The sequence below is a fragment of the Arthrobacter sp. E44 genome (assembly GCF_041877125.1).
GTDB lineage: Bacteria > Actinomycetota > Actinomycetes > Actinomycetales > Micrococcaceae > Arthrobacter.
Genome location: NZ_JBHDJA010000014.1, coordinates 1 through 54,246 on the forward strand (window position 1 = coordinate 1; position 54,246 = coordinate 54,246).

The window sequence follows — 54,246 nt, forward strand, 5'->3', positions numbered from 1 at the left end:
CGGTTTCCCAGTGGTGTCCGCAGTCTTCACGGCATCCAGTGTCACCGGCATATCCAGCTCATTCCTGCCAAGCAGACCGCCTGGCGTGTCGAGCCGGATACACCGTTAATTCCACAGTCCCGCCGCAAACGAAGGACCCCCTTCACCTCCCCTTTGCGGAGCGGCGTTTCTTAGGGACCGGAACGGTAAACGTCGGTCCCGAAAGTGTTGACCCCCGGTACGCCGGCGCCCGCGGGACGGGGCAGGGCGAAGATGTCTTCCAGGGTGGCCAGCAGGCTGTAGTGGTTGTAGGGGCGGTCCGAGCTGCTGCCCGGGGCGGTGAATGGGGAGAGCACCAGGGCGCCGACCTTTCCTCCGGTCGTGCCGCCGGTGACGCCCGTCGAGGGGCCGACGGCCCCGCCGTCGGCCTCGTCAAAGGTGATCACGAGCATGCCGTCCTGCTGGTAGGCGGGGGAGGCCAGGATCGCCGGCACCTGGCTCTTCAACCATTCATCCGCCGTACCGAGGCCGCCGGCGGTCCCGTCCACGCAGGGACTGTCGTGCCCGTCGTGGCAGAGGTTAGGGGTGATGTAGGAGAGGTTGGCCGTAGTGTTGACCGACTGCAGGTCCTTTGCGAGCTTGGAGTAGTTGACGCCGTTTTTGGCGCAGTCCGGGGTGGAGGTCAGGGAACGGAAATAAACGAACGGGTTGTGGCGGGTGCCGTACTGGTCACCGGGGGAGGCCGCCACATGTTCGTCGACGGCACCGAGCTCCGGGTGCTGGCAGGGTGCGGACATGTCTTCCATGTAGCCGCGCCAGGCTTTCGCCTTGGCGCTCAGTTGCCCGGCGATGGTGGGCACCTCGGCAGGGAACACACACCCGTCGCCCATCAGCCGTCCCTGTGAATCAACACCCGTGCCGGTAAACGGCGTGTAGACGGGGCAGTCCTTTTTGGTGCTCACGTTAGGCGGCTGCCCGGAGATCTGGGCCAGATAATTGGGCAGCGAGTTGTGCGAGATGCCGTAATAGTTGGTCAGCAGCACGCCCTGGGAGCGCAGAGTTCCGGAGAGGTACGGGGCCGGGGAACCGCTGCCCCACACCCGGTCATAACCCTTGTTCTCCAGATTGATCACGAACACGTGGCCCGGCGTGCCGGACCGTTGTCCCTGCACCGGCCCACCCTGCGACTGGCAGGCCGCCGCCGTGACGAGGAGGGCGCCCATCGCCATCAGCGTGGCGGTCTGGGATCGCCGCGGGAGCGTGCTCTTCCATAGCGAACGAGTTCGGGCTGTCACGCTGAGCTCCTGTCCTCAGAATTTTCCTTGACGGATACCCCTGCGGCGACGCCGCAAAGTTCCCGGCCCCTGCGACTGAGCCTGCCAGAAATGAGCCTTTGGGATGCTCTGATCTTCCTGCGGGCAACCTGTGAAGGAGCAGCCGCCGGAAAGAGCTTCGGCCGGTCCACGGCGCCTGCGTCCCTTGTTCAGGATCTTTCGTGCTCCCGTCCCTGAGCGGCGGCGGTACGTCGTCGGCTCTTGAGCAGTTCCACTGCGATGGGGACGAAAGAGATTACAACGATGACAACGAAAATCAGGTCAATGTTCGAACCGATCCACTCGTAGCGTCCCAGCCAGAACCCGAGTAACGTCACCCCTACGCCCCACAAGGCAGCCCCGATGGCATTAAAGGCGAAGAAGGAACGGTAACTCATCCCGGCGACGCCGGCCGTGACCGGAAGGAACGTCCGCACCACCGGAACAAAGCGGGCCAGAACAACGGACCGGCGTCCGTACTTCTCGAAAAAGCGGTGCGCCTGGTCCACGTATCTGCGTTTGAAAAACCGGGAATCCTCTTTCCGAAATACCGCGGGCCCCGCTTTGCGGCCGATCAGATACCCGGCCTGGTCGCCTACGAAAGCGGCCACGAACGCGGCGGCCGCCAGAAACAGAATATTCACCTGAATAGTGCCGGTGGCCACCAGCAATCCCGCCGTGAACAGAAGCGAATCCCCCGGCAGGAAGAACCCGACCAGAAGACCGGTCTCGACGAACAGGAACACACACACGACCCCGACGACCCATGGAGCCAAGGCAGGATCACGCAGGAACTCGTTCGGATCAAGCCACGGCGGGAGCAGCCCGGCAACGGGTCGGGACAACACACCGGCAGGCAGCGCCAAAGAAACCATGGCCCTCACCGTAGGGCAACCATGCTGAGCAGACGCTGAGAACAGCTGCCCGGTGCAATCCGCAACGACCGGGCCCGTTCCTCAAACCCGGCACTCACACGCCGCCGGTAAATTCCCTGCCCGGGCCACAGCCGCTTCAGCTGACGCGACGACCTCAAGCCCGATCACGTCCAGGCGCGCCAAGCGGCGGACGTCCCGTTGAAGGGCATGTAGATCCGTCGACAGCCCACCCCGCCCGCACCCGGTCGCGGCGGCGGCAGCAAGACCTGTGCACCTGCCGGTGATAGCCTCTGCCTCGGCCGTGAGCCGTTCGGAAAGTTTCACCTCGAATACCTCATGACTGGCGCCATTGTCCGTCGTGGTGGCCATGACAACGATGTCACCGCCGCCGGCCAGGGCATGCCTTACGGCGGCATCCACGGCCGGACGATGCATCACGGTATCCGGGATAGCCCAGACACCCCCGGAAACGGCGACACCTCCGCCGTCAGCGAGAGCGGCGTAAACGCGGCGCCGATACCGGGGTGCAGCGCCACGGAGCCTGACTATCAGCACTAACCACGTCATGGACCCCAGCTTATCGGGCGCCGTTGGCCACACCCGGCCGCTCCGAATCCAGTGTGCGCACGGACTGCCCGGAACAATAGGTGTCCGCCACCCTTATCCGCGCCGTACAACCTGCCCCGGCGGCCAAAGAGACTCCGAAGCAGGGGCATTCCGACGGGAGAGCCCTACATGCATCGCAGCCCGCGCGGACATCACAGGCCCTCGGTACTTCAGCGGCAGCACAGCAGGAAGAAAAAGCCTCCGCCGCGGTCGCCGGAAGACTGCGGCCCCGGTAAGTGTGCGCCCGGTCCGTAGCTCCTAATGGCCGACCAGCCGCCCGCACAGCGTCGAAGGACTGGTGCGTCCGACCCCGGTGAAGCCGCCGAAACAGCGCCCCGAATTGACGCCGTCTTTTGGTGGACCATACAGGAAGCTCGGTTATGCTGGCGCAGATCGTGCAACTGCCGTCCGGCTGACCAGCACGTGCTTTCCATCCCGGCCGGTACCGATGGTTAGTCAGAATGTGATCAGATCTAGGAGATTGGGTACACATGACCACCGCCAACCCTGCACCCGGGGGACCTTTGTCCACGGCGCCGGATAGCCCCGCTGTCCGGGTCGTGGTCGTAGAAAATCCGCATTGTCTCCAGGAGGACCTGGCCGTCGCCGTGAAGCAGGTCCGGGACACCGCAGAGTCGGGGGACAGACGAGGAATCCTAATGACCCGCCTCGGCCAGTCGCTGTTCACGGTGGAGGCCAGCCCCGACGTACCGTACGGAACCACCCTCGAGAGGGACCTCTGGAGGCGCCGCGCCGTCCCGGGCTCTGATCAAGCAGCACCGGTCCTGTGATACCCGACCCGGACCAGGTCCAGGGAAGTCTGTGGAGAACGGACCCGATAACGCTGCGGGAAATCGTCCTGGACAGGGAGGCGCTGTGGGCCCGCCTCGACTCCTGCCCTGCCCTTGAACGGGTGTGGATCTTATCGCTTCTCGGCCAGCCAGAGGAAGCCATACGCGCCGGCCACGCACTGGCGGCAACAGCCCGGGACCGGCTCCTACCCCTGTTGGTGCTCGCCCGCGCCTACCAGCGCCAATACACCTGGCATGAGGCGGCCCGGATCCACGAAGAAGCACTACAACTGGCCGGGACCCGCGTCCGCGAGGCCATGATCCGATACCAGATCGGCAGGCGACTGTTCGACGAAGCCCGCTACCGCGAGGCAGCTGCCGAATTCGAATGGGCACGCGACCTCTACCGAACCTCGAACGAACCCGGGCAAATGGTTCGCACGTGCCAAGACGCCCTCGACAGAGCCCGCGAGCTGCTAACCGGGCTCTAAGCCCGGCCGAACGCAAACCGGGACGACGCCGGACCATGCCAGGGCTGTCTGTTCAATGACCACTACCCGGCGCTGGTCTGCTGGAGCCCACCGATCACCAACCGGCCACAGCCGGCCCACTTCGGCCCCTGTAGGGGCCCTTACAGCTATCCGAGTACCCACAGCGTTCCAATTCTGGCCGCAGGAACGAGAGACCACCGAACCCGGGAACCATGAAGCCCGAAGCGTGGTGGTGAGGGCGGCGTGCATCAGGCAAAGCACGAAGAAAGCGCTTCCCACGACCGGACCGAAATTCCCTCTACGGGGGAGAGGGGAAGCTGAACGGTCACCACGAGCCGCCCCACTCACCGGCAAAACAACTTGGTCCGCGCCCGCACCCTTTTCGAGCCGCTTGACAGACATAGAAGCGTCGGGGGGAGAGGGGACGCTGGCCGGTCACCTTGAGCCGCCCCACCCACCACCCTTTCGGCAAAAAAGGAGCAACACCCACATGAACGCAACACCCACGCTTGAAATGCTCGACCCGGCCACGCTGACCGTCGACGTTAACGTCCGGAAGGACGCCGCCCTGACACCCGATTTCATTGCCAGCATCAAAGAACATGGCGTGATGGAACCGGTGATCGCCCACCGCAAGGACGACGGCACCGTGCACGTGCTGATGGGCCAGCGCCGCACCCGCGCCGCCGTGGAAGCGCAGCGGACCCTGATCCCGGTGATGATCATCGACAGCCCCGAGGAAGCCGAACGTATCGTGACTCAGGTGGTGGAAAACATCCAGCGCGCTGAACTGACCGAAGCGGACGAAGCCGACGCCTACCACCAACTGTCCCTGATCGGCGTCTCGGCCGCCGCGATCGCCAAGAAGACCGGGCGCACCAAGACAACGGTGGAGTCCGCATTGAAGGCCAAGTCCTCCGACGCGGGAGCCGCCGCCCTGCGCAAAGGATGGACCATCGAAGAGGCGCTAATCATGGCTGAGTTTGAGTCAGATGAAGAGGCCACGGAGGAGCTCGAGTCGGTGATCATGGACGAACCTGACCAGCTTCTGCACGTCGCGCAGCGGCTGCGCGACCGGCGCGAAAGCGCCGCCGCCCTCGCCGCGCTGATCGCCGATCTGGAAGCCCAGGGAACGACCATCGTGGAGGATGCCGGACACTACGCCGACGACGACAACCTCTACGTCACCGCCGCCAAACGGGAGGACGGGGAACCGGCCACCGAGGACGACGCCAACGCCGTTCTGATCACCACGGACTACCGGGGCCAGCACCGGACCCACGACGTGATCGCGGGGTGGAAGGAGACGGGCTTCGCCCCGAAGTACGAACGCTACGACGGCGGCCGCCCAGCCCAGAAAGGCCCTATGACCGAGGAGCAAAAGGCCGAGCGCAAAACCCTGATTGAGAACAACAAGGCGATGCTGTCCGTCCTGTTAACTGAACTTCATCGTAGAGTCTGGATCAGGGTTCTCCGGAGAGGCGGTCCTCGTGGACGAAGTGCGGCTCAAACTGCTCGAGGGACAGATTGGTCTGCTGGCGATAGGCGCGGTAGCCCCAAGAACGGAGGGCCTCTTGCCCTACGTCGTCATCGACGACAAGGGGCAAGAGATTGAGGACTTCTCACTGTTCCTCCGTGATCTCGTTCTGAGCGATATGAGCCCTTTGACCGTCCGCTCTTACGGCAACGACTTGCTCAGGTGGTGGCGCATTCTTGGTCTGCTCGGCAGTGGATGGGAGCAGGCCACCCGTGCGGAGGTCGAGGTCCTCGTGGGGTGGATGCGGTCCGCGGTGAATCCCCAGCGGCGGGGGACCGGTAACCGAGGCAGGAATTCGCGCACAGGTAAGCGTCCCTTGGTCGGGGGCTATGCACCGGCAACGATCAATCACGCCCTTTCGGTGATTTCGTCGTTTTACTCCTACCACGCACGCTTCGGTCGTGGACCATTGATAAACCCGGTTCCTGAGGCTGCCGGGCGGAGACGCATGGTTCATCGAGGCCGGACCGAAACAGCACCACGAGTAAATCGGGCTCCTTTGCGGCAGAAGAAGTCCGAATGGCTACCCCGTTCCATCCCGGATGACCTTTTCGACGATTTGATGGAGGCTCTGCGGACCAGCCGTGATCGTGCCCTGGTAAGTATGTATGTGTCCTCCGGGGCTCGCGCGAGTGAGCTGCTCGGCGTCCACGGCGATCAGATCGACTGGTCTGGGCAACGCGTATGGGTCGTATCGAAAGGATCCCGTGTCCTGGAACCGGTGCCTGTCTCACCGGAGTCCCTGCAGTATCTGACCATGTACTTCCATGAGCACGGAGTTCCCGGGCCAGATGAATTGATTTGGCGGGCGCTCCACGGCAAACCGCGGCCTTTGACGTATCACGCTGCCCGGCGAATGCTGCAACGGGTGAATGCCGTGCTGGGCACAGATTGGTCACTGCATGACTTCAGACACACGACCATCAACCGCATGGTCTCAGACCCGAATCTGACCTTGCCCGAAATCATGGCCGTAAGCCGACACCGACAAGTCTCCTCGATGGCTCCCTATCTACGGCCTCGGGTCGATGAGGTCTTCCAAAAAGTACAAGAGCACATGGCATCCCCTCGGCCCCAACCAACGCTGACCCCGGGCTACGACCCCGACGACTTCTCAGTGGTGTTCGGTGCCTGAGGCCCTTAAACGACCACAACAGCGGCCGATAAACGCAGCTGTTCCTGGCAGAACCCGGAACCAAACCGTCATCATCGCTGCTCCGGCGGCGCGACCGGAGATTCCGCCATGGCCGCGCGGTGACTTGGACACGGCAAGCCCCGAGAGCATCATCGCCTTGACCGACACGATATGGCCCCGCAAGCAGCCACGTGAATCACTGCGCCATCACGGGCTGAAATGGCTGCTGTCTTATCTCGTGAGGCATGCCGGAAGGACCTGGCAGGAGAAATGGATCTCCTCCGGGTTCAATGATGGTCACCGCAAAATACGTGAGCTGACCACGGGAGACTTTCGTTTGGACGGCGAGCTGGGGCATTCGCTGATGTTGCTGTGCTGTCTGCGGGTCATCCGTCCATCGCTGGCAGCGTTCAAGATCAACTCGTTCTACCGCTACCACGAGCATTTTGAGCAAGCGCAAAACGACCCGGATCTGGACCGCTTCCTGGCCCTCGTTGAACAACAGGACACATCAAATCACTTTAAACGATGCGCGCGGATGGATGTGGCATCAGCGTTAACGACCCAAGGAATCCGGTTCGCTGATCTGAGCGCGGAAGCGTTGCTGCACTACGCCATCGCCACGCGCGAAGGCGGATGGGGCCGTGGCTACGAAACGCACGTCGGTTACCTTGCCTGGCGCGTCATGTCAGAATCCGGGCACTTTCCCGCCCAGGTCCCGCCAACTCTCCGCGGGGCTATGCGTCCCCCCGCTCAGACGCCAGCTGAGCTGGTCGACAAACACAACATCACCAACCCCGACATCCGCGACGTATTCATTGCCTACCTGACCCGGCGCAGCCACGACATCGACTTCGCCACCTTGCGGGACCTGGCAGAAGACATTTGCGGGAAGTTTTGGACGGGCCTTCAACAGATCAACCCCGGCCAGCCGAATTTTGTCATCTCGCAAGAGCACTACGAAAGCTGGCGGGCCGTGGTTGCCCTCCGCCGCGATGGAAAACCACGCCTTCAGCTCGAAGCCGTCATGACGAATATCAGGGCCTTCTATCTTGACTTGCAGGGCTGGGCGGCCGAAGAACCAGAACGCTGGGCCCGATGGGTAGCGCCTTGCCCGATCGCTGGCAGAGAGACCCGGACGCTGGGCAAAGCGGCCCGCCGTGCAAAAGAACGCATGGACGCAAGAATCCGCCTCTTACAGCCAGTACTCCCGGCATTCATCGCCGCTGCCACAGAACGCAAAGACCACTTCCATGAACTTCTGAAAGTGGCCAGCGAAACCCCCAAAGACGAGATCATCACCGTCGGAGGGAAGCAGTATCAACGGCTCTTTACCGAAGGAGACGCCCGGCACCGCCGCTTCCATGGAATAGCCAATGTCCGCGTGCTTGATCTGTCCGCCAACCGCAAGATCAACGTGACGTTCACCGAGGATGCCGTGTTTTGGCAGTGGGCGGCTGTTGAGACCTTGAGGCATACCGGCCTTCGGTGCGACGAACTGCTGGAATTGTCGCAGCTGAGCCTTCGTCAATACATCCGACCCAACGGCGAAATCGTCGCACTCCTGGTCGTCGCTCCCTCAAAAAATGATCGGGAACGAGTCATCCCCATGAGCCCTGACCTTTTCCACGTCATCGCCACAATCATCCGGCGCCTGACCAGAAACAGGGAAGGCGTGCCACTGGCGACTCGATTCAACCCATCGGAAAGAGTCACCAGCGAGCCCCTGCCGTTCCTCTTCCAGCGCACCATCGGACAACGCACCGAAGTGATCAACGCCGGAACGCTCCGAGATGAACTGGCCAAACTCAGCGACGCCGTCGCCATCGACCATCCCGAGCTGGGCGGTTGCCGCTTCACACCGCACGACTTCCGCCGCCTTCTAGCTACGGACCTGGTCAATAACGGCCTGCCCATCCACATCGGCGCCGCACTTCTGGGACACCTCGATATCCAAACAACCCATGGTTACGTCACCGTCTTCCGTGAAGACGTCATCCGGCACTACCAAAAACACCTCAACGAGCGCCGCGCCGCCCGTCCAGCACGCGAATACAAATCTCCCACCGAGACCGAATGGGCTGAATTCGAAGAACACTTCGACAAACGCAAAGTCGAGCTCGGCAATTGCGCCCGGCCCTACGCCACCCCCTGCAAACACGAACACGCCTGTATCCGCTGCCCCATGCTCGAAGTGGACCCTGGCATGATCGCCCGGCTCGACGAAATCAATACCGATCTCATAGCCCGACGCGAACTCGCCCAAACTAAGGGCTGGTTGGGCGAACTTGAGGGCATCGACCTCACCCTTCAATTCCTCGAAGAAAAACGCGCCGACGCACAAAGATCAGCCAATCGCGGTCCGACTAATCTGGGCATGCCTGCCATACGGTGATTACGCAGCTGCGATTCAGGACCTGGCGGGCTACATCTGTCACATTGGGGGAAATATGAAGTTGGTCATTCTGGTAATTACCGCCTGGGTTTCGACAGGCCTAATCGCCCTGCTCGGAGTCAGTGCCGGCGCCACCATATGGTTCTACATGGAACCCGTAGTCGATTCCGTGCCGGACCCGGCGAGCTACTTTGTTGCCGTTAGTGCCGGGTTCCTGGCACTGATCCTGAGTTTTTCAGTCAGTGTCGGGATCAGTGTTCATGCAGCTCGTTTTGCGGGGCCGGCCGACAGCCCGCAAGCTGACAAGAGTGCCGACCTTTTTCTAAGCCGGCACACGAGTGGGCGCTTCCCCATGGGGCGTCGTTCCTACGAGTCGGCGACGAGTTCCAGCTCGAAGCCATCGGAGTTTACGAGGTAGGCAGCGTAATGGTCCGGACCGCCCGCATTTGGATACTTATCCACGAACAGCGGGCTCCAGCCGTGATGTCCGCTCTCGCCAGCCAAAGCATCAACACTTTCTCGGCTCCCGGCCTTGAACGCCAAGTGGTTCAGACCTGGCGTCGTGCGCTGATATTCTCGGCTGCTCAGGTCGGGTGATTCTTCAACAACTATGTAGGTGGGACCAAGCCTCCAGCTGATTCCGCTGCCCCAGTTCTGATAGTTCTCGTATCCCAAGCTGGACAGGATCCAACCCCATTCATTCTTAGCCCGGTTCAGGTTCGGTACCCACAACTCAATGTGGTGCAGGACGCCTTTGAAGTCATCGTTCACCTCGCGAGTCTTTCACGAGTCCAGATCCCATCCCGCTTCAGGTCCGCCTCTGACGTCTCACTTGCAAAGTGCAGAGAAGCGCAGGTGGTACGCCGTGAATTCGTGACCGGCCTGCTGGCGAAGAAGCAGCCACCCAAGGGCTGGCAGCACTTCACCGTCCACGCGATCACGCACCACCCCGAAACGGCCAGCGGCTACGACGGCGAGGTAGCCGCTGGCATGGTCGGGGCAAAGGTTGACGAGGCCAAGACCTGGGCGTGGAACCCGCTCCGTACGCACGTGGCGAAATCCACGGCACGGCCCGAGTCTTCGCTGATCGCGCTGGTCTGCGCGGGGTATGAGAAGACCATCGCGAAGGACTCGTGGCGGTCCCCATCCCAGACCCACAGGGACTACCTGAACCAACTGGTTCTTTGGGGGTACAAGCCCTCAACTGTTGAAGGGCTGATCATCGACAGCGGCATGCCAGAGGAAGAAACCCAAGCGGCCTAAACCCACCCTTGCCGGGCGGAACACCACCGCCCGGCAAGGCCAGTGCCGATCACCACGGCAGGGCCGGGAACCTCGCAAACGTCGGGCGGTCCGCCGCCCGGGACGAACCACGGCAGCCACTCACCAGCGGCGGACCGCCATTAGGCGCGGCTGGCAGAAGCCCACCAGGGGTGCCGCGCATACCAACATGACGGGTACCTGGCGTCGTCCGGGTCGCGGTGTCTAAAGGCCGCCGCCAACGCACGGGGTACCTAACCAATGCACCCTTCACTGATGCGGTAGTGTGAACCACAGATTTCCTTTTGCCGAAGGACAAAAAAGGACCGGAATGTTCCGGTCCTTTTTTGTGTGCAGCGACTTTTTAGGGGTGTCAGCGCGGCGGCTTGGGTTTCACGACAGCGTGGGTTTTAGGGTCACTCTTCGCTGAAGGATGTGCCGGATTCCTGGGCGGCATCCTGTTCGGATCCGGTGGAGCGCTTGGCTGTCCGTCGGCGCTTGACCGCGGATGGTTCGAGGCCAAGTTTCTTCAGTTCGTCGGCGCTCCATCCGTCCCGGGTGGCTTGTACGTAGGCGCGCTTGTCATCGCGTTCGGCGGCAACAAGCTGGTCCCGCAACTCGGTGATTCTCTGGCGGCTCTTTACCAGGGCAGTGACGGATTCAATGCGGGAGTCCAGCAGCGCGCGGGCTTGGTTTCGTGTCTGTTCAATGTCGAGGGTAGCCATGGATCCAGCCTAACGATCATCCCGATGCCGGCTCCGCCGGACGCGCCCATCCTGGCATGACATGTTGACGTTCACCGGAGGCTCCTCCATCAGAAGGTCAGCGTTACGCGGATCGTTGAACCAATCCCGCAGATAGTCGTCAGAGTAGCTGACGGTTCGTGCTGTGAACTGGAAGTATTCGGGGCCGATGCCGCGCCGCCGCCACTGCCGCAGCTGCGTCGGGGAGACTCCGTATTGCCTGGCCACTGTGGTAGGTGAGATGAGAGCCAAAACTGTACCTTTCGCTTGCCCTATGCCGCGTTCCTTTCGGCACGCTTACCGAAACTTGGCCGGTGAAGGAATTGGCCAGTTGGAGCGGCCGGACCGTGGAATACCGGAGCGGAGCGAGGATATGCCGCGAAAGCCGGCTGCGCAGACTTGCCAAGGAAGGACCGGGCAGTAGCCTCACCCAGCCGAAACGGAACGACGCAGTCGTTTCAACGAGTCAGACGCGAAGCGTCCTGCAGGGCAGTACCCAGGAACCACCCCAAGCGCCAAATGCGGGCGCAGGTGATTTTCCGGAGCAAGCTATGTGGTTATGTGCCATAACCAGCGTGTTGCTCCACGGCCTGGGGCCGGTGATGGGGCCACACTCGTGAGTGTGGCCCGGAGATTCCCGGGGCGCTGCGCTGGGCATTGGGGGAGGGGAGCGGGTTGTCTGAAGAGCCGACACCAGAGCGCAAGTCCGCCCGCGTGTTCGGTCGCCGCCGCCGGGCGAACATTGACGGTGCGACGCAGTACGTGCGGGTGTCGATGTCGGAGTTCGAACGCGCGCAGTTGAAGGTCTTGGAGGGACGGACCGGGCGCAGCGCGTCGGAGATTCTGGTCAGTGCTGCCCTGTACGCGGAGAACTCCGAGTCCCTGGCGGAGCGGCGGGCGATGGCCGTTGAATTCATTGCGGCCCGCCGCTACCTTGCTGCCCTGTCGAACAACGTTAACCAGCTCGCCCGACACGCGAACGCCATGGACGAATTCCCGGAAGCTGCCCGCACAGTCCTGTCGCGGGTGCGTGCGGTCGCTGACCGGCTCAATACGATGCTGGATGCGATGGTGCGCTGATGATTCCCAACATCACCAAAGGCACCCGCATGCACGGGCTCATCGCCTACCTTGCCGGCCCGGGACGGGCGAACGAACACGCCGACCCGCACCTCGTCGCGGGCTCACCGTCGATCATGGCCTGGCACAACGACGACGAACTGAACGCCGACGCCGCCCAGACCATTGCCAAAGAGCTGGACCGGGCCCGAAGCGTCTTGGGCGTCGAGGTTCCCGGAGGCCATGTCTGGCATTGCTCGCTGTCGCTGCGCGCCGAGGAAGGCGACCTGACCGACCAGAAGTGGGCTGACATTGCGCAGGACTTCATGGACGAAATGGGATTCACCGAAGCCAGCGGACGCGCGCCGGCGCAGTGGGTGGCGATCCGCCACGGCCACAGCAAAGCCGGGAACGACCACATCCACATCGCCGCGTCCATGGTCCGCGAAGACGGCACGAAGTGGAGCAGCTGGCGCGACTTCCCCCGCGCCCAACAAGCCGCCCGGGCGCTTGAGAAAAAGTATGGCCTGGAAGAACTTTCACCCACGCATTCCACCCGTGGCCTCCGGCCGGGTGAACGTGAAGCATCCGAAAGGCGGGGAGCCCCGGAACCGGAACGCCGGTCCCTGGAACGCAAGGTTCGTGCCTGTGCGACTTCGGCCCAGGATGAGGCCGAATTCATTCGCCGCCTTCGCCGAACCGGTGCACTCGTTCGGCCGAGGTACGCGTCCGGACGCGATGACGTCGTGGTTGGCTACAGCGTGGCCGAACGTCCCCCGAAGGGCGGCCGGCCGGTGTGGTTCGGCGGCGGTCACCTTGCCAAAGACCTTGCCCTGCCCAAGCTCCGCGCCGAGTGGCCCGACAGCCCGCAAGGCGCCGCCGATGCTGTCGCTGAATGGCAGGCAGCTGCCCGTGGACGCCGGCCGGTCACGACGGGCCGGGAAGCCCACGAACCGGACCCGCAGATGTGGGAGCGGTACAGCGACGAAGTTGCACGACTCCGGGAAACACTGCGCTCCGTCCCGCTGGACGATCACGCGACCTGGGCGCACGTTGCACGTGAGACTTCCGGCGCCTTCGCCGCCTGGTCCACGGCGACCGAGGCAACGCCCGGCCCCCTCGCTGCAGCAGCCGACGAGCTGTCCAAGACGGCACAGCTACGGCGCTACCCAGTCCGGCCCATCCGCAGCGTAGGACCATCTGCCCGGGGAGCATCCCTCATGCTCATGGCAGCGTCGATGGGCGGCAACGGAACCGCCGCCCAGGCAATCATGCTGCGGCAGCTGCTCAACGTCGCCAAGGCCGTCCACGACATGCACAAGGCATCAGACGACCTGCGCCGAGCACGCCAAATCAGCCACATGGTCAAGCACCACCTGAGCCAAGTCGCAGCATCACTGCCCAGTATCCCTGCGACCACGCCCACAGCGGATAGCGAAGCGGCCGCAGCCGTACGGACCAGTGCAGCCGGGCAGGTTTCGGGCCGGTCCACGGGTTCGGTGCTGCCGCCGACGTACGTGCAGGCACGCACTCCCGCGAACACCCGAAGCGGGTCGACCGGTCCGGACATCGAGAGATAACACAACGAGGGGGAACCATGAGTGAATCCGACGGCATCGAAGAAGCAATCGAGGGAATGTCGCGCGTTGGGCTGACCGTCGCCTGCCGGCTCGGTGAGCAACTGGCCAGGGCACGCGAACAGGAGCTGCGTCGCGCCCAGGCGGCTGAGGAACAACTGGCCCGCGAGTTGCAGGCACGCTTCGATGCGGAGCGGGCAGCGGCCCGCGCTCAGTTCGCCCCGGTCATGGACAACCGGTGGTGGGACACCGCCAGTGGCCGGGACGTCGAAAGGGTGCACGAGACGGCTACCGCGTGGAAGGACTACGACCCGGCTGCGCGCGACGCGGCCGAGGTCATCCGTGACCAGGTACAGCGCCGCTACGGGTTGGACCTGGACAACCTCGGTGCCGATGAAGCGTCCGTGGCGGAGGCCCTGGCTAAAGCTGAACGGGACCGCGAACAGGCAGAACAGGAACGCCGTACCGGCCGTGAAGAGAACGACCGGGCTGGGCAGCTGCTGGCCGAAGCCGACCGGGAGGATCGGGACCGTGAACGAGACGTCACCGAAGAGAACCAGCGTCCCGAGTCACTCGCAGAAGAGGCGGATCTCGAATACGACTCGACCGAGCGCCGGCAGGACTTAGCCGCCAGCCTGGAAGACGTTGCCGACCGTGAGGCCGTGCAGGCACGACTCAGCGCGGACCAGGACCAGGCAACCCCGCCCAGCGCTGCCGTCGCCAAGCCGTCAGGACGGAACCCGAAGGCCCGCAAGACACGTGGAGCCAACGGCCAGGCGAAGCTCCTTCAAAAGGGCATGAGCCGCTGATGGCGGGCGCGGGTGGGCGATCGCTGTACCCCGACCATCGCGAGGAACAGCCGCTAGATATGGGCTGAGGTGGCTGCTCCGCTCGGGGTGACCGCAATACCGGTTATGAGTTCCGGCGGCGGCCGCCCCCGCGGGGCCGGCCCTCGCGCCACCCGGGCAGGACTTTATCCAGCCGCAGCTTCTTGTTTGGAGCCAGCTTGCCGTGGTTGCAGTTGATGCGCTGGCCGTGCAGCCAGACGCCGAGGGTGCGCTCGAGCGGATCATCAGTCTTCTGGTGCCGCGGCAATTCACCATTGGCCTTCCGAAACCCTCTTACTTCCTTCAGCCGCCGCTGCCAACGGGCCTCGGCTTCAGCCTTTTGGGACGGGGCCTGGTCCCAGCCGGGGATGACGCCCAGGCCTTCGCGAAGGGCGGGTGAGAGGGTTCCCGCTGCTGATTCCCGCCGCCGACGCTGCAACCAGCCAGCCAGGGTTTGCTCGCGGGTGGATCTTGCGTGGCCTGCCGGCAGACGTCCCTCCGTCCGGTAGAACGCGATCAGGTCCTGCATCCGTTGCAACGTCGTACCGGGACGGGACCTTTGCGGGAGCAGCGGCGGCATGCTGGGTGCGAAGACCAGGATCTGCCTTCGCCGCGACCTGCAGGTGATAGCGGACAGTGGTCACCGCAGCACCGCAGACGTCAGCAATCTTCGCAGGCTCAATGCCCCGCCGGTACATCTGCACCCATTCCCAGTACGGAGCAGAGCGCCGCGCATGCTGAACCGCATCCTGAGCCAACAGTCACCCCCAACGTTCTGCCCCTCAAAGGAGCCTAGGACAAAACCATCCCCCGGGCCACACCCGACCCCCAGGTACTCAATGCGCCGGCCCCCCGGCCGGAACCCGGTGGGCCCCTTGCGGGGGGAATGGGGCAGGAGTGGCGATTGCCAGGAAGTAGTAGTAGGAGTAGTTTTGATACTACTCCTACTACTCTAAAGGATTTCCGCATGACCTCGAGCGCTAAAGACCGGGTTTTTGCTGCCGCCGAGCAGATCAGCGCCGAACGGCGCCCTACCGTATCCACGGTCCGGGCGGCCGCGGGCGTCAGCAACGCCGACGCCACCCGTTACCTGAAGGAATGGGCCGAAGAGAAGCAGTCTGCCGGCGGCCAGGTCGCGGCGACCCCGGCGGCCATCCTCGAGCAGGCGGCCCGTCTGGCCGGGGCTGTCTGGGCCGAAGCGTCCTCCCTTGCGAACGAGCGCCATTCTGCGGAGGCCGAACTCTGGGCCCGGGAGAAAAAGGAGTTGAATGAAGAGGTCGCCGAGCTTGTTGCCGACCTCGACAAAGTCACGACTGAAAAGGAGTCCGCTGTCACCGAACTGACGGCCAAAATAGAGGAGCTGGAACGCCGCCTCACTAACAATGCCGAGCAGCTCGAGCAGGCCCGGTCAGCCGCCCAGGAAGCGACGGCGGAAGCTGCCGCGGCAGCAACCCGCGCGGCCGCCGCGCAGGCCCGCGCGGACGCGCTCCAGGAGGCCCACGAGGCACTGCTGCAGCGAATCACCCCCGAGCAACCTCAAAGTGCCAAGGAACCCGAGGCTTGATCCCATTAGTCGGATCCCGGCTTTGCCGACGGCCGGCAGTCCTGCAGCCCGAGGGTGGTGTGGGCGCCCCGTCGGTCCCCGGTGACCGGAAGCGTTCGCTGATGTCAGGGGCGGGCGCCCAGGACCGGTAGGCCGTAAAGTTCGGCGGTGCGGTGGAATTCAGGGTCAGGTCCGACATTTTGAGAGGTCAGCTGCAGCAGGCCGTTACGGCTGGGGGAGAGGCCTTCGTCAGCCCGCCGGTCCCAGTAGGCCCAACACCTTCCCGTCAGTGTTTTTGATGGGTAGCTGATCCCCAGTGGTTCTGAGCCGTCGTCCAGCACCGTGCCGCGGATGACGTGGGAGAGCAGGGTTGTTAGATCACGGTCGTCACCGGTGAGGGATCCGGCCGTGAGAAGTTGCAGCCGTTCTGTCAGCCCTGCGGTGGTCGGTGTGAGGACTTCAAGGGCGCGGAGGGTGGCCGCATCGTCGATCTGAACCCACCATCCCTGACCGGGGAGCCGGATCTCGTACATCGAACGGTCCATTTGCCAGTCCACAGAGATGGCCCAGGGGACATCCACCCCGTTCTCCTCGGCCTGCGCCCGGACACTGGTGATGTAGTCCTCCACCGTCCACCCGATGGATTCAGCGGCCTTGGCCACCGCCGCGCGCTGCTGCCGGAAGCCGAGCAATACCTCGGCGTAGGCGCACTGACGGGAGTCCGCGAGATAGACCGTTGAACCGATGCTGTCGTAGCGGCCCCGGGAATCGCCGCCTGGGACTGTTCCGATCGGCAGCGGGCCAACGATGGAATTCTTCCTGACCGACAACGCGCCGTAGCGGTCCTTCGCCACTCGGAACGAAATCTCCCCGGCAGCCCTAATAAGAGTGAGCCCCGTCAAGTCGCACCGGCGCACCTTGGCGGACGTGATCATGCGGCGAAAGTGTCATTCACGAACGCTTCGGCGGCTCCCAAAACCTCACGGGAACGCAGCTGCTGAATGTAAAGGACGGGAAGTTCCTCGTCCAGGCGTGGGTTGGCCCCCATCAGCCAGGCCAAGGCAACATGCTTGCCCTCGGCAAGCTCAAGCGTCTTCCAGACACGGTGCCCGAGGCGCAGCCGGGATTCGACCTCCGGGCGGGGCTCCGGGCCGTCAGGCTTAGCCCACCTGAAGGGCGACGTGCGGTCCTTGACGCCGGCCATTGTCTGTACGACCGTTGTGCCGAGATTCTCATTAAGTTCTCGCACAAGGTCATGGATATTCATCCGGGTCGTCCCCAAATGAATGTCATGCCGGGTCGTTGCTTCCATGCCTCCATTGTCTCCGCACTGCAAGGCTAAAGCAACCGAAAAGCAACTCTAATGCAGAAAGGAATCGTCCGAACGTCAGTGGCCCCCTCAGCATGCAGGGCCTGCTACCGGAACGGCAGGCTACTCCTCGTGACACGTACCGCAGGGAGGTCTGCAGAGGCAAACACGTCCTCCACGCGCTCCGCTGCTTCGGGGGGCGTGCGCGGCCCAAGCATTACCTCCAAGATGGGTAATGGTCGCCGTTTAATCCCCGCGACGCCAGGCATCCCCTTCCACGGCACAATCGTTTTCTCTACCAGTTGCGGCATGTTCTTGAGTTCCACACCAACACATAACGCCACTGAGCGCGTCTCCCGCTCATGACGGAACCCCTCGTGCTTGAAATTGAGCGCCGTGACAACGTTCAGGGCCACGAGTGCCTGCACCGTGATGTCTCGGCCCTGCCGGATATGTGCATCCATCTCCCGCGCGAAGCGGGCAGCAGCCAAGCGCTTTTGCCGATCCGAGTAGACAACCTTCAACCACTGAAAGCCGAACAACTCAGCGTCCCGTCGACGTGGCAGATCATCCACGTCAGTGACCAGCGGCACCCTCAAATCCAACTCCAGCGCCACACCCTCTGATCCGCTGGCATAAGAGTTCCACTGATACGGGCTGTCCTTCTCACGCGCAGCGCACAGAATATGGACGTCATCGAAATAGTCCACGTACGCCTCAACAGGGCCCGCCTCCGTCAGCAGTGCCAGCGTCCGCTCATCCAGTCCACCGTCCCGCTGCAAAGCGTCCCAGGCCTCCTTCAGGAAGCCCATTCCATGACGAAACTCCGTACTGTCATTGGTCGCCCGCCAATTCGTCGCCCACAACTCTTGACTCCGGACAATGCTCTCCACGGCGCTGAGGGACGTGTAGTGCCATGCGGTACCGGACTGGACCGTCATGGGAGGCCTGTCGGCGGGCCATGCCGCCCTATTCACCCTGGTCTTCATTCCGCTGGCGGTGTTGAATTCCTGGGCGTAGGGATTGGTGGTCAGGTAGCTCATCATATTCAGTTTCCGGTAACTGGAGAGCGGTGTCATATGCGGCCGCCGGCAGGGGGACTCTCGACGGTGAGGGGCAAGCGAGTGGTAGGGGCTGAGGGCCCCCTGCTGATGCTGGCCTATTGAAAGCGAATTTGATAATGTTGACTTGACGGCAACTTTGTCCTGTCAAACTGACAACTTGACATAATATCCGTTATCGGCTCTTAAAGTACGGGAGTAGAAGTAGCTGCGAGAACTCCCTTCCCTTGACGAATCCAGCTTTTCCGCAGGTCAACAGGGCTTTGCTGGTGACGCGCGCTCCTTACACCGTCGGCTGAATTTGCCCTTGGATCGCTTATGGCTGTAGGTTTCCTGCATCTAATGCATGTTTCCATGGTTTAGGGGTCGTTGTGAGTGGTGCCGTTCCAGGTTTCGTCCCGCGGATGTTGGTGGATCCGGACATTGGGCTGTTCAGGGCTGATGAACGGGTTTTCACTGCCATGCTCGATGGCTGGCGGGCGCAGATGCTGGCACGCGGCCTCACGACTCAGACCATCAAGCAGCGCTGCCAGCTGCTGGAGCGTTTTCAGCGCTTTACGGGTGAATTTCCGTGGCAATGGCGCCCCGCCGACATTGATGACTTCCTGGCCGATCTGCGCTCGGGCGAGAAACCGATCAGTCTGAAGACGTTGCGCTCGTACAGCAACGCCGTGGCGATGTTCTGCTCTTACCTGACGCATCCTGGCTATGGGTGGGGCGAGTTCTGCGAACGGACATTCGGCGATATTCCGAGCCAGATCTGCTTCGAGTGGAACACGCCACGGCACACCACCGATGATGCCGTCCCGGCTAAGAAGCGGTCCTTCACCAAGGCGGAACTGCAGCGCCTTTTCGACTACATCGATGACCTTGTCGACAGGGAATACGCCGCTGGCAGCAAGCGTTGGTTGCCCCTGTTCCGCGACTCGGTGGCGTTCAAAGTCTGTTACGCCTATGGGCTTCGCCGACGCGAAATGACCATGCTGGACCTGGAAGACTTCGGCCCGAACCCGCACGTCAGCGACTACGGCCGGTTCGGAGCAGTCCAGGTTCGGTTCGCCAAAGGTACGGCAGGCTCGGGACCCAGACGTCGCACCGTGTTGAGCGTGCCGGAGTTCGACTGGGTCGTGGACCAGCTCAAGACCTGGACAGCCGGCGGCATGAGGCAGCAGTTCCCGACAGCTGAACGGTCTTCGGCTCTTTGGCCGAGCGAACGTGGCGCCCGGATGTCCCTGGGCTCTTTCGGGGATGCGTTCGCCGCTGCCCGGGATGCCGTCGGCCTGCCCCAGGAGCTGGGTCTGCATTGCCTCAGGCATTCCTACGTGACCCACCTGATCGAAGCCGGCTACGACGCGGCCTTCGTGCAGACTCAGGTGGGCCACTCCTACGCCTCGACCACCGGGCTCTACACCTCGGTATCGTCGGACTTCAAGCAGAAAACCGTGCAGCAGATGATTGCACGCCGCATCGCGAACTTGGAGGACCCAGATGCCTGAACAGCGCCGGATCGGCTACCGCTGGAACTTGCGAGCCCTGATGGCAAAGCAGAACCTGTGGAAGACCACCGAACTGATGCCGCTCCTGAAGTCCCGTGGCATCAACCTCTCCGAAAGTCAGGTCTACAGGCTGGTCACCTCCACGCCGGAGCGCATTCCGGCAAGGACATTCGCCGCGCTCTGCGACATCCTGGACTGCACACCCAACGACCTGTTCGAACCATTCGTGGAGATGCGCGCCGCGGCGACAGCGAATGCCCCGAAGCGCAGTGAAGACCTCGGCATCGAACCAGGCAACCCCATCGCACGACGTGTCCGCCTCGTCGCTTCTGAGGACGGTGAGTAGGCCACGCAAAGCAGAGGACCCGATCCGCTGGCCGGTTCCCTGCAGTCGCTGCGGTCAGCACCATCAAACCGTCGCGCGCTGGCCAGACGGCGGCGTTTGCGGCTACTGCTATCAGCAGGCAAAGCGCACCCGTGGAGTCTGCGCCTGCGGCCATGAAGGTGTTCTTCCGGGAATTATCGATGAGGAGCCGGCATGCCGCAGCTGCTCGGGCGTTCGGCTCAACGTCGACTGTGTGGGCTGCGGCGCCGAAGACGAACTTTACAGTGGTGGACGCTGCTGGACCTGCGTCCTCGGCGACATCGTAGACGACCTGCTTACAGACCCAGCTACGGGAGTCATGGCCACGGAACTGATCCCGCTGGCGGCGGCACTGAAGTCAATGAAACGGGCCAACAGCGGCATGACCTGGATCCGGCAAAAGCACGTCACGGCCTTCCTTCGTAACCTCGCTACCGCACCCAAAATCAGTCACGACACCTTCGATGAACTGCCCGACTCCCGCACCCGCGAGTACGTCCGAGGGCTCCTCATCGAACACGGGGTGCTCCCCCAGCGAAATGCGTTCCTGATTCGCTACGAAAGCTGGGCCACCCAAGCCATGGAACGCGTCAGCGACCCACAGAACCTTGACGTGATCCGCCGCTACATCCGATGGCATCACCAGCGACGCATGAACCTCATGGACGAAGTCCCCCGCGGCACCTTCCTGCGCGCCAAACAGGAAGTCACCGTCGCCATCGACCTCCTGAACTGGCTCACCGGTCATGACATCAAACTGCCGGAACTGCAGCAGTCCCACCTTGATGTATGGCAATCCGAGGGGCCCACGACGAGACGCATCGCTGAGCGCTTCCTCAAATGGGCCATCAAAACCAAGGCCGCCCCAGCGGGGCTCACCATCGTCCCGCACCGCCGCGGCACCAGCCCAAGACTCCCCAAGATCGGGCAAGACAAAGCGCTCCAACAAATCATCCACACCAACGCACTGGAGACCCGTGACCAGGCCGCCGCGATCCTCATCCTCGTCTTCGGACAACAAGCCGAAAACATCGCCCGGCTGACCTGGGACGACGTCACAGTCACTGAAGACTTAGTCACCATCCAACTCGGAACCACCAAAATTGCGCTGCCGGACCCGTTAGCCCAGCCATGGCGGGAGCTCGCCGCAAACCCAGGCCACGAACTGACCGCAGCACACCCCAACACCAAGTGGGTATTCCGCGGAACATCACCCGGACGCCACATCCACCCAGGGCACCTCACAACCCGACTCAGCAAGCTCTTCAACACCCGAGCCGCGCGACTCGGAACACTCCACGAACTCACCAAACTCGCACCCGTGGCCATCATCGCCGAAACCCTCGGCTACTCCCCGACTACCATCGAACGCCACGCCACCGACTCGGCATCCGCCTATGCCCGGTACATCGCAGCAGTAAACGAGTCCGTCCTGCACGAAAGCCCGAGAAACTAGAACGGCTCCGTCTCGCTTGCGTCCGTGAGGACATACCTAAAGCTGCCGGCCCCGACGATCCCAGTCCTGGCGACGGGCTTCTTCCTCGTCCCAGAAATGACCGTCGTAGTGGCGCACATAGAGCAGATAGGCGGTGAAGACCGCGCAGATAATCAGCATTGCCAGCATGAGGTAAAGAAAGGGACCCCAAGCTTGATTCCACCGGAATGCAATTTGCACGATTGCGTTTACGGCCATGAAGGACACCATGACCAGCTGCCAGCGAAATCCGCCCCGCGTCATACGCGGGTCAAGGCGCTTCCGACCCTCAGGCATATTCGGAGCCTACAGCCGGAGGAGCTTTCTGTCATGAGCTACCACCGGCCCCGCCACCGAGCAGTATGAGTGCCGTTCACCGTCGGGCAAATGACGGAGGCGGCTACTCCCGTCCCATGAATACCCGTGCATGCCAGTTGAGTGGGACGAGTAGAAGTAGATGAGAGGACTCGTCTCGCTGTGCTTTCGGAAGTTTCCGCAGGTCAAACTAATGCATCGATGACCTGATACCGATCATCCATAACGGGCGACTGTGCGCCACAGCGCGGCGTAGCGACCGCGGCCGCCGCGGCGACCACAGAGGCAGCAGTCGCCTCCCCCAACCGGGGCTTCAAAGGAAGCGTCCTGTTCATCTCACCCACGCCTCGTTCGTCCTGATTTGGGACGCAGTCATCAGGTTTCGCCGGCACGCTGTGGCTCATTGCCGGCTTCAATGTACGCCTTGAGGCTGGACCAGATTCGCTGCTCCTGTCGGCGCCCCGCTGCAGCGAACAGTGGGGTGATGAGCTTCAGTATTCCTCTGGGCCTGAGGTCCCAGGACCAGCTCATCTGTGTTCCATCGGGATCCGGAACGAAGGTGAGGGCCCCGTTGATGTCTGCGCTGGCCATCCGGGTCATGGAACTGAGCCGGCGCGGCCTGGTGTACTCGGTGACCTCCAGCTCAAAGGGCGTGGCCCGCTTCCCCGAGGTCGTCACGACGTGCCATACGGTCCCGGTGCCGATCGGTCCGGGGGTGGTCTTCTCGACTTTCCTCAACAGTGGGTTGTAGGCGGGCTCGTTACGCTCGTCCGCGACGAAGTCGAAGACTTCCTCGACCGGGCGTCGGATGAGGATGGAACCCCTGATCGTCGTCATGCGCTTCCCTGCTCTCGCCGGGCGGAGCGGAATCGCCGGAGTTCGTCGGCGATTCGGCGAAGCGCCATTCGACGGATGAGGGAGCTGAACGGGCCGACGAGTGCCCAGTAGCGGCGGAACCGGCGGCGGCTCGCCTCGTCGGTGGCGATGACGCGCGTCTCAACGGTCAGGATCGACGAACCGGTCCCGTAGGGATCAATCCTCAGTCCGGCGGCAATCATGGCGTAGCCTGACTGGCTGAAGCGGGCGAATTGCGCGGGGGTGGTTGGGGCATCTGCGGAGGGCGCGACCGACTTCCAGGGCGGGCTCACTTGGCCCAGGACTATCTCCGTCCCTGGGGTTTCACCGAGCAGGATCCAACCCGCACTGGCCATGCCCTTGAGCCGGAATGTGCTCTGGGACTCAGCGGGGCCGGGTGACCTCCGGCGTCCTTTCACTGCCCCCTCCACACGCTGGGGCAGCGCCCGGATTCCGAGCAGGACCCGGGCCAGCGGGGCCTGGAAAAGGTCCATCTCGAGTGCCGCCTCGTACTCGGCAGGCGGTGCCCGGAAGACATCCGCGTGCACGAGGGAGAGATCGTACCCCCCCGGCAGGAACCGGTCCCTGAGCAGCCGGGGGCCAGCTGCATTTCCTGCACCCGGTTCGGGCGGTTGCGCGTGTGCCGCGCTCATGAGGGTCTCCCTTCGCCCATAGATCCGGCGTCCAGCTGCGCTGGCGCCGGCGCCTGTCATCCCTTTGCGGCTTCCGGGGGCGACGCGATCAGCACGAAGGAGCCGATGGCGTCTCCGCCCTCCAGCAGTGTGTGGGCCCGGGCCGCCTCCGACAGCGGGAGGCGGCCTGCGATCACCGGACGGATCCGTCCGGCCTCGAGCATCTCGTAGATGGTGGCCCAGGCCGCCAGCAACGGACGGCGGTCAAGCCGCCAAAGCCCTGTGCTGTAAGACCGGATCCTCGCCCCGCGCCCGGCCAGGTTGTGGCGGGCCGCCCGGAGCAGCAGGCGCAGGGTCCTGCCAGGGCTTCCGGGATTGGCGTACTCCACCAGCACACCCCCGGAACGGAGCACCGCCAGGGCATACTCCACCCACTCACCGCCCACCCCGTCGAGCACCGCGTCCAACCCTCAGGCTCAAGACGCCGAACGGCGCCCACCACCTCCGCGCCCTGCGAACCGAGGGGCACCACCCCGTGGTCGGTGAGCCAGGGGTGCTTCGCGACGTCGGCGACCCCGTACATCCTCAATCCCAGCAGCTGACCGAGCTGCACTATAGCCGTGCCGATCCCGCCGGCGGCCCCGGTGACCAGGACAACCTGCCCGCGCCGGATCCGGGCAGCACGGGAGAGTGCCTGATAGGCAACCAGGTAGTTCAAGGCCACGGCCACCACCTCGCCCTCATCCAGGTCGGCGGGGATCCGCATCATCGGGTACCGGCGCACGAAGACGTACTCTGCGTATCCGCCCGTCTCCGTCAGCACCACCACCCGATCCCCAGGGGTGACGGCGGTGACCCCTTTCCCCACGGCGTCCACCACGCCGACCGCGGTGTAGCCGGGGGTAAACGGGAACCGCGGCGGATACGTCGACAGTCCCTGGCGCATCTGTACGTCAACGGCACTCACGCCGCAGGCCTCGACGGCGACCCGTACCTCACCCCTTCGGAGTTCCGGGAGCGTGCGGCGCACGACTTCCAGTACCTCCGGACCGCCCGCCCTGACCGCGACAACGCTGCGGTACTCCGCGGGGCCCGACCCCTCCGCTGTCTCCAGGGCTGTACGACCGGTCGCCAGGGTACCCGTGCGCCGAACCCCCAACGCGAGCACCAAACGGCGCCAAGACGAGAGCAAGGCGAGGTCACAGTGTGACGCGATGGTGCCGAACCCGCCAAATGCCCGTACAGCTGCCACGAGAACCTCCAGGAGCACGGTCTCAGGAGTGAGTGGAAAGTACCCACTCGGTGTTTCCTCTCCACTATCACAACTTCCGGAGGCACAGAACAGGGCCATGCGCCTCTCACAAAGTCCTCCATGGAGGCAAGCTCCTGACCCGAATCAAACGCATCCAAACAATCAACCACCTCGACCCCCTCACTCCGAGATTGTCGACGCCGCAAGGGAAACCGAGTCGTCCCAGCCGCTCACGAGCGTCGAGCGTTAAGCCACAGCATCGCACTTGGCAACGATGCTTCCCCCCGCCCAACACGGATCCAGACAGGACCCAACTCTCCCGAGGAACGAAGACGTCGCGCATCAGGGCCAGCCGGGCGTTCTCGGAACGCTTTTCAACGTGCGGCGTAAGGTGGGCAAACAGAAATAGTCATCGGCGTCCGCGTGAGGAACCGACCAATAGTCAGCCAGAGCCCGACCGAGCGTGGTCGTTCCACTCCCGCTTGCCCCATCACATAAACACTCGCACGTTGCATGACTCACTTATCCGGGTGTGGGCATAGGCATGAAACGTGGGTCCGTGCGTAGGGAACTTGATCCAGACAACAATGGTTGCCTCCTCTGGTAGTTCGCCAAGAACACCGATAGGTGTTCTCATAGTCGCAAGCACAATGGATCCAGCCCAGGGGGCGACCTTGAACGATAATCCCGAACGAGTTATCGCACCCGGCAAAACTCTGCGGAAGACCGCTGCCGTTCTCCTGGGTTTCACAGCAGCGCTTTGCTGGTGGATCGGAATTGCCGGCATGGCTGCCACAGGTGGCGGCGGCCAGATCTTTTTGCCGATTCCGGTTTTGGCAACCGTTGGCGCTGCCCTGATCGCGGCCTGGCGGCCAGGCAAGACGAACATCACCGCCGGGCTACCCCGACATAAGGTGAGTGGAGGGCGGGCTTCCAAGCCCAACGCCGCTGTTGTTCTCCTCGGTTTCACCGCAGCGCTCTTCTGGTGGGTAGGAATCACCGCCGTAACCACCACAGGAGGTGGAGCACAAATCTTTCTTGTCCTCCCCACCGTGGCGACACTGGGAACCGCCCTTGCCGCTCTGTATACAGGCGGCGGAAAACACGGAAGCATCTTCTGACTCAATAAGGCGTCGGTGGGCACTCCTCCTCGCAGCCGGAATCGCTGTCGCAGTGTTGACGGTCATCGCAGTGATCGGCGGCATGATTCGTGTTCCCCGCGTCTGCCCCGCCATGGATCATGCCCCGTGGAGTCGGCCTTCTCCACCCCGCCGGCGTCAGTTGCAGCTTGTTTCGGAGAAGGGTGCATGCCGGAGCCGGTGCCGCAGAACGCTGAGCGGAAGTGGCTGGTGCCGCAAGCCGCGCCTTACCTGAGTGAGCCCGTGAGCGTCACCTCGATCCACGTTGAAGCTGCAGTTGCACCGGGCGGCCGAACAGCGGCTGACTTGCCGGTAGAAACAGAATCCACCGGGGAACATCCCTTCGGGGCCGGATGCGGGGGCCTTTCAGGTTCAAGCCCGTCCAGATCGCCATTAGCTGATGGTGTCGCCTTCTTTGGTGCATCCAGAATCTGGCTCATGGCGGAGATTGACGGGCTTGTTTGTCCTCAACGACGGTGTGATAGTGCTGCGCCTTCTGGAAGTCGAGGATGCTGTGGACGACTTTTCCGGTGAGGATGCCGGCTTGGTTCGTTGGCTCAACGACGGCCAGGCACAATGGAATCCGTTCAACGGCATCTCGAGCAGGTTCAACAGATGTGGGTAAACCACAGACCCGTTTTGCTTTCGCCATTCGGCTCCCGACCGATGAGTCCTTGGCCGGGGACCATTGACTCCAACTCAACCAGGCAACCTATCGAACTGATCAGGCAAGGCAAATTCAGCCTACGGGCTATACCCTCAGAGGCGCGGTCGGGGGTCCGCTCCTCGTGCTGTGGACCTCGCTCTGGCGTTGCTGGGTGTCAATGGCCATTAGTTTCTGCCCACCGGCGGCCAGTTAATCGGCCCGCTGGTGGCCCGTAAAACTGCCCGGTGATGGCCAACAGATCTGCCCACTGAGGGTTCTCGGTGGGGTTGGCCATCGTCGGGTTCGTTTAGTTCAGTTGGGTGACTCCTTTTCCGGCGAGGGCCTGGGTGAGGCGGATGGAATCCCCGCTGGTCTGGCAGACGTGGGCGTGGTGCAGGAGCCGGTCAACGGTCGCGGTGGCGAGGGTTTTGGGCATGAGTTCGTCGAAGCCGGCCGGGTGCAGGTTCGAGCTGATCGCGACGGAGCGTTTTTCGTAGGCGGCGTCCACGACCCGGTAGAGACCTTCTGCGGCATCGGTGGCCACCGGCAGCAGGCCGATGTCATCGATCACCACGAGCTCGGCGCGCAGGATCCTGGCCACGGCGCGGGTGACGCTGTCGTCGGTGCGGTGGGCGCGGACCAGGGCGCCGAGGTCCTCGAGCCGGAACCATGCCACGCGCATGCCGGCTTCGACGGCTTGCTGGCCGAGCGCTTCGAGGAAGAACGTTTTCCCGGTGCCGGAGGGCCCACAGACGACCAGGTTCTCCCTGCGGCCGATCCATTCCAGCGTCCGCAGGGCCTGCTGGGTCGGCGCCGGAATCGAGGAAACTGCCGGGTCCCAGGCCTCGAAGGTCTTCCCGGTCGGGAAGCCGGCGGCCTTGCGGCGGGTGGCGAGCATCGACCGCGCCCGTCCTGCGGCTTCCTCGGTGAACAGGGCCTTGATGATCTCGGTCGGTTCCCAGCGCTGCGCACGGGCGGTCGCAATCAGGTCCGGGGCCAGTGCCCGGGCGTGGGGCATCTTCAGCTGACGCATCAGCGCTTCGAGGTCGGCCGGCAGTGGCGGGGCGGTAGTGTTCGTGGTTGTGACTGGGGTCATCGGCTCTGCTCCTTCGCTGGGGTGCTGGACGGACCGGCGCCGAGGCCTGCCCAGGCGCTCGTGCCTTGGGTGAGAGACCTTGTTTCGTCCGCAATGTGGGTGGTGGTGCGGCGGATGTTCGCGTTCAGGATCGAGGGCAGGTCGCCGTGGGCGAAGCGGCCATGCAGTGCAGCGTCACCCAGGGCACGGTCCACGGACTCGGTCCCGGCGATCTTGGCCAGGGTCACGGCCTCGGCCATTTTCACGTTGATCCGGCCCGTTCCTGCCGCGGCGGCTTCCACGAGCCAAGTCTTGGCGCCTGCGCCGATGGCAAGGAACTCGGCTTCTCCGGCGGTGCGTGCTTTCACGGCGTAGTCGCCCGGGATCCTGGTCCTGGTTTCGGGGAAGTGCTCATCGATGATCGCCGGGCTGCCAGGCCTTGCCCGGCCATGGCGTGCGACTTCGACCGGGCCCGACGGGCCATGGTGGACGATGATGACCTGCTCGTCAGGCCCGGTGCCGTGGGAGCGGACGAACACCCTCGCGCCGAGCAGATGAGACGGCACGGAGTATTGGGCGTTCTCGAAGGAGACCATCGGGGTGTTCTCCGGGACGGTGCGGGCGAGGCCGAACGCGACCGTATGCGCGGTGTCAGGGATCCGGTGCAGCCGGGGCTGCTCCTCGGCCAGCACCGCAGCCGGTTTGCGGTGGGTCGCCCGGTGTTCACGGTCGTTGACCCCGTCCATGAAGACCTGGCAGGCGGCCTCGAGCTCAGCGAAAGAAGCGTAGCTGGGCCGGAGGTTGATGTCTGTGGGCACGAGGTCGGCCTTGGCCAGTTTCACCGACGCTTCGACGCCGCCTTTGGTGGCGGGGTCTGCGGGTTGGCAGGTCAGCACGGTGACACCGTAGTGCCGGGCGAAGTCCAGGGTCTGTTGGTTCCGCACCGGGACCCCTGCGACGTGGGCGGTGGTCACGGTCTTCTCGTTATCGGTCAGCACATACGTCGGTGCCCCGCCCAGGATCCGGAAGCAACGGTCGAGGGCGGCGAACACGCTCGGCGCGGTGCGGTCCCTGAGCGGTATCACGATCCGGAAGCGGGAGAACGCCAGCCAGGCCACGAACAGGATGGTTTTCACGCCGCCGACGCGTGGCCCGTCGCCGAAGTCGTACTGCAGCCACATCCCGGGCTCGGTGATCCACGGCCGGTGGACGCGGGTGTGTCCGAGCCGCCAGGCGGCCTTGACCTGCGCGATCGCGCGGCGTGTGGACCGCTCGGATCCTCCATAACCCAGGGTGATGAGCTTCTCGTGGGCTTTGTCGGCGCGAATCCGGCCCTTGGACGCCTCGATCCATTCCTCGATCTTGGGTAGGTAACCGTCCGTGACCCTGGGCCGGGGCGCGGGCTCGGCGATTGGCCGGCCGGCGTCACGGGCCGCGACGTGCCTGGCAACAGTGTGGTGCGAGCAGCCCGTGAGCTCCGCGGTGGCGCGCAACGATCCGGTCAGATCGTAGGCAGCAAGAATTTCCATGATTTCTCCGTCATGCTTCATACAGGGCCTCTTCCTGGGACGACATTTGGTGCGACTAGACACCGTCATCAAATCCCGGGGAGAGGCCCCTGCCGCTCAAGACGCGGCAGGACAAGTAAGGAAGTGGGCAGATCTCATGGCCACCGGTGGGCAGTTCTACCGGCCGTCAGTGGGCACTTTCGTGGCCGCTTACAGCTGGGTTCCTTCGTTACTGTTCGGTCGGCTCTTACACGGGTCGAGCCAGGAAATGTGCAATCCGCTGCATCGTCGAAACGCGTAGCTCAGTTTTCGGCAGTCACAAGGGCTCACTTTTCGACCGTCAATGACAGTTATGAGTGTCGGACGTTGTCGGCGAGGATGTGGAGCATTTTCCGTTCGCCTGAGGCTGTACGTACCCACACGATGTCATGGTCCAGCGCCGTCTGGTCTACCGTACCGGTAATGACCAACCCATGTTCTGTCAGCGCTTCAACCCTTTGCCCCTCAGTGATCGGGGCACTTTCTGTTTGAACGTCTGCCAATTGAACGTCTGCCAAGAGTCTGCTCCTTCAATTTTTTCGCTTCCTGTGCCGATGAATGCGATCAGGACAGCGGGGCGTGCCTGGTCGCAAGGTTACCGGCATCAGCGTTTCTCAACGCCAGTGCTGTAATCGCGCCCGTGCGGTGTTGCGTTTTCCCGGTCGGCTTTGGTCAGGTGAGGCTGGGGACGCTGGCGAGGATGTAGTCGCCTGCTGCGGGTCCTTTCATCCCTAGGTGATTGTCTTCGGGGTTAATCCCGCGGGACTTTAGGTATTCCCAGAGGGCCTCGTCAGGGAGTGATGGGGTTTTGTTCAGCAGGCACCAGCTGGTGTAGAGGCCGTAGAGCTCATCAGGTCGCAGCCCTTTCTCTGTGGGGGCGTCTTCGTCGATTGCTTCGGTTATGAAGGTGTTGAAGTGAGTGCGGGGCATCGGGCTTGCTCTTTCATGGAGTGTCAACGGGGTTTTGGGTGCCGGGTCTGGGATCTCACAAGAAGTATCCATGATCGGTGTTCGGCTTGGTGGTCGTAGGAGTTCTGGAGGGGCCCGCCTTCGTGGGTTCACGGCGGTGCTGTCGGGTGGGGATGGGCTGGCGCGTGGAGGTCCCGTGAGCCAATGACCCGGCCGGTTAGTGGGTGCGGGTGTCTGGGTTGTCATGGCTTAGGGGTGTTGGGAGAGGTAGTCCTGCAGGACGCGGTGGGTTTGTTCGGCGCATGCTTTCAAGGGGGCGAGGTGGGTTGCAGCCAGGTGTGGCAGGGCCGGGGAGGGGCCTGTCTTGTCCGGAAGTGCGCGGAGTTCGTCTTCGATCCTGAGGGTAAGTCCTGCGAGGCGCTCCGCGCCGACCATCTGGCAGGAGGTCCGCAGGCTCAGGGCCGAATTGATTGCTCCGTCCATGTCTCCGGTGGTCAGGGATAGTGTGAGTGCCTTCATTCGTAAGGGCAGCTGAGTCACGAAATTTCTGATGAAGACGGCCCAGAGGCCCTCGTTGTCGTCCAGGTCCTCCAGCAGCCTGGCCAGTACGGTGCCGTCGAACAGCGGCCAGGGGTACTTCTCGTCCTGAGTCACGGTGCACGCTCCACGGGATATGCCGGGATAAGGGGGGTGCTGGGGGTGCTGCCGAAGCACCGGGTGCTGAATGGGCCGGCAAGCGGGCAGATGCTCTCCGCGCCCGTGCGACCTGACGAGTGCCTCCAAGCCGCGGGAAATATGGGCCCGGACGCTCACGTTCCGGGGCCGGCTAATCGTCGGGGGTCTCCTGAGATGAGGCGCGATAACGCTGCTGCCCCGGAAAGCAGGCCCATGACCAGCAACCCACTACCTGCGGCAAGAATGAGAAAGAACGCTTCAGCCACAGCGACGAGCAAAGTGGCCAGGAAACCCACCAGCGCTCCCGTCACGACGATGTGACCCAGTGGGGAACTTCCCCTGAATTTACACCTGACAGGTCCGGGAAAGACCAGGCTGTTGAGGTTGCCGGGGTCAGCCGAAGCTGCAGTTGGGCAGGTGTCATGTTCGCCGCGCGGGCTGCTGCTTCAAGTGACAGCCCCGCGACGATGGCTTCGCGGAGCGTGTCGAGGAGTTCGAACTCGGCTTGGTCGCGTTCCAGTTCCAGCGTTTCGAGCCGGCCGGCCGCGAGGAAAACTTTCAACTCGAGCTCTTTGTCCACGGCGGTTCCTTCGTCTCAGGGCACGTTGTGCGCCCTTGCCTCCCGTCCCTTGATGGACGTTCCATAGGTAAGACCCGGAATGGGACGGGACCGCACGCACTTTTGGGAGTGATGTGCATCACATTGCGGCTTCGGGCTGCTGGCTGCCGGTTCCGATGGAGCAGATCTGTACTGTCAGTTGAGGTTCCTGGCCGGGGAAGGCATCAAGGAGATGCCGTCGCACAACGGTGGATACGTTGCGTGCGACCGCCGGTGCCGGGACGGTGCCCGTGACTCCGATACGGAGGCGAACGGTGGGTCCTTGCGCCCGGATCTGCAGGTCGACTTCCTGGGGAGTGGTTCCCTGGCCGGTGGCCAGCGCGATGCCGCCCTTGAGGGCAGCTTTCCAGGTGGAATCGACGGGGTAAAGCCGCTCCACACCATCGGTCGAGAGAACCGCCTGGCGAATGGTTTGTCCAATGCCTGTCTGGTCGTTCATGGCTGCTCCGTCGCAAGGTCGGTCACGGTGATGTTGATTGAGGTGACGTTGAGCTCGGTGTGGGTGGCCAACGCTTCGGCGATGGCCTTGCGGAGCTGGTACGCCAGCCCATACAGGGGTGTTCCCCAGATGGCTGTGACGTTCAGGTTCAGTCGGACTGGCGCTGCGGGTATGGTCAGGTCCCCGTCGATCCGGCAGCGTCCGATGGTTGATCCCGGAACGGCGTCCCCGGCGGATCGGACAAGGGCGATGACGGAGCCTTCGGTTTCGGAGAGCGTGTCACCGGGGTGGTCCGCCGCAAGGGGCAGTGTCCGTCCGGTCCGGGTTTCGAGGCGCAGGTTGTCCAGGATGCTTCGGAACCACGGCTCGTCGGCGGGGTTGGCGCGTTTGACGTCATCGTCGATGAGCTCCCTGGTCAGGGTGTCAAGGCGGCGCAGCGCCGCAAGACCTGCCTGGCATTGGGGGCAGTGTTCGATGTGGTCCGTATCGTCCGATACCCCGGTTTGCAGGTAGTCGCTGAGTTGTTCCAAGGTGCGTCCGCAGTCGTCGTGGCCGGGCGTTGGTTCTGTCATCGCCATGCCTCCATTTCCTTTACCAGTGTCGCGCGCGCCCGGGTGATGCGTCCACGGACGCTGGTTTCGCTGATGTCAAGGAGCTTCGCGATTTCTTCGTAGGGCAGCCCGCCCATCTCGCGCATCACCCAGCATTGACGCTGGGGTTCGGGCAGCTTCGAGAGCGCCTGACCCAGGTGGGTCAAGGCTGATCCTGAAATTGACGCGGCCTCCGGCCCGGGTCCGGGGTCAGGGTGCAGCGCCAATTCGTCCTCGTTCGCTGTGGAGGGGCCTCTGCGCCGGATCAGTGCTAATGCACTGTTGGCGGTGATCCGCATCATCCACCCTCTGACCGCTGCAGGTTCGCGCAGGTCCGCGATCCCTGACCAGGCGCGCAGGAGCGCGTCCTGCACTGCGTCGTCAGCATCCGACGCGGACATCGTCAAGCGCCGCGCCTGGGCCTGCATGGCGGGGCTATGGCGCCGGGCGAGGGCCTCGAACGCGTCAATATCACCATCCGCGGCCCGCTCGGCCAACAGCGCGTCAGTGGAGGACTGCAGCGAAGCAGCAGTGCGTCGGAAAAAATTCATGAAAGTCTGCTACTCAAACCAGCTCGGGGACTCTGCCCGCAGATCAACGGCAACGGCATCACAGCCGGTCAAGCGCGCAACTTCCGCACCAATTCGCCCTGCCGCATTACCGGGGGTGCTCGACCCGGACTTCCGGGGAAAGATGTCAACCTGGAGGCATCCTTCCTCAAGAGCGACCTCGATGCGCACCATTCGGGCTTCCAGCCGGAGGATTTCGGCTGCGACCAGGCAGGTCAGGCGGGCAACACCCGGCTGCGCGGCAGTGAGGCTCCCGGGCAGGGGGTCTCTTGCCGGTGCCGTGAGATCCAGGATGTTCATTGTTCCGTTCTGTCCCCGGCTCCGGCCTCGGGTGCTTCGGTTTCGTCGTCGGCTCCGGCGAAGACGTCGGTGATCTGGACATTGACGTCCGTAACCGTGAGGCGGGCCCAGTCACGCAGGGCGGCGTGAACCGCTTCCCGGACAGCTGCGGCGACCTCGTGGAGCGGAAAGGCGTACTCGGCCGTCAGGACAACCTGCACCGTGGCCTCGGTCCCGTCCAGTGAAACTTTAATGCCCTGGGAATCATCAGACTGGCCGATAGCGTCCCGCAACGAAGCAATGGCGCGCGCCGCACTGCTACCCAAAGCATGAACCCCCGCAACACGACGGGCAGCGATGCCGGCAATCTTAGCGACCACCGAATCGGCGATCTCCGTTGTCCCACCCACCTCCGGGGTACCACCCAGGCCCACATCTGAACCGGCGTCGGCACTCATCGTAAAACCCACCCTCTCCCTGGCCTAGGCTCATCGAAAACACTCCACAAGGAAGGATGCGCGAACCCGGCCGAACCGCACGCACCCAAACGCGTGATTTTAGTCACATCGCTTGATTTTGCGGATTGTGACCACCGCCCAGCGAACCCCCCGGGGTCACTTAAGGGCGCTGACGCGGATGATCCATTGGATTTCCAGGCGCGTGGCCGCCCCCGGCCTGGACATCATCCGGGTGGGGAGACGCGGTGACGGATCAAAAAAGTAGTACGCATGCTTGCCAAGCGGACGGTAAGCATGCTTACTTTATGTTGACGGTGCGCCCCAGACGGCCCGGCGTCGGCGGGAGCGGTTCCCGTGAACTTATTCGAAAGGTTAACAGTTGGACATTCTCGACTCGCTAAAAGCCGGGCTGACAGTGGTGGCGACGTTCATTCCACAGCTCCTGCTGTTCCTGGTCATTTTGATTGTGGGTTTGTTGATCGCCCGGGCGATCTCCAAGGCGCTGTCCAAGCTGCTGCACCGGGTGGGTTTCGATCGCGCGGTTGAACGGGGAGGCATCAAGAAGGCGTTGGCCAATTCCTCGCTCGACGCCAGCGACATTGTCTCCAAGATCGTCTACTACGCCCTGGTGTTGTTTGTGCTCCAGTTCGCATTCGGAGTGTTCGGACCGAACCCGGTCAGCACGCTTCTTGCAGCAATCATCGCCTTCCTGCCCAAGATTGTGGTAGCCATCATCATCGTGGTCATCAGCGCGGCGATCGCCGCCGCGGTGAAGACCCTCATCCAGGGATCCCTCGGGGGCCTGTCCTACGGCAATACCCTAGCCAATATCGCCAGCATCTTCATCCTGGGCATCGGCATCATCGCCGCGCTGAATCAGGTGGACATCGCCACCACCGTTACCACGCCGATCCTGATCGCCGTCCTGGCAGCCATTGTGGGCGTCGTTGTCGTCGGTGTGGGCGGCGGACTCATCAAGCCGATGTCCGAGCGGTGGGAACAGTACCTGAACCGGGCCGAGGCGGAGGCTCCGAAGATTCGTGCCCAGGCACAGTCTGCGCCCCCGGCCACGGAGCAAATCAAGGACGCCGCCAGCCAGTACCTTCCGGCCGATGATTCGAACCAGTCCGGCGCCCACCGCGTCTAGAGACCGGCCGGCAAGGACAAGCCCCGCCCGCGGTGGGCGGCGGAAAAATTTTGAACACCACGAAAAACAAGGAGGCACCATGTTGACCAACGAAAACATCGAAGCCCTGCTCAGCAACGGCGGGGACGTCCTGTCGCAGGACGGAGCCAAGATCGGCTCCATCGGCCAGGTCTACGCCGACGACGAGACCGGCCAGCCCGACTGGGTCACTGTCAAGACGGGGCTGTTCGGGACGTCGGAATCCTTCGTTCCCCTGGAAGGGGCAACGGTCCAGGGTCACGACCTCGTCGTCCCCTACAGCAAGGACCTGGTCAAGGACGCGCCCCGGGTCGACGCAGACGGGCATCTGGAACCGGAAGAGGAAGACCGCCTCTACACCCACTACCAGCTCGCTGAGAGCAACCACACCCGGACAGAGACCACCGGACGTGAAGCCGGTATCGCCGCCACGGGGACCGGCCACTCGGGGAACGACGACGCTGCCGGCACCGTGGGCCATAACACCTCCGGTCCGACCACCGACGATGCCATGACCCGGTCCGAAGAACGCCTGAAGGTCGGCACCGAGAAGCAGGCGACCGGCCGGGTGCGGCTGCGTAAGTACGTCACCACGGAGAACGTCACCAGGACCGTCCCGGTCCTGCGCGAAGAAGTCCGGGTCGAACGCGAACCGATCACCGACGCCAACCGGGACGAGGCCATGACCGGGGCCGACATCAGTGAAGAAGAGCACGAGATCGTTCTTCATGAGGAACGCCCGGTCGTGCAGAAAGAAACCGTGCCCGTCGAACGCGTCCGCCTCGACAAAGACACCGTGACCGAGGATGTCACCGTCGATGAGGAAGTCCGCAAGGAACACATCGACACCGACGGGGTCGACGAAACCCACCGCTAGAATGACGTTCGGGGCTCCCAGCGCCCCATCGGGTGACGCCATGGGCGGGACGCAATGTCCCCGCCCATGGCGTCAGCCGTATCACCGTGGTATTCGGTCACGTGATGTGATGCCGCCGGCCCGCGCTGCCCGTCACGTCCTGGGTGTGGCTTTGCTTCCATCCTCCTGCCAGGCCGGGACAACTGTCTCAGGCGGCACCTCGGCCCGGGAGCGGGAACCCGTCGCAGGCTCCACATTGGTCTTGGCCAACAGGGCCGCTACGACATCGGCGACCAGATCTTCCTTTTCACGTTTCCGTGCATCTTCCAGCTGGGCCACTTCCACCCTGGCGGCCTGCCACGCGGACCAATGCCCCGAAACCAGAGCCCACAGCGACAGCGCGGAAACATACACCACCGACTCCAGCCAGCCCATCATCAACGAGAAAGGAATCATCGCGATCCAGAAAACGGCCAACCAGCCATTGACCCTCCGCATAAAAACAGGATCACCCTGAACCATCGCCCAAATGCTCTTGATAGGGCCCACGTTTTTAGTTCTCCTCAATGTAAGGCCGCAGTGAAACTCTTTCAGGTGGGAGACCAGCAGGGGACTAAGGCATCGCCCAAAGGGTGAATGATCCTCCCGACAGCAGGACAAACGCGCCTCCGATCCCAGGCCATCGGATCATCCGCATTCGCTGGCCCGGTCAGAGGAAGGCTACCTGGCCGCGCCGCGTTGACCGGACCTTCCGCGAAAATGCAAACAGTGCCAGCTTCGAATCAGCCCTGTAAAAGTCTTCCACACTTCAAAGTGGCGGCAGGCATCCTGGCACTCCAGCACCCTGAAAAGTGGGACGACTACTGAATTTCCACTCCGGGTGCTGGCCTGCCCGTCGCTACTCCACGGTCCCCTGAAGAACGCGAGGGCGGGTGGATCCACGGCTTATCGGCAGTTCCGTTCCGCCCAACTGGGCTTGGCGGCGATAATAGCTTCGGGTTCACGAATGACGAGGACGTTGCGCTTCCGCCTGGATCTTGCGTTACTGGTTGGCCCCTTCCTGACTGCCCAAATGTACCGCAGGGACTAGTCCACGGCGGCCACTACTGGCCCCTGACAGCGCCTGGCGGAAGCACCGAACTACACAGCCACTCGCTGGAAGCATACTCGTACCCGCATGGTCCGGTATGGAAAAAGCTTCAGCTCAAATCCGCGATTATGCAGTAAATGGCCGAGGCATGCGTGTATCCCGCGGCCTTTAAAGGAACCAGTAACCTGCCGGTGCCTGCACTTGCTGTTCGTAACCTCGAGGCGTTCGTGGCGAGCTTTACAGGCCCGGCCGCTGTGTCGAGTTCCGCGCGGCGCTGCTGGGCCAGGCGGGCGTAGTCGTTGTCCCGGTAGCTGAGGAGGGCATCCTTCTCAAAGGGGGTCGATGTCGAGGAAGCCGCGCCCGCTCTTCCGCCCGATGTTGCCCCGATGTTGCCTTCATTGACTGTGGGGACCAGGGCCTCCGGGGCCAGTGTCAGCGCACCGTTCAATTACCGGCTTTCGTTCATGGCGTCATTAGACGAGGGAATATGCTGCCGCTCCGGGCTGTCATCTTTGGCACTCCATTCTGTCAGCGATGGTCGAAAACTGAGCCATTTCGCGGGCTGAAAACTGAGCCACTTTGACGCTGGTTATTCTGCCGTATTTTCCGGTCTTGTCGAGGGCAGCGAGTCGATCTGAGTGTGTTTGAGCCGGTAGCTGGAGCCCTTGAGGGTGATGACTTCGGCGTGGTGGACGATGCGGTCGATCATGGCTGACGCGACGACCTGGTCGCCGAAGACGTCGCCCCAGCGGGCGAAGGGCAGATTTGAGGTCAGGATCAGCGAGGCGTGTTCGTAGCGCGATGAGACCAGTTGGAAGAACAGGTTCGCGGCGTCCTGCTCGAACGGGATGTAGCCGACTTCGTCGACGATGATCAGTCCGTAGCGGCGTAGCCTGACCAGTTCTTGGGGCAGCCGGCCGTTCTGGTGGGCTGCCTGGAGCCGGGCGACCCAGTCGATGGCGGTGGCGAACAGGACGCGGTGACCGAGCTGGGTGGCTCGTAAGCCCAGCCCGGTGGCGAGGTGTGTTTTGCCGGTGCCGGGCGGTCCGAGCAGGACGATGTTGGACGCTTCGGTGAGGAACGCGCCCGTGGCCAGGTGCGCGATGGTGTCGCGTTTGAGGCCGGGTTGGTGATCGAAGTTGAAGTCCTCGAGTGATTTCCGGGCCGGGAAACCAGCTGCCCGGGCCCTGAGCTCGGCGCCGGAGGCTTCTCTGGCTGCGACTTCCCGGGACAGGACAGCGGCAAGGTATTCCTCATGGCTCCAGCCTCCTGCACGGGCCTGGTCCGCGAGCCAGGTTGCTGCTTCCCGGATCCGGGGTGCCTTCATCGCCCGGGAGTAGTACTCGATCTGGCCAGTCGTTTCTTTGACGTTGGCCATCAGGCGACCTGCCCGTCATCGAGGACCACACCGAAGGCGCGGTCGTAGTCCGCCAAGTCCCGCAGCCCGGTTGTTTCGCCCACGGGCGGTGGGGTTTGGAAGGCGTTCCGCAGCGCCCTTGCCGCCTGGACGTGGGCCGGGTCGGTGATGGTCAGGCCGGAGCCCCACGACCGAGGGTGGGTGCCGACGGATCTGCCGTCCAGGCTGATCATGACGGTCGTCAGGTCCGCGGTGACGTCGACGAACCGGCCGATGGCCTGCGGGTGAACGGAGTAATCATTTGATCCCATCCTGACGTAGTAGTCCCTCGGCAGCCGGACCCTCGCGACGAATCCCGTCACCGGTGGAACCGGCGGCAGCGCCAGCATGGCTGCTTTGTCCGCTGCGAGCAGCTCCGTGGGCCGGGCGCCGGTCCGCCTGACGAGCCGGGTGTTGGCCCTCGGCAGCCACTGGCCGAGCTGGTTGTTGAAGTCTTCCGGCGAGGTGAAGATTCGGCCCGGCAGGAAGGACGTCTCCAGGAACTGGTTGGCCCGTTCGACCACGCCCTTGGTTTCCGGGTCGTAGGGTTTGACCTGCACGACCCGGGTGGCCAGGACACCGGCGAACGCGGAAACGTCGGCAGCGTAACTGTTCCGGCGGCCGATGCCCGTTTCGTTGTCCCAGATCAGCCGCCGCGGAACAGCCCCCAATCCACCGAGCAGTTCCCACATTCCGGCCAGCAGGTCCCCGGTCATCCGGGACGGGATCATCCGGGCCATGATGAACCTCGAATGGGAGGAGACCATCACCAGTACCGGCAGCACCCTGGCTTTGCCGGCGCCAACGGGTATCCGGACCTCAGGGAACCACAGGTCGCACTGCGCCTGGTCCCCGGGCTCGTAGCTAACCCGGTCTGCAGGATCAGCTGGGGCATATTCCGGCCGGATCCTGGCCACGTTCTCCCGGAACCAGGCTGCCGATCCGGACCAGCCAACCCGCTCAGCCAATACTGTCGCCGGCATCCGCGGGTTCTCCAGCAGCAGCGCACGAATTGCCGGTTCCACAGCTTTGATCCCGGAGTTCCGCGGCGCACGGACGTACGCCGGCGGACCGTCAGAACTGACAGCTTTCGCGACCGTATTCCTGGAGATCCCCAGCCGCGCGGCTATCGATCTCATCGACTCACCCTCGGCAAGATGCAACCGCCGAATAAGCGCCCAATCCTCCACTGTGATCACCCACCCAATCGTTTGGAACGGGTGGCTCAGTTTTCAGCCCGCGAAATGGCTCACTTTTCGACCGTCACCGACACATTCTCCGCGGAAGGTCGTACGCGCCTCCGCGTGGAGAACCTGCGCCGGAATCGATCGTGGCCCGGACCAGATGCAACAAACGGTAGGTCGGCATACGTATACATTTTTCGTTCCAAGGCCTTGTGCGAACCCCCGCGCGCCGAGTCGGCTTTCTGGGCGGCGATGCAGGACCGGGCGACCAGCGGCCAGACCGGCCTGCGCCGCGGCCGAGTGTTGGTGCCGTTGCTATCGCCTGTTCCCTTCGTTCAGGTCGACGAACGGCCAGGATCAGGCACGTCAGCGTCAGCCAAGCACACGTATTGAGCCAGGGCGTCCTTTCGGCGAACTCCAGATGGCCGAAGTCCCGCGTAATTTTTCGCGACATCCACGACCGTCCGGGGGTGCAGGCTTTGATCGGTGGGACGTCTCGTATCCCTGCCGTCCCCGTATCCGCTGAGCGTCCAATCTGGACCTGAGCGTATTTTTGGTTTTGCTCAGTTCCTCATCGCGTCCCGGCGGCGGCTTTCCACGACGGCCATCTCGTACCAAAGAAGTGCGGCCAGCTCCGGCGTATGAGTATCAAGGTTTTGGTAGAGGGCATCGAGTAGCCCTGCTAATTCCTCATCCGACAAGCTGGACACCGTCACCACTGGCCCCCGGAAATCACTGATGATTTTACGAAGGGGCGGGCACGCCAGCCGTGGCTGTTCCCCCTTGGCTGCAGAGAATCTTTCCTCATGCGTATTCAGCGCGTTCTCCTTCCATATACATCCGTAAGGCCTGGGGCAGCCTGTGGATCTGTACCGCCGGATAGCGTTCATAACGCATTCGAGGGCCTGTTCACGCCAACAAAGCGGCCGACCTCTTTCAGAACGAGGAGAGCCAGAGTGTCGCCGTCGTTGGATGACAACAACGGTTCCAGAAGAATTTCGCGGCCTGAGCGGCAGGTGTGGGTGGTTCCGCCCGCACGGTTGACCGGGAACGCGGTCATGGACACGGACAGGTCCGCATGTCTTCGCCCTCTTTGGCGTACGGGCCGTGGTGGCCGGCTGCATCGGTGGCGTCAAGGACCTCCAGTGGAGTCATGTGAGCCGCGGCAGCTACATCGGCGATCGGCAGGCCCTGCAATACCGCGTGGGCCACGGCAGACTGCAGAGCCGGTGCAGAGTGTTCCTGATCGAAACCCGATCCTGCGTTCAGCGCTGCGGCCGCCTCAACGGCCCGAAGGGCATTACCGGTCTTGTGTGTTGCACCGACAGGGCACGGGAAGTGACCGCAGGGCGTATCCACCGGGAGATCTGTCTGCAGCGCATGGCCGTTCAGGGAGCTGAAGGCAGTGATGCCGGGCTGCGCGCCCAGACCCACCAGGGAGGCCTGCGGGAAGCATGCTATGACCGTGGTCCCCGAATAACAAGCCCCTGAAAGGGGATGGACTGTCCGCGTTCCTGTCAGGAAGTCATAAGTGGCCATTCCCCTGAGCCCGACTCTGTCGAGGCTGACCGTTAGATGACGGATGGGGTGCCGCCCCTCGTCACCGGCACGCAGGCCAACGACATAGACGCCCTCGCTTCGCGGGGCTTGGAGCAGATCAAAGGTGACCTGCAACCCTGAACCGGAGACCAACACCTTGGCCGCTAGGATCAATGGAGCAGGCAGTACGGGCTTGGCAAACATCGGAAACGCACACTACCTTCCTTGTTCCGGAGCCTTGCCTGCAGGGGGAGTCCGGGAGACCCTAAGGGAATCCGTCCACATCCTGATTCATTGGATGATGGAATTATAAAATAGTCAAGCAAGGTTCTTGTAGAGCCGAGAGGCAGACGTGGAAGAGTTCTCCGATTTCCGTGCACCGCTGTATGAAGTAAAGGCCAACCTGTTCAAAGGTCTGGCGCATCCGGTGCGGATCAGGGTGCTGGAATTGTTGAGTGCCGCCCCGGAGGTGCCGGTGATCGACATGCTCGCCGCGACCGGGCTGGAAGCCTCACATTTGTCCCAGCACCTGGCCGTGCTGCGCCGTTACCACCTGATCAAGGGCGAACGCCGGGCACTCCAGATGTTCTATTCCCTGACCTACCCCCAAGTCGCAGAGCTGCTCGCGGTGGCAAAGCAACTGCTCACTGACATACTGGGCGACACCCGCGAACAGCTTGAACAAGCAGCGGCAGACACTGCTAAGGCTGGCCAGCCGACGCAGTGATCTAAGCGGAAAGCGACGACACCCCGCACACGGAATAACTGACCGATTCTGACCCTTGGCCAGAAGTACACCCCAACCTGACGTCGGAGCCGTCCGACATGGGAAGACTCGCCGCGTGCCCGGTTGTTGGGTCTGCCGCCCTGTGCCGGCAGAGTCGTAACAGGTGACAACGCACTGTTTGTCCCGAGTGCGTGTCATCAATTCCTGATGCCTTGGCCTGTTTCGACCGTTCTCGAGCCGAAGGACCGCGCTTGCCTTGGCTGCGGGCTGTCAGCATGAGATCTAGGATGATCCCCAACACATGTCAGTAAATCGATTCTGGACATTATTCTTACGCGATGCTCCGCTTGACGCGTCAGATATGCCCCTATTTTCCGCTCGCCAGGGCGGCTGCCCAGGCAATGGCGTTCCGTTGCTGGCTTCGCTGCGCACTCCGACCAGGCGGTATTCCCAGTCGGGAGGCAGAATCGCGGTTCTTTTGCCGACCCCTTCGATGTAGAAGCCGTAGGTTGCATGGAACTCCGACCACTCCCCCACGTCGAAGCTGAGCTGATCACTCAGGGCATCGGCGTCCGCATCACGCATCGGGGCGATGTCAATCTCCGGGGACATCGTGGCTTCGGCGGGCAGCTGATCCTCAGTGTAGGAACCGAGGATCGACTGGCTGCCGATGATGATGACCTGGTCATCTTTGATAATCTGCGTCGCGGCACTGCGTGCTCGAGTTCATCCCTTCGCAAGTAACTGCGCCTTCTTCATCGCAACCAGCCTGTCCTCGGGGCTTAGTGCCCCGGCAAAGGGGCTGATCTGGCGCAGGTCCCTTCCCTCCTCGTCATCGGCCAGCATCGCCTTCTCCAACTCGTCATCAGGCAAGCGAAGAAGTTCTTCCCACCGGTCCAGCCACCGCTCTGCGACAGCCGCCCGCGGAGTGCGACGCAGACGTTCAAGATTCTCCCGCGCGAGGCTCCGCAGCCGCGACGGATTCTCCCGCAACCTCATCCCCAGCATGACATGCAGTTCAAACGGGAACCGCTCCTCACGCCGCGCTTGCGGATGCCGTCCCTTGGCGGTGCGGATCGCGTCCTGGATCACCGAAGCACTGCTTCCCAACCGCTCGGCGATTCCCCGCACCGACAGACCCGAGGCGTGAAGACCCAGAATGCACTCCTGCCGGCCACGGGCCAGGACCAGCATCCGCTGCCGGGCAACCTCCGACTCCGCAGCCAAAGCCCTGGCCTCTGCCGATAGCCGCGTGATCACATCATCCATACACGTATGGTACCCCCATACATGCAGGGCGCTTCTACTCCTGGGCCTTATAGGTCGAGTCTGCCCCCCGGAGGGAAACGGCGTCATAACCTCCCGGGTCCAAATCTGCTCCAGGAAACTGACCTACCAGAATAGGTCTCACAGGCGTAGTGTCGAAGACGCCGGGATCGTTCTGGGGACTGTTGCCACACATCCCGCCATGGACAGGTCCTTAGCTGCGCACAGAGACGACGGGTCAACTGAATGTTCGATCGAAGAAGGGCCGAGGATATCCTCGGCAAGGCCGCACGCTCTGTTTCCACACTGGAATTCTGCTTTATCGCAGCTGCCTATCTCGTGGTGGACGGCCATCTGGTTCCGAGCCTTAACCGGGCACCGACGATGCCGGACCATGATGTCCACCAGCTCCAGGACACGGATGGGTCCCCGTCAGCCACGGGCCCAGCCTGGCGTTACGCGCTCTCTGTCTTTGGTGACAGCGGAGAACTGAACGGATGCCTCGTCCTGCATGCCGGCGCCGTTCCCAGTCCGGCGCAGATGGTCCGGTTACGTGCATCGGCCCGCACAGCATTCCCCGGCCCGGCTGAGGAAACGGCAGGAACGCAGCCGCCGGAGCACCCGGGTCTGCCCTCCGATGCCCTTGATATTACCAACCGGGTGGCTATTCTCTCGGCAACGGTAATGCGTCTCGAAACCCGGCTATCGATCCAGAACGCCCTGGATGGCACCCTGACCGCTCCTCTCGGACAAATGACGTCGCGGAACTCCCTCTTGGCGGAAGTGCTGTCGGTGGTGACGGGGCGTCCGGTCTGCATCGAAGACGGGTTCGGCAATATCAGCGCGACGGCCGGGACCAGATTCGAGCGCCCGTATCCCCGGCCCAGCACTGCCGAGCGGGCGCGGACGGCGCAACTCTGGCTTGCCTCCGGCTTGCCTGTCCAGGAACCCCAGGGGCTCGTGGCGCTGGTTTTGCCGGACAGGGACGTGCTGGGGGCAATGTGCTTGCTGGAGAACGGGGTGCCTTATACGGCCGACGACGTCTTCGCCCTGCAGTACGCAACGCGGCTCTTGCAGGTCGAGTTGTCGCACCGCCGCAGCATTGCCCAGCTGGAACTGAAGCTGGGCCGCGACTTGGTGTATGAACTGGTGTCCGGAATGGATGAAGAGTCCGCAGCCGTACGTGCCGAGGCATTGGGATACGACATCAAGGGCTCGCACCACGTCATTGTCGCTCAGTGGCAACCGCCAAGAACGGACGATACTGTGGTGGTCGCCTTGCGCAGGACTCTGCGCGAACTCCAGATCCCGGCCCTCGTCTCACGACGTTCGGACATAGCACTTGCCGTCGTTGCGGGAGAGCCGCTCGACACAGAGCTGTTTACCATTGCGGCAAGGACTTTGCGAAGCGCCACCGGAGCCGTGGGCATCGGGGGGCCGAGCCGGGATGCCACACAGATCCCCCGCTCTTACGCAGAAGCCCTGCGTGCACTGCACGTCCGGGTTCATTCCACCGCCCCCTACGGGCTCACGCGTTACGACCAGCTGGGGATCTACCGAATCCTTGACATGCCCGGCAGCGAAACAGACCTCTCCGGCTACATCGAGGAGTGGCTGGGTGCATTGCAGAGTAATGATGCCCGACGGGGATCTGATCTGGTGCACACTTTGGCGCAATTCCTGGATCATGGCGGCAACTACGACGATACGGCGGACAGCCTTGCCATTCACCGGAGCACGCTGCGATACCGGCTGAAGTCCATCCGCCAGATCACCGGATTTGAACTTGGTGACCCCGAGACCCGGCTCAACCTGCACGTTGCCACGCGTGCCTGGCGTCTGCGATCTGCACGCTCGCGCTGAGACGTCAAGCTCCGCCAGCAAGGCGCGGGACCTGCATCACCGATCCGGGAGTTGTCCTGCGGGATTCAATCCGGGCGATTTTTGGGCACCCCGGGGTTATGCGGCACGACGGCGGCCTAGGAGACTCAAAGAGCTACATGTCGAATCTAGTCAGCCAGAACAGGCAGCGGGTATCCAATGAGTATGAGCAGACCAACAGCCTCCGCAGGACCGGAGTCAGCGAGGTCGAGGACCGCCGTTCTGGGCGCGGGGTTTGCCTTCTGTGGCCCGTTTGTCCGTTGTCCTGGCGGCCCAATGCCCATCCAGGGTTGCCAGAGTCCCTCTTCGCCACATCTCGCCGTTGGGCCGCGCATTCCTGAGGACCACGCAGTGTGTGGGCACCTCATGCCCCAAGCGCTCCGAGGATGGCGACGACGCCATGGAAGGGACCATCAGAAGCTTCATGTCATAGCTTTTCTATTCCGGGTTCCGTCATTGTCGCTGGATTCTGGCACTGTTCCTTGCTCAGGAGCGGCAGTAATTGCCTCCGGAAACGGCAGCGCCGCCCGTTCCTCTGGAGGAAGAGAGCCGCAGGTGTAGGAGCTAACGGCGTCAGGTTGTAATGACCCGTCCAAGGAATCGCGTCGACGCTTGAATAACTGGCACACGACCATCTCTACGGCCCCTAGCGAAGAAGCCCGGCTCAGAAGGCACCCCTTTCCATGACATCACCTTCACTGGCATCAACAGCGAAAAATTCCATACTCTAGAAGCAGGAGAATAAAAATGTTCACCACCGCCCAGGCGGTGGGCACCTATGTCGTCAAGGGAGACAACCCACAGTCGATCCAGGAGGACATAAGCGCCGCCGTCGACATCGCCCATCAACAAGCGATGAAAGATGGTCAGCACGGGATCCTGGTCACAGGCCTTGGATCAGGATCCTTCACAGTGGCCCGGACCAAGAAGGTTCCCTATGGAACCACTCAGGAATCCTGTCAAATGATTTCCGGGCAGCGGCGATTCGGCCAGGTCCCTGAATCATGAAAATCAACCCTGGGACCGTTCCCGAACCGCCTTTTGCGGCAACGCCTGTCTGCCCGCACGATTCTTTAGCTCGACTGCGGAGGCAACGCCTCCATGGCTGAAAACGCCCGTCCGCGCCGCGGGCTCACTGCACTATCGCAGGCAAGGAGATCCTTTGGCTGAGGGGGCCTGCGGCTCACCGAGAATTCCGGACCCAAATGAAATTCTGGACTCTCTGCTGAGCCGTGTTGAAGCGGTTATCAAGGAGACCTCGACGGCCGCTGGCGGCATGCCGCTCTTCGCTGTCGAGGCGGAGCTGACCGAAAGGCTCCGCGCTGCTTTGCCCCAGGTTCGGTTCACCGCGAAGGACATTCGGGCTTGGTCAACACAGATTGCCAGCTGACATGGAAACCCGGATCGGTCATGGCCAAGTTGTGGCTTGTTCTTGCGCTGCCAGACCCAGTCGGACAGGCACACCCCCTCTTCTGCCGCTTCAAGTCAAAGACGAAGCTGCTGAGGAGCACAAGTAAGACGGCAGAGGCAAAGTACTTGTCCAGTTGAAGCACACCCCAACCTGACGTCAGGCAGCAAGGAGAGGAGCGTCAGAATAGGGTCCGGAAGACAGTTCCTGCACATCCCCGGCGAACAGTCTTAGATTCAAACCTGACAGAAGACCCCCAGTGATGAGCTGGTGTCGGCGGGTGCTTGGCAATTGTGCAACAGCCAGTTGCGCATTTGTCCAGACACTGACTGGACAAATCAAGTCCGCTGCCCGCAGCCGGGGACAATCCTGGTGGGTTATCCACCGCTACTGCGGCCGAGGGAGCTTTCCCGATGGCTCCATGTTCTGGCCGTGCATAACCCGGACTGACCTCAACCGTGGACCGCTTGGAGTCGCCATGAGTGCCGGCGCCCCTGAGCCGGTGAATTATTCGTCGAGCTTGATGCGGAGTTCGCGGAACACTGCGTCGCGCTGTTTTTGGGAGAGCTGCATCAGTGGGACATTCCGCAGGTCGTCGGGATTGAGGTCGTCCTCGTCCTGCTCATCGTCCTCGATCATGGCGAGCATGTCCTCGTAGGTCAGGACCATGATGTTGTCGTCCAGGGGACGGAATCCGAATTGGCCCCAGTACTTGGCGAGGCCGCGGCATTCCATCCGGTGTTTTGCGGATCCTTCGTCCATGTCGTCTCTGAGCCCAGGTGCCGCGTGCAGGACGGTGACGACTGTGTCGCGGCCTATGGTGTCGAATATGGCTTTGAGTACTTGGTGCCCTGCGTGGTGCCCGCGGAACCGCGGCTGGACGCTCACCCAAGTCACAATCATTAGGTCGCCTTCAAGGATCGGTTCGCCCTCAATGCTGAGCTGACCGGGTTCGGAGCCTGCAGCTATGAATGCTTCGGCGTATCGGGCGAGTTGGGCGCTGTGCGCGTCCAGGGTGTCGAAGAGATTGACGCCGCCGACGTCGGGGATTAGGTAGACGTGGGCTTCGGCGATAGTGACCTGGCCTTGTGCGTCGGCCTCGAAGTTGTCGTAGTCGTCGGGTTCGAGGATGTCCGCCTCAATGTAGGCGCGAATGCTCCAGGACTGCGGGTAGTCCTCGGGCCGCTCCCAGGAGTCCGACTTGGCCGGGTAGTCCAGCGCATAGGTCAGCCGCATCCACTCAAGGGCGTCGCCGATCTTTTCGTGCTCCTCTGGCTGCACGCCACCGTCCACTTCTTTGCCGCGGGTGTGCTCGATACCGGCCATGAGATTCCTCGCCCGCTCCCACAAAAGGGGTGCTCTGAATGTTGTTGTCCGTTGTCTCGGTTCACCGTACCCGACACCGGCCCTAGAGACAGTGAAGCCCTTCTGAATTCCCGGGGTGGCCGTCAGGCCGGTAGCGTGCGGCGGGGAACAGCCGGCCGAGGACGGGTTCTCAGCCCACGCGGATGCCGTTGTCAGCGAGGAATTCGCGGGCACGGCCCATCTGCCGGTCGGTGGAGAAGGCGTACCAGTGTTCGCTGAGGTTCTCGTAGTGGACGATTTCCCGGAACCGGAAGAAGGCGCCTTTGCCCTCGATCGCCCGCTCCAGCCGCTCTCGGAAGGCTTTGTCGTGCTGCCGCCCGGCGAAAGCTGCCATGTCCTGCCAGCCGTTCCCAGAACTTGTGCGGCTCAGCCGAAGCCATCGGTCCGGCTCATCCTCTACGTCGATCGAGGTGTCCTGCCCGACGATCATCGGGTCAGTGGCGGCCTCGTCGTACACCTGCCCGGTGTGAAGGTCGAGGTAGCCGCCGGTGGACAGATCGGGGCCCCCCTCCAGGATGATGCTGAGCATGTCGAGGTCCACGGGAACAACCTGGCCTGGCAGCGGCACGCGGCGCAGCGATGCCAGCAGGTCCTCGGCCAGCACTTGGTCACCGGCGCAGCCGCGCCGGGTCAGACGATTGATGACCGACAATGCCACGGGCTCGGCTTCCTGGCGTCTGTGCTCGAGGGCCATCGGTATGCCGACCCCGACATGCTGCAGGGTGTCATCGATGTCGCGTCCTGTCAGGGCCGCAAGGAAGCGGAGCGCGTCTGCTGCCGCGATGGCCTTACGCAGCTCGGGCAGGTCAAGTCTGGGCACCTGGACCTGTTCGGGCCACGCGTGCAGCAGCATCGGATGGGATTGGCTTGGTTTCGCCGGGATTCGGCTTTCCCCGTCATCGGCGGCCCACCGGCGGCCGTATTGGTCCGGAATGCTGCCCCAGCCCCAGTAGGCCAGAGGGGAATCAGGGCGGATCCCCAATACCTCCAGCGGGTCGACCTTTTCCTCCCCGATCACGCACCGGTGCGTCCACGCGTCACCGAGGTCAAACATGAACTGGAACTCGGACCCCGGCCCCAAGGTCCGGGCGACCTTGGTAACTGCGATGTCGAGAGCTGTGATGATCGGCCCACCGATGGATGCGCCCATCTCGGCTCCCGTCTCTTGGTCGGTGATTACCCCGCCGTCATCCAGAGTGAACACTGACAGGTGCGAGCGGTCCCATCGGGCGAAGGCATCGTTGATGGCGTTGGCGAGATCCATGAAGGTGTGCGAGGGCCCGACCACGAAGATGCGCCCCGGCCAGGGCCACAGCTCCTCACCGCGGCCACCGAGCAGTTCCACTGTCACCGATAACCAGGTTCTCGCCATACCGTCAAGGATGGCACGAGCCGAGGTAGCGGCGGCTTCTGTCTTAGGCAGCCGGGAGCTGCTGTGAACGCGCTGTACCCGCAGCGTCACCGTCATCATGATCACCACCAGCACGGTGACGACGACGACAAATAACAGTGGGAAGAAGGAGGTGGGAACGGGCCTTCACACTTCCGTTGCGGAGTCACTACAATAGTGTGATGGCACTGAGTATTTCGCAGCTCTCCGAACGGTTGGGTGTCTCCCCGAACCGTGCACGCAATCTGGTCGCGCACGGCGTCATTAAAGGAGAACGTGTCGGCAACCAATGGGTGATCGAGGAAGCTGAAGCCGCGAAGTACCAGCCCCGTATGGGCCGCCCGCTGTCCGCGGTGAACGCATGGCGCCTGGCGCTCTACTCCTCGGGCGATCAGATCCCGGACGCGCACCCGATGGAGCGGTCCCGCCTCCGCGAACACCTCGCATCCCTCCGGCAGGCTTCCGACCCGGCCGCGAAACTCTGCTCGCTGCTTGCCCGCCGTGCCGACAAGGTGGAGTACTCGGTGAGCTCGGCAGACCTTGCCGACCTCCGTGACGATCCGCGGATTCGCCTGTCAGGGGTTTCCCATCCTGACTCCGGGCTGCTGGCCAACTCAGAGATCGAAGGCTACGTGAACCGTCAGGACCTGGACTCCCTGGTTCGTGAGTGGTTTCTCGTCAAAGCCCGACCAGGCCAGCGGCCCAATGTGTTGCTCCACGTCGCCGAGGGTCTCCCTCAGAGTCTTCCTGCCCTGTTCGTTGCTGCGGACCTTGCCGAGCGCGCTGGAGTCCGTGAACGGCAGGCGGCACGCGACCTCATCGTGAGGAGTGTCCTGCATGCCGGTTGAGCTACCCGCGATGCTTGCCGAACAGGAAGAGGCGTGGCAGGCCGTCTTCGAGATCCACGAGGCCATGCCCATAGGCTGGGTGATGATCGGCGGCCAATCTGTCTACCTGCACGCCGTTGAACGAGGCGCCCCCATCGTCCGAGCCACCAAGGACGCCGATGTTGCCCTGGACATCCGGGCCGACTCGAAAATGCTCTACAAGTTCACCGACCTTCTCCTAAAGCTAGGCTTCCAGTCGGACGGGGAGACCTTCAAAGGGCAGCAGCACCGGTGGGTACGGGGACAGGCGCTGCTGGACGTCAGCCACGACTGGCGCGAAGCCTAAGCGACCCCTGCGGGAAAGTCCACATCCCGGATTTGGCAAACGCTTTCCCGTACCGTGCTGGCATGATGGACCGCATGCGCATTCTTATCGCTCCCGACAAGTTCAAGGGGTCCCTGACGGCAGCCGAGGCAGCGGCGGCCATCGCCGAAGGGGCCCTGCGGGTGTACCCGGACGCCGTGGCTACCCAGTTTCCCATCGCTGATGGCGGGGAAGGCACCCTGGAAGCGGCCGTGGCGGCGGGCTATGAGGAGCGGCTGAACGCGGTGGTTGGCCCCATCCTGGCCCCGCTCGGTGCCGCCTGGGCTATCCACAAGGGTGACGGCAAGGTGACCGCCGTGATCGAGACGGCCCAGGCGTCGGGCCTGGCCGACATGGAACCGACACCGGCCAACTCATTGCGCGCCCACAGCTACGGCTGCGGCCAGCTGATCGCGGCGGCGCTGGATGCCGGAGCCACGGAGATCGTCCTGGGCCTGGGCGGTTCGGCCATGACCGACGGCGGCAGCGGCGCCCTGCGCGCCCTGGGCCTGAAACCCCTGGATTCCGCCGGCAACGTGGTGCCCCTGGGCGGCGGTTCGCTGGCCGATGTGGTTGCCCTGGACACGAGCGGGCTGGACCCGCGGCTGTCCGCCACCACCTTCCGCATCGCCGTCGACGTCCGCAACCCGCTGTACGGTCCCACCGGCGCCGCGCACGTCTTTGGGCCGCAGAAGGGTGCGGACCAGGACGCCGTGGAAATGCTCGACGCCGGGCTCCGCAACTGGGCGTCAGTGCTGCGGGAGGCGACGGGCCGGGACGTGAACGTACCCGGCGCGGGCGCCGCCGGCGGCTTCCCGGCGTCGTTCCTTGCCTTCACCGGCGCCACCCTGGAAGGCGGCTTCGCGCTGGTGGCCGACCTCACCGGACTGGCGGACCAACTGGGCCAGGCGGACCTGGTGATCACCGGGGAAGGATCCTTGGACTCGCAGTCCCTCACCGGCAAGGCCCCGATCGCGCTCGCCGATGCGGCCCGGGACCGCGGAATCCCTGTGATCGTGGTGGCGGGCAGGATCCTGGTGACCGTTGAGGAGCTCGCCGGTCACGGCGTGGAGGCGGCTGCCCAGCTGCTGGACGTGGCATCCAGCCCGGAAGACGCCGTGGCGAACGCCGGCAAGTACCTGGCCTGGGTTACAAGCCAGGTACTCGAGGGCGCCTAGCCGACGATCGTGGTGTTCCGGCGCCGCCGGAAGATCAGGATGGCGATCGCCACCAGGACGGCCACGCCCGCAATCACCCACGGGGTGTAGTTAAGGCGCGTGTTCTCATTCTGGGCCGACTCCCCGGTGCCGGGGTTGGCCGGGCCGGTGGACGCGGTATCCCCGGGAGAAGGCGTGGGAGAAGTGCCTGCCGCCCACGCAGCGCCTGTTGATCCCGAGGCCACCTGTTCCGGGACTGCCTGGCTGGCGGCGGATGCCGGTGCCGCCGCAGTTGCCGCTCCGGCCGGCAGGGCCGGGGCGGCCAGGAGCAGCAGGGCCAGAAGGGTGGTTCGCACGAAGGTTCGCATACAGTCTCTCCTTTTGGGTGGGGCTGGTTGGATTGGTGCTGGATTTGTTGGGGTCTTCAGGCGCCGGTTTCGTAGTGGGGTTCGGCGACGGGCTTTGATTCCGGGGACCCCTTTTGCCGCAGGTAGACCGAGGCGCCCACCAGGACGCCCACGGCCAGGAATTCGCTTTGCCAGTTCTGGAAGGACTCGAACCAGAAGCGGCTGCTGCCCAAGTACTGCAGGAAGGTTATGGCGGGCTGGCCGTGGCTCTGCTGGTCCTGGTTGTACTCGTCCACGCCTCCGGCGGCGTGCAGGACGAAGGATCCAAGGAAAAGGGCGAAGAGCAGGATCGACAGGGAGTTCTCGTACAGCTTGAGCACTGCACCGCCCCGCCGCACGGGCCACGGCGTGGCCCTGCTGATCGCCGCCTGCTGCGGGTCCTCGTCCTGCGGTGCTTTCTTTCCTATCGGCTTGGACTCACTTGATCCTTTTTGGAACAGGAAAACCGTGAGGACCACGTACATGGCCATCTGCAGGAACTCGGATTCCCAGTTCTCAAACGTAGCCTCGACGAAAGCGCCGGTGCCCAGGAACTGGAGCACGGACACCGCGGGTTCGCCGTGGGCCTGCTGGTCCTCGCTGTAGGACGCGGCGCCGGAGAGGACCATGCCCACGAAGAACACCAGGAAGCAGGCCAGGTTCGCAACCAGCAGTCCGTGCTCTTTCGCCCATTTACGCATGTCTTAATCCTCCTTCGCGGCGGCCGGGGGAAGCGTCCTGCCGCTGGCCAGCTTGTTCAGCCGAAGCGGGACGAACACCAGCATGACCACCATGACGCCCAGCAGCGCCCCGCCTGCGGCGACCCCCGCGGACCGGCCGGCCGCGACATCGAACACCAGGGCGGCAGTGCCGGCGCTCACCACGTTGGTGAGGTAGAGGCCAACCTCCCAGTCGTCCAGCTTCTCGAAGCGCTGCTGGAACGGCAGCGTCAGCAGGAAGCCGGCCAGTATCTGCACCCCGGTCTGCAGCACGCGCAACTCCTGCAGGAGTTCCGCCCAGTTACGGTCCATTTGCTCTTCACGGGTCTCATTCCGCCCGGTCCGGCCCGTATAGTCCTCAACTTCAGACATGCGGCTCTCCTTCCACTCCGGCCACGGCCGGCCTTCTTTCTACTCCTCCCATACCCAGAAACAAGGCCGGCCGTTGCGCCTGCGACGACATTTGATAAGTTTACTGATTATTACCTTGGAGTGGTGGACTTGTTCCGCCACTCCCGATAGCTTCGAAGGGCCGGAGCGCGGCGGTGCTCTTCCCGACCGAACAGGTCAACCGAGACAGGCAGGCGGACTATGAGCGACACGGACAAGCAGACAGACCAGCCAAAAGATCCGCGCGGCGGCTACCACTCGGGTCCGTTCCCCGAGCAGGAACAGAAACAGCCCGGACTCACTGCGCCCATGGACCCCAAACCGGATCACGGGGAGCACAGCTACAAGGGGAACGGCAAGCTGGAAGGGAAAGCTGCGCTCATCACCGGCGGGGACTCCGGCATCGGCAAGGCCGCGGCCATCGCCTTCGCCCGCGAAGGGGCCGACGTCGCCATTTCCTACCTTCCAGAGGAGGAAGACGACGCGCAGGACACCGCGGAGTGGATCCGGAAAGCCGGCCGCCGCGCACTCCTCCTTCCCGGCGACGGACGCGAAGAGGAATTCAGCACCCGCATCGTTGAGCAGACCGTATCTGGATTCGGCCGGCTCGATGTCCTGGTGCTGAACGCGGCATACCAGAAGAACCGCGAGAGCCTGGAGACGCTTCCCACCGAGGAGTTTGACCGGGTCTTCCGGACCAACCTCTACTCGCTGCTGTGGTCGGCGCGGGCTGCGGTCCCACACCTGAAGGCGGGGGCCTCGATCATCACCACGGCCTCCATCCAGGCCTTCAACCCCTCGCCCGGGCTCATCGACTACGCGATGACCAAGGCGGCGCAGGTGGCCTTCACCAAGGCCCTGGCCCAGGAACTGGGACCCAAGGGGATCCGCGTCAACGCGGTGGCCCCTGGTCCCATCTGGACGCCGCTGATCCCCGCCACCGAGTGGCCGGACAAGCTCCCGTCCTTCGGGCAGGACACACCCCTGGAACGCGCGGGGCAGCCCGCGGAGCTCGCAGCGGCCTACGTGCTGCTTGCCTCCGAGGACGGCTCCTACATTTCCGGGGCAGTCCTGCCGGTCACCGGCGGCAAGGGGCTGTAGCCCCCAAAAGTTCACCAGGCCAGCACCATCGGCAAAGCACAACAGGAGGAACCATGACGCAGGAAAACCAGCAGGCTGAACCCGAGACCGCTCCCGGCGGCTACGGCACCCCCACCGCCGAGCAGGAGGCGGCCGGCACGCAGGGCGGGCAGCAGTCCGGCGGCGGTGGCACTTCTTCGGGCGGCGCGGACACCAACGAGC

The 54,246-nt window shown here is 63.3% G+C and carries 58 protein-coding genes and 2 pseudogenes (1 of these 60 only partly in view); 25 read left to right on the forward strand and 35 right to left on the reverse strand.

Annotated features, from left to right (window positions below):
* Positions 1-170 precede the first annotated feature (170 nt).
* The 3 genes from ACETK3_RS13375 to ACETK3_RS13385 all read right to left on the reverse strand — a co-directional run bounded on the left by ACETK3_RS13375 (position 171) and on the right by ACETK3_RS13385 (position 2,734).
* Positions 171-1,274 (reverse strand): alkaline phosphatase family protein, encoded by a 1,104-nt coding sequence (locus ACETK3_RS13375; protein WP_373993042.1) that lies wholly within the window; start codon positions 1,272-1,274, stop codon positions 171-173.
* Positions 1,275-1,462: 188 nt separating this feature from the next.
* The gene (locus ACETK3_RS13380) at positions 1,463-2,167 is read right to left on the reverse strand and encodes a DedA family protein (RefSeq protein WP_373993043.1); all 705 of its coding nucleotides are present in this window, start codon (positions 2,165-2,167) and stop codon (positions 1,463-1,465) included.
* A gap of 81 nt (positions 2,168-2,248) precedes the next feature.
* The gene (locus ACETK3_RS13385; RefSeq protein WP_373993044.1) at positions 2,249-2,734 is read right to left on the reverse strand and encodes a Chromate resistance protein ChrB; all 486 of its coding nucleotides are present in this window, start codon (positions 2,732-2,734) and stop codon (positions 2,249-2,251) included.
* Between the two features lie 530 nt (positions 2,735-3,264).
* Between ACETK3_RS13385 and ACETK3_RS13390 the strand changes: the two genes are divergently transcribed.
* From ACETK3_RS13390 to ACETK3_RS13410, 5 genes are all read left to right on the forward strand, one after another.
* Positions 3,265-3,564, forward strand: a complete 300-nt coding sequence (locus ACETK3_RS13390; protein WP_011689558.1) for a hypothetical protein — start codon at positions 3,265-3,267, stop codon at positions 3,562-3,564.
* Positions 3,561-4,055, forward strand: coding sequence for a hypothetical protein (locus ACETK3_RS13395; RefSeq protein WP_373993045.1), 495 nt, complete (start codon positions 3,561-3,563; stop codon positions 4,053-4,055). The genes ACETK3_RS13390 and ACETK3_RS13395 overlap by 4 nt, the downstream gene beginning before the upstream one ends.
* A gap of 490 nt (positions 4,056-4,545) precedes the next feature.
* Positions 4,546-5,670: a ParB/RepB/Spo0J family partition protein gene (locus ACETK3_RS13400; RefSeq protein ID WP_237429504.1), complete on the forward strand. Its 1,125-nt coding sequence runs from the start codon at positions 4,546-4,548 to the stop codon at positions 5,668-5,670.
* On the forward strand, positions 5,555-6,727 hold the full coding sequence (locus ACETK3_RS13405; protein ID WP_236822077.1) for a tyrosine-type recombinase/integrase: 1,173 nt from the start codon (positions 5,555-5,557) through the stop codon (positions 6,725-6,727). Before ACETK3_RS13400 ends, ACETK3_RS13405 begins: the two co-directional genes overlap by 116 nt.
* 157 nt (positions 6,728-6,884) lie before the next feature.
* Positions 6,885-9,122, forward strand: a complete 2,238-nt coding sequence (locus ACETK3_RS13410; protein ID WP_237429505.1) for a site-specific integrase — start codon at positions 6,885-6,887, stop codon at positions 9,120-9,122.
* 366 nt (positions 9,123-9,488) lie between these two features.
* Here ACETK3_RS13410 and ACETK3_RS13415 read toward each other — a convergent pair whose 3' ends face one another.
* Positions 9,489-9,893, reverse strand: coding sequence for a VOC family protein (locus ACETK3_RS13415; protein WP_237429506.1), 405 nt, complete (start codon positions 9,891-9,893; stop codon positions 9,489-9,491).
* Between the two features lie 78 nt (positions 9,894-9,971).
* Here ACETK3_RS13415 and ACETK3_RS13420 point away from each other — a divergent pair.
* Positions 9,972-10,385: pseudogene (locus ACETK3_RS13420) on the forward strand (chromosome partitioning protein ParB); the annotation flags it as partial.
* A gap of 413 nt (positions 10,386-10,798) precedes the next feature.
* Here ACETK3_RS13420 and ACETK3_RS13425 read toward each other — a convergent pair.
* Entirely contained in the window at positions 10,799-11,107 is a 309-nt protein-coding gene (locus ACETK3_RS13425; protein WP_237429507.1) for a hypothetical protein, read from the reverse strand.
* 693 nt (positions 11,108-11,800) lie between these two features.
* On the opposite strand from ACETK3_RS13425, the gene mobC reads away from it, so the two are divergent.
* The 3 genes from mobC to ACETK3_RS13440 are packed head-to-tail and all read left to right on the forward strand — an operon-like array spanning position 11,801 to position 14,570.
* Complete coding sequence (gene mobC, locus ACETK3_RS13430) at positions 11,801-12,205, forward strand: plasmid mobilization relaxosome protein MobC (protein ID WP_237429508.1); 405 nt, start codon at positions 11,801-11,803, stop codon at positions 12,203-12,205.
* Positions 12,205-13,764 (forward strand): relaxase/mobilization nuclease domain-containing protein, encoded by a 1,560-nt coding sequence (locus tag ACETK3_RS13435; RefSeq protein WP_237429509.1) that lies wholly within the window; start codon positions 12,205-12,207, stop codon positions 13,762-13,764. The genes mobC and ACETK3_RS13435 overlap by 1 nt, the downstream gene beginning before the upstream one ends.
* 17 nt (positions 13,765-13,781) lie before the next feature.
* Positions 13,782-14,570 (forward strand): hypothetical protein, encoded by a 789-nt coding sequence (locus ACETK3_RS13440; protein WP_237429510.1) that lies wholly within the window; start codon positions 13,782-13,784, stop codon positions 14,568-14,570.
* A 103-nt stretch (positions 14,571-14,673) separates the two neighbouring features.
* Here ACETK3_RS13440 and ACETK3_RS13445 read toward each other — a convergent pair whose 3' ends face one another.
* Entirely contained in the window at positions 14,674-15,117 is a 444-nt protein-coding gene (locus tag ACETK3_RS13445; RefSeq protein WP_237429511.1) for a helicase associated domain-containing protein, read from the reverse strand.
* Between the two features lie 438 nt (positions 15,118-15,555).
* Here ACETK3_RS13445 and ACETK3_RS13450 point away from each other — a divergent pair, with 438 nt between their 5' ends.
* Positions 15,556-16,152: a DNA-binding protein gene (locus ACETK3_RS13450; protein WP_237429512.1), complete on the forward strand. Its 597-nt coding sequence runs from the start codon at positions 15,556-15,558 to the stop codon at positions 16,150-16,152.
* Between the two features lie 104 nt (positions 16,153-16,256).
* On the opposite strand, the gene ACETK3_RS13455 is transcribed toward ACETK3_RS13450, so the two are convergent.
* From ACETK3_RS13455 to ACETK3_RS13465, 3 genes are all read right to left on the reverse strand, one after another.
* Positions 16,257-17,066, reverse strand: coding sequence for a hypothetical protein (locus ACETK3_RS13455; protein ID WP_237429513.1), 810 nt, complete (start codon positions 17,064-17,066; stop codon positions 16,257-16,259).
* Positions 17,063-17,443, reverse strand: a complete 381-nt coding sequence (locus tag ACETK3_RS13460; protein WP_237429514.1) for a hypothetical protein — start codon at positions 17,441-17,443, stop codon at positions 17,063-17,065. The genes ACETK3_RS13455 and ACETK3_RS13460 overlap by 4 nt, the downstream gene beginning before the upstream one ends.
* 104 nt (positions 17,444-17,547) lie before the next feature.
* Entirely contained in the window at positions 17,548-18,483 is a 936-nt protein-coding gene (locus ACETK3_RS13465) for a DUF2971 domain-containing protein (protein ID WP_237429515.1), read from the reverse strand.
* A 389-nt stretch (positions 18,484-18,872) separates the two neighbouring features.
* Between ACETK3_RS13465 and ACETK3_RS13470 the strand changes: the two genes are divergently transcribed.
* From ACETK3_RS13470 to ACETK3_RS13480, 3 genes are all read left to right on the forward strand, one after another.
* The gene (locus tag ACETK3_RS13470) at positions 18,873-19,997 is read left to right on the forward strand and encodes a tyrosine-type recombinase/integrase (protein WP_237429516.1); all 1,125 of its coding nucleotides are present in this window, start codon (positions 18,873-18,875) and stop codon (positions 19,995-19,997) included.
* Positions 19,990-20,343: a helix-turn-helix transcriptional regulator gene (locus ACETK3_RS13475; protein WP_013603167.1), complete on the forward strand. Its 354-nt coding sequence runs from the start codon at positions 19,990-19,992 to the stop codon at positions 20,341-20,343. The genes ACETK3_RS13470 and ACETK3_RS13475 overlap by 8 nt, the downstream gene beginning before the upstream one ends.
* A gap of 337 nt (positions 20,344-20,680) precedes the next feature.
* Entirely contained in the window at positions 20,681-21,817 is a 1,137-nt protein-coding gene (locus ACETK3_RS13480) for a Fis family transcriptional regulator (RefSeq protein ID WP_237429517.1), read from the forward strand.
* 36 nt (positions 21,818-21,853) lie between these two features.
* Here ACETK3_RS13480 and ACETK3_RS13485 read toward each other — a convergent pair whose 3' ends face one another.
* From ACETK3_RS13485 to ACETK3_RS13505, 5 genes and pseudogenes are all read right to left on the reverse strand, one after another.
* Positions 21,854-22,054 carry a hypothetical protein gene (locus ACETK3_RS13485; RefSeq protein WP_236820718.1) on the reverse strand — a complete coding sequence of 67 codons (201 nt, stop codon included), beginning with the start codon at positions 22,052-22,054 and terminating at the stop codon, positions 21,854-21,856.
* 471 nt (positions 22,055-22,525) lie between these two features.
* The gene (locus ACETK3_RS13490; RefSeq protein WP_237429518.1) at positions 22,526-22,987 is read right to left on the reverse strand and encodes an SRPBCC family protein; all 462 of its coding nucleotides are present in this window, start codon (positions 22,985-22,987) and stop codon (positions 22,526-22,528) included.
* Positions 22,984-23,658 (reverse strand): hypothetical protein, encoded by a 675-nt coding sequence (locus ACETK3_RS13495; protein WP_237429519.1) that lies wholly within the window; start codon positions 23,656-23,658, stop codon positions 22,984-22,986. The genes ACETK3_RS13490 and ACETK3_RS13495 overlap by 4 nt, the downstream gene beginning before the upstream one ends.
* Before the next feature lie 56 nt (positions 23,659-23,714).
* Entirely contained in the window at positions 23,715-24,095 is a 381-nt protein-coding gene (locus ACETK3_RS13500) for a zinc-binding dehydrogenase (RefSeq protein ID WP_237429520.1), read from the reverse strand.
* A gap of 308 nt (positions 24,096-24,403) precedes the next feature.
* Positions 24,404-24,988 (reverse strand): annotated as a pseudogene (locus ACETK3_RS13505) (alcohol dehydrogenase catalytic domain-containing protein); the annotation flags it as partial.
* 551 nt (positions 24,989-25,539) lie between these two features.
* Here ACETK3_RS13505 and ACETK3_RS13510 point away from each other — a divergent pair.
* Positions 25,540-26,010, forward strand: a complete 471-nt coding sequence (locus ACETK3_RS13510) for a hypothetical protein (protein WP_237429521.1) — start codon at positions 25,540-25,542, stop codon at positions 26,008-26,010.
* 454 nt (positions 26,011-26,464) lie between these two features.
* On the opposite strand, the gene ACETK3_RS13515 is transcribed toward ACETK3_RS13510, so the two are convergent.
* The 11 genes from ACETK3_RS13515 to ACETK3_RS13565 form a co-directional block, all read right to left on the reverse strand.
* Positions 26,465-26,680 carry a hypothetical protein gene (locus tag ACETK3_RS13515; protein ID WP_373993046.1) on the reverse strand — a complete coding sequence of 72 codons (216 nt, stop codon included), beginning with the start codon at positions 26,678-26,680 and terminating at the stop codon, positions 26,465-26,467.
* 301 nt (positions 26,681-26,981) lie between these two features.
* On the reverse strand, positions 26,982-27,770 hold the full coding sequence (istB, locus tag ACETK3_RS13520) for an IS21-like element helper ATPase IstB (RefSeq protein ID WP_237429523.1): 789 nt from the start codon (positions 27,768-27,770) through the stop codon (positions 26,982-26,984).
* The gene (istA, locus tag ACETK3_RS13525; RefSeq protein WP_237429524.1) at positions 27,767-29,299 is read right to left on the reverse strand and encodes an IS21 family transposase; all 1,533 of its coding nucleotides are present in this window, start codon (positions 29,297-29,299) and stop codon (positions 27,767-27,769) included. The genes istB (ACETK3_RS13520) and istA (ACETK3_RS13525) overlap by 4 nt, the downstream gene beginning before the upstream one ends.
* Before the next feature lie 669 nt (positions 29,300-29,968).
* On the reverse strand, positions 29,969-30,226 hold the full coding sequence (locus tag ACETK3_RS13530) for a hypothetical protein (RefSeq protein WP_237429525.1): 258 nt from the start codon (positions 30,224-30,226) through the stop codon (positions 29,969-29,971).
* 228 nt (positions 30,227-30,454) lie between these two features.
* Complete coding sequence (locus ACETK3_RS13535) at positions 30,455-30,859, reverse strand: Hpt domain-containing protein (protein WP_237429526.1); 405 nt, start codon at positions 30,857-30,859, stop codon at positions 30,455-30,457.
* Positions 30,860-31,187: 328 nt separating this feature from the next.
* A complete protein-coding gene (locus tag ACETK3_RS13540) occupies positions 31,188-31,460 on the reverse strand; it encodes a hypothetical protein (RefSeq protein ID WP_237429527.1) in 273 nt (90 codons plus the stop codon).
* Between the two features lie 118 nt (positions 31,461-31,578).
* Positions 31,579-31,938: a hypothetical protein gene (locus tag ACETK3_RS13545; RefSeq protein ID WP_237429528.1), complete on the reverse strand. Its 360-nt coding sequence runs from the start codon at positions 31,936-31,938 to the stop codon at positions 31,579-31,581.
* Positions 31,935-32,516, reverse strand: coding sequence for an Asp23/Gls24 family envelope stress response protein (locus ACETK3_RS13550; RefSeq protein WP_237429529.1), 582 nt, complete (start codon positions 32,514-32,516; stop codon positions 31,935-31,937). The genes ACETK3_RS13545 and ACETK3_RS13550 overlap by 4 nt, the downstream gene beginning before the upstream one ends.
* Entirely contained in the window at positions 32,507-33,079 is a 573-nt protein-coding gene (locus ACETK3_RS13555; RefSeq protein WP_373993047.1) for an RNA polymerase sigma factor, read from the reverse strand. The genes ACETK3_RS13550 and ACETK3_RS13555 overlap by 10 nt, the downstream gene beginning before the upstream one ends.
* Positions 33,080-33,088: 9 nt before the next feature.
* Positions 33,089-33,397, reverse strand: a complete 309-nt coding sequence (locus ACETK3_RS13560; RefSeq protein WP_237429531.1) for a hypothetical protein — start codon at positions 33,395-33,397, stop codon at positions 33,089-33,091.
* On the reverse strand, positions 33,394-33,834 hold the full coding sequence (locus tag ACETK3_RS13565) for an Asp23/Gls24 family envelope stress response protein (protein WP_237429532.1): 441 nt from the start codon (positions 33,832-33,834) through the stop codon (positions 33,394-33,396). The genes ACETK3_RS13560 and ACETK3_RS13565 overlap by 4 nt, the downstream gene beginning before the upstream one ends.
* A gap of 379 nt (positions 33,835-34,213) precedes the next feature.
* On the opposite strand from ACETK3_RS13565, the gene ACETK3_RS13570 reads away from it, so the two are divergent.
* On the forward strand, positions 34,214-34,981 hold the full coding sequence (locus tag ACETK3_RS13570) for a hypothetical protein (protein WP_237429533.1): 768 nt from the start codon (positions 34,214-34,216) through the stop codon (positions 34,979-34,981).
* A 79-nt stretch (positions 34,982-35,060) separates the two neighbouring features.
* Complete coding sequence (locus ACETK3_RS13575; protein ID WP_237429534.1) at positions 35,061-35,876, forward strand: YsnF/AvaK domain-containing protein; 816 nt, start codon at positions 35,061-35,063, stop codon at positions 35,874-35,876.
* 132 nt (positions 35,877-36,008) lie between these two features.
* On the opposite strand, the gene ACETK3_RS13580 is transcribed toward ACETK3_RS13575, so the two are convergent.
* The 4 genes from ACETK3_RS13580 to istA (ACETK3_RS13595) form a co-directional block, all read right to left on the reverse strand.
* A complete protein-coding gene (locus ACETK3_RS13580) occupies positions 36,009-36,353 on the reverse strand; it encodes a hypothetical protein (RefSeq protein WP_237429535.1) in 345 nt (114 codons plus the stop codon).
* A gap of 701 nt (positions 36,354-37,054) precedes the next feature.
* A complete protein-coding gene (locus ACETK3_RS13585; RefSeq protein ID WP_237429536.1) occupies positions 37,055-37,393 on the reverse strand; it encodes a hypothetical protein in 339 nt (112 codons plus the stop codon).
* A 141-nt stretch (positions 37,394-37,534) separates the two neighbouring features.
* Positions 37,535-38,323: an IS21-like element helper ATPase IstB gene (gene istB / locus ACETK3_RS13590; protein ID WP_237429537.1), complete on the reverse strand. Its 789-nt coding sequence runs from the start codon at positions 38,321-38,323 to the stop codon at positions 37,535-37,537.
* The gene (gene istA, locus ACETK3_RS13595; RefSeq protein ID WP_373993048.1) at positions 38,323-39,540 is read right to left on the reverse strand and encodes an IS21 family transposase; all 1,218 of its coding nucleotides are present in this window, start codon (positions 39,538-39,540) and stop codon (positions 38,323-38,325) included. Before istA (ACETK3_RS13595) ends, istB (ACETK3_RS13590) begins: the two co-directional genes overlap by 1 nt.
* 1,876 nt (positions 39,541-41,416) lie before the next feature.
* Between istA (ACETK3_RS13595) and ACETK3_RS13600 the strand changes: the two genes are divergently transcribed.
* Positions 41,417-41,791, forward strand: coding sequence for a metalloregulator ArsR/SmtB family transcription factor (locus ACETK3_RS13600; protein WP_237429539.1), 375 nt, complete (start codon positions 41,417-41,419; stop codon positions 41,789-41,791).
* Between the two features lie 726 nt (positions 41,792-42,517).
* Here the strand turns inward: ACETK3_RS13600 and ACETK3_RS13605 are convergent.
* The gene (locus tag ACETK3_RS13605) at positions 42,518-43,060 is read right to left on the reverse strand and encodes a hypothetical protein (RefSeq protein WP_237429540.1); all 543 of its coding nucleotides are present in this window, start codon (positions 43,058-43,060) and stop codon (positions 42,518-42,520) included.
* A 243-nt stretch (positions 43,061-43,303) separates the two neighbouring features.
* Between ACETK3_RS13605 and ACETK3_RS13610 the strand changes: the two genes are divergently transcribed.
* The 3 genes from ACETK3_RS13610 (at position 43,304) to ACETK3_RS13620 (ending at position 46,328) form a co-directional block, all read left to right on the forward strand.
* On the forward strand, positions 43,304-44,920 hold the full coding sequence (locus ACETK3_RS13610; protein ID WP_237429541.1) for a CdaR family transcriptional regulator: 1,617 nt from the start codon (positions 43,304-43,306) through the stop codon (positions 44,918-44,920).
* Positions 44,921-45,685: 765 nt separating this feature from the next.
* Positions 45,686-45,946 (forward strand): hypothetical protein, encoded by a 261-nt coding sequence (locus ACETK3_RS13615; protein WP_237429542.1) that lies wholly within the window; start codon positions 45,686-45,688, stop codon positions 45,944-45,946.
* Between the two features lie 154 nt (positions 45,947-46,100).
* On the forward strand, positions 46,101-46,328 hold the full coding sequence (locus ACETK3_RS13620) for a hypothetical protein (RefSeq protein WP_237429543.1): 228 nt from the start codon (positions 46,101-46,103) through the stop codon (positions 46,326-46,328).
* Between the two features lie 525 nt (positions 46,329-46,853).
* Here the strand turns inward: ACETK3_RS13620 and ACETK3_RS13625 are convergent.
* The gene (locus ACETK3_RS13625; RefSeq protein WP_237429544.1) at positions 46,854-47,672 is read right to left on the reverse strand and encodes a hypothetical protein; all 819 of its coding nucleotides are present in this window, start codon (positions 47,670-47,672) and stop codon (positions 46,854-46,856) included.
* Positions 47,673-47,841: 169 nt separating this feature from the next.
* The gene (locus tag ACETK3_RS13630) at positions 47,842-49,083 is read right to left on the reverse strand and encodes a UPF0158 family protein (protein WP_237429545.1); all 1,242 of its coding nucleotides are present in this window, start codon (positions 49,081-49,083) and stop codon (positions 47,842-47,844) included.
* A gap of 200 nt (positions 49,084-49,283) precedes the next feature.
* Here ACETK3_RS13630 and ACETK3_RS13635 point away from each other — a divergent pair, with 200 nt between their 5' ends.
* The 3 genes from ACETK3_RS13635 (at position 49,284) to ACETK3_RS13645 (ending at position 51,470) form a co-directional block, all read left to right on the forward strand.
* Positions 49,284-49,949, forward strand: a complete 666-nt coding sequence (locus ACETK3_RS13635) for a helix-turn-helix domain-containing protein (RefSeq protein ID WP_237429546.1) — start codon at positions 49,284-49,286, stop codon at positions 49,947-49,949.
* A complete protein-coding gene (locus ACETK3_RS13640) occupies positions 49,939-50,274 on the forward strand; it encodes a hypothetical protein (RefSeq protein WP_373993049.1) in 336 nt (111 codons plus the stop codon). Before ACETK3_RS13635 ends, ACETK3_RS13640 begins: the two co-directional genes overlap by 11 nt.
* Positions 50,275-50,348: 74 nt before the next feature.
* The gene (locus ACETK3_RS13645) at positions 50,349-51,470 is read left to right on the forward strand and encodes a glycerate kinase (protein WP_237429548.1); all 1,122 of its coding nucleotides are present in this window, start codon (positions 50,349-50,351) and stop codon (positions 51,468-51,470) included.
* Here ACETK3_RS13645 and ACETK3_RS13650 read toward each other — a convergent pair.
* Genes ACETK3_RS13650 through ACETK3_RS13660 form a run of 3 tightly spaced genes read right to left on the reverse strand, consistent with a single transcriptional unit; the run spans position 51,467 to position 52,926 of the window.
* Positions 51,467-51,817 carry an LPXTG cell wall anchor domain-containing protein gene (locus ACETK3_RS13650; protein ID WP_236800517.1) on the reverse strand — a complete coding sequence of 117 codons (351 nt, stop codon included), beginning with the start codon at positions 51,815-51,817 and terminating at the stop codon, positions 51,467-51,469. The genes ACETK3_RS13645 and ACETK3_RS13650 overlap by 4 nt on opposite strands.
* Positions 51,818-51,873: 56 nt before the next feature.
* Positions 51,874-52,536 (reverse strand): DUF6766 family protein, encoded by a 663-nt coding sequence (locus ACETK3_RS13655; RefSeq protein WP_236820983.1) that lies wholly within the window; start codon positions 52,534-52,536, stop codon positions 51,874-51,876.
* Positions 52,537-52,539: 3 nt separating this feature from the next.
* Complete coding sequence (locus ACETK3_RS13660; protein ID WP_237429549.1) at positions 52,540-52,926, reverse strand: DUF6328 family protein; 387 nt, start codon at positions 52,924-52,926, stop codon at positions 52,540-52,542.
* Positions 52,927-53,145: 219 nt separating this feature from the next.
* Here ACETK3_RS13660 and ACETK3_RS13665 point away from each other — a divergent pair, with 219 nt between their 5' ends.
* Together ACETK3_RS13665 and ACETK3_RS13670 are read left to right on the forward strand one after the other, a co-directional pair.
* Positions 53,146-54,045 carry an SDR family oxidoreductase gene (locus ACETK3_RS13665; RefSeq protein WP_373993050.1) on the forward strand — a complete coding sequence of 300 codons (900 nt, stop codon included), beginning with the start codon at positions 53,146-53,148 and terminating at the stop codon, positions 54,043-54,045.
* A 53-nt stretch (positions 54,046-54,098) separates the two neighbouring features.
* Positions 54,099-54,246, forward strand: the start of a protein-coding gene (locus tag ACETK3_RS13670; protein ID WP_373993051.1) for a hypothetical protein. 215 nt of this gene lie beyond the right edge of the window; 148 of the gene's 363 nt are visible here — the first part of the coding sequence; it begins with the start codon at positions 54,099-54,101; the stop codon falls past the right edge of the window.

Excerpts from the sequence above, each read along its gene's own strand:
- ACETK3_RS13380 (WP_373993043.1), bottom strand. The coding sequence starts at position 2,167 with ATGGTTTCTTTGGCGCTGCCTGCCGGTGTGTTGTCCCGACCCGTTGCC.
- ACETK3_RS13385 (WP_373993044.1), bottom strand. The coding sequence starts at position 2,734 with ATGACGTGGTTAGTGCTGATAGTCAGGCTCCGTGGCGCTGCACCCCGG.
- ACETK3_RS13390 (WP_011689558.1), top strand. The coding sequence starts at position 3,265 with ATGACCACCGCCAACCCTGCACCCGGGGGACCTTTGTCCACGGCGCCG.
- ACETK3_RS13400 (WP_237429504.1), top strand. The coding sequence starts at position 4,546 with ATGAACGCAACACCCACGCTTGAAATGCTCGACCCGGCCACGCTGACC.
- ACETK3_RS13425 (WP_237429507.1), bottom strand. The coding sequence starts at position 11,107 with ATGGCTACCCTCGACATTGAACAGACACGAAACCAAGCCCGCGCGCTG.
- ACETK3_RS13435 (WP_237429509.1), top strand. The coding sequence starts at position 12,205 with ATGATTCCCAACATCACCAAAGGCACCCGCATGCACGGGCTCATCGCC.
- ACETK3_RS13440 (WP_237429510.1), top strand. The coding sequence starts at position 13,782 with ATGAGTGAATCCGACGGCATCGAAGAAGCAATCGAGGGAATGTCGCGC.
- ACETK3_RS13445 (WP_237429511.1), bottom strand. The coding sequence starts at position 15,117 with ATGCAGGACCTGATCGCGTTCTACCGGACGGAGGGACGTCTGCCGGCA.
- ACETK3_RS13450 (WP_237429512.1), top strand. The coding sequence starts at position 15,556 with ATGACCTCGAGCGCTAAAGACCGGGTTTTTGCTGCCGCCGAGCAGATC.
- ACETK3_RS13455 (WP_237429513.1), bottom strand. The coding sequence starts at position 17,066 with ATGATCACGTCCGCCAAGGTGCGCCGGTGCGACTTGACGGGGCTCACT.
- ACETK3_RS13460 (WP_237429514.1), bottom strand. The coding sequence starts at position 17,443 with ATGGAAGCAACGACCCGGCATGACATTCATTTGGGGACGACCCGGATG.
- ACETK3_RS13465 (WP_237429515.1), bottom strand. The coding sequence starts at position 18,483 with ATGAGCTACCTGACCACCAATCCCTACGCCCAGGAATTCAACACCGCC.
- ACETK3_RS13475 (WP_013603167.1), top strand. The coding sequence starts at position 19,990 with ATGCCTGAACAGCGCCGGATCGGCTACCGCTGGAACTTGCGAGCCCTG.
- ACETK3_RS13480 (WP_237429517.1), top strand. The coding sequence starts at position 20,681 with ATGGCCACGGAACTGATCCCGCTGGCGGCGGCACTGAAGTCAATGAAA.
- ACETK3_RS13485 (WP_236820718.1), bottom strand. The coding sequence starts at position 22,054 with ATGGCCGTAAACGCAATCGTGCAAATTGCATTCCGGTGGAATCAAGCT.
- ACETK3_RS13490 (WP_237429518.1), bottom strand. The coding sequence starts at position 22,987 with ATGACGACGATCAGGGGTTCCATCCTCATCCGACGCCCGGTCGAGGAA.
- ACETK3_RS13495 (WP_237429519.1), bottom strand. The coding sequence starts at position 23,658 with ATGAGCGCGGCACACGCGCAACCGCCCGAACCGGGTGCAGGAAATGCA.
- ACETK3_RS13510 (WP_237429521.1), top strand. The coding sequence starts at position 25,540 with ATGGATCCAGCCCAGGGGGCGACCTTGAACGATAATCCCGAACGAGTT.
- ACETK3_RS13515 (WP_373993046.1), bottom strand. The coding sequence starts at position 26,680 with ATGGCGAAAGCAAAACGGGTCTGTGGTTTACCCACATCTGTTGAACCT.
- istB (WP_237429523.1), bottom strand. The coding sequence starts at position 27,770 with ATGACCCCAGTCACAACCACGAACACTACCGCCCCGCCACTGCCGGCC.
- istA (WP_237429524.1), bottom strand. The coding sequence starts at position 29,299 with ATGAAGCATGACGGAGAAATCATGGAAATTCTTGCTGCCTACGATCTG.
- ACETK3_RS13530 (WP_237429525.1), bottom strand. The coding sequence starts at position 30,226 with ATGCCCCGCACTCACTTCAACACCTTCATAACCGAAGCAATCGACGAA.
- ACETK3_RS13545 (WP_237429528.1), bottom strand. The coding sequence starts at position 31,938 with ATGAACGACCAGACAGGCATTGGACAAACCATTCGCCAGGCGGTTCTC.
- ACETK3_RS13550 (WP_237429529.1), bottom strand. The coding sequence starts at position 32,516 with ATGGCGATGACAGAACCAACGCCCGGCCACGACGACTGCGGACGCACC.
- ACETK3_RS13555 (WP_373993047.1), bottom strand. The coding sequence starts at position 33,079 with ATGAATTTTTTCCGACGCACTGCTGCTTCGCTGCAGTCCTCCACTGAC.
- ACETK3_RS13560 (WP_237429531.1), bottom strand. The coding sequence starts at position 33,397 with ATGAACATCCTGGATCTCACGGCACCGGCAAGAGACCCCCTGCCCGGG.
- ACETK3_RS13565 (WP_237429532.1), bottom strand. The coding sequence starts at position 33,834 with ATGAGTGCCGACGCCGGTTCAGATGTGGGCCTGGGTGGTACCCCGGAG.
- ACETK3_RS13575 (WP_237429534.1), top strand. The coding sequence starts at position 35,061 with ATGTTGACCAACGAAAACATCGAAGCCCTGCTCAGCAACGGCGGGGAC.
- ACETK3_RS13580 (WP_237429535.1), bottom strand. The coding sequence starts at position 36,353 with ATGCGGAGGGTCAATGGCTGGTTGGCCGTTTTCTGGATCGCGATGATT.
- istB (WP_237429537.1), bottom strand. The coding sequence starts at position 38,323 with ATGGCCAACGTCAAAGAAACGACTGGCCAGATCGAGTACTACTCCCGG.
- ACETK3_RS13605 (WP_237429540.1), bottom strand. The coding sequence starts at position 43,060 with ATGGATGATGTGATCACGCGGCTATCGGCAGAGGCCAGGGCTTTGGCT.
- ACETK3_RS13610 (WP_237429541.1), top strand. The coding sequence starts at position 43,304 with ATGTTCGATCGAAGAAGGGCCGAGGATATCCTCGGCAAGGCCGCACGC.
- ACETK3_RS13615 (WP_237429542.1), top strand. The coding sequence starts at position 45,686 with ATGTTCACCACCGCCCAGGCGGTGGGCACCTATGTCGTCAAGGGAGAC.
- ACETK3_RS13625 (WP_237429544.1), bottom strand. The coding sequence starts at position 47,672 with ATGGCCGGTATCGAGCACACCCGCGGCAAAGAAGTGGACGGTGGCGTG.
- ACETK3_RS13630 (WP_237429545.1), bottom strand. The coding sequence starts at position 49,083 with ATGGCGAGAACCTGGTTATCGGTGACAGTGGAACTGCTCGGTGGCCGC.
- ACETK3_RS13635 (WP_237429546.1), top strand. The coding sequence starts at position 49,284 with ATGGCACTGAGTATTTCGCAGCTCTCCGAACGGTTGGGTGTCTCCCCG.
- ACETK3_RS13640 (WP_373993049.1), top strand. The coding sequence starts at position 49,939 with ATGCCGGTTGAGCTACCCGCGATGCTTGCCGAACAGGAAGAGGCGTGG.
- ACETK3_RS13645 (WP_237429548.1), top strand. The coding sequence starts at position 50,349 with ATGCGCATTCTTATCGCTCCCGACAAGTTCAAGGGGTCCCTGACGGCA.
- ACETK3_RS13650 (WP_236800517.1), bottom strand. The coding sequence starts at position 51,817 with ATGCGAACCTTCGTGCGAACCACCCTTCTGGCCCTGCTGCTCCTGGCC.
- ACETK3_RS13655 (WP_236820983.1), bottom strand. The coding sequence starts at position 52,536 with ATGCGTAAATGGGCGAAAGAGCACGGACTGCTGGTTGCGAACCTGGCC.
- ACETK3_RS13660 (WP_237429549.1), bottom strand. The coding sequence starts at position 52,926 with ATGTCTGAAGTTGAGGACTATACGGGCCGGACCGGGCGGAATGAGACC.
- ACETK3_RS13665 (WP_373993050.1), top strand. The coding sequence starts at position 53,146 with ATGAGCGACACGGACAAGCAGACAGACCAGCCAAAAGATCCGCGCGGC.